The 56,956-nt window shown below is 74.9% G+C and carries 48 protein-coding genes, 1 tRNA gene and 1 pseudogene (1 of these 50 cut by a window edge); 25 read left to right on the top strand and 25 right to left on the bottom strand.

The window, feature by feature from the left end; genetic code table 11:
* The 5 genes from O4U47_RS20695 to O4U47_RS20675 all read left to right on the top strand — a co-directional run.
* Positions 1-850, top strand: partial view of a flavin monoamine oxidase family protein gene (locus O4U47_RS20695; protein ID WP_270679568.1) — the final stretch only. 1,148 nt of this gene lie to the left of the window's left edge; only the last 850 of its 1,998 coding nucleotides appear in the window; its start codon lies off the left edge, out of view; it ends in the stop codon at positions 848-850.
* 128 nt (positions 851-978) lie between these two features.
* Positions 979-2,556 carry a DUF2397 domain-containing protein gene (locus O4U47_RS20690; protein WP_270679567.1) on the top strand — a complete coding sequence of 526 codons (1,578 nt, stop codon included), beginning with the start codon at positions 979-981 and terminating at the stop codon, positions 2,554-2,556.
* Positions 2,553-3,881, top strand: a complete 1,329-nt coding sequence (locus O4U47_RS20685) for a TIGR02678 family protein (RefSeq protein ID WP_270679566.1) — start codon at positions 2,553-2,555, stop codon at positions 3,879-3,881. The genes O4U47_RS20690 and O4U47_RS20685 overlap by 4 nt, the downstream gene beginning before the upstream one ends.
* A gap of 132 nt (positions 3,882-4,013) precedes the next feature.
* Complete coding sequence (locus tag O4U47_RS20680; protein ID WP_270679565.1) at positions 4,014-8,348, top strand: SbcC/MukB-like Walker B domain-containing protein; 4,335 nt, start codon at positions 4,014-4,016, stop codon at positions 8,346-8,348.
* A gap of 326 nt (positions 8,349-8,674) precedes the next feature.
* A complete protein-coding gene (locus O4U47_RS20675; RefSeq protein WP_017627727.1) occupies positions 8,675-9,289 on the top strand; it encodes a superoxide dismutase in 615 nt (204 codons plus the stop codon).
* A gap of 77 nt (positions 9,290-9,366) precedes the next feature.
* On the opposite strand, the gene O4U47_RS20670 is transcribed toward O4U47_RS20675, so the two are convergent.
* Complete coding sequence (locus tag O4U47_RS20670; RefSeq protein WP_270679564.1) at positions 9,367-10,056, bottom strand: HAD family hydrolase; 690 nt, start codon at positions 10,054-10,056, stop codon at positions 9,367-9,369.
* A 97-nt stretch (positions 10,057-10,153) separates the two neighbouring features.
* Here O4U47_RS20670 and O4U47_RS20665 point away from each other — a divergent pair, with 97 nt between their 5' ends.
* On the top strand, positions 10,154-12,172 hold the full coding sequence (locus O4U47_RS20665) for a Xaa-Pro dipeptidyl-peptidase (RefSeq protein WP_270679563.1): 2,019 nt from the start codon (positions 10,154-10,156) through the stop codon (positions 12,170-12,172).
* A 114-nt stretch (positions 12,173-12,286) separates the two neighbouring features.
* Here O4U47_RS20665 and O4U47_RS20660 read toward each other — a convergent pair whose 3' ends face one another.
* Both O4U47_RS20660 and O4U47_RS20655 read right to left on the bottom strand, forming a co-directional pair.
* On the bottom strand, positions 12,287-12,877 hold the full coding sequence (locus O4U47_RS20660) for a DUF4126 domain-containing protein (protein ID WP_270679562.1): 591 nt from the start codon (positions 12,875-12,877) through the stop codon (positions 12,287-12,289).
* Positions 12,878-13,553: 676 nt separating this feature from the next.
* Positions 13,554-13,808 carry a DUF2630 family protein gene (locus O4U47_RS20655; protein WP_270679561.1) on the bottom strand — a complete coding sequence of 85 codons (255 nt, stop codon included), beginning with the start codon at positions 13,806-13,808 and terminating at the stop codon, positions 13,554-13,556.
* A 165-nt stretch (positions 13,809-13,973) separates the two neighbouring features.
* On the opposite strand from O4U47_RS20655, the gene O4U47_RS20650 reads away from it, so the two are divergent.
* The 5 genes from O4U47_RS20650 to O4U47_RS20630 all read left to right on the top strand — a co-directional run bounded on the left by O4U47_RS20650 (position 13,974) and on the right by O4U47_RS20630 (position 18,799).
* On the top strand, positions 13,974-15,452 hold the full coding sequence (locus tag O4U47_RS20650; RefSeq protein ID WP_270679560.1) for an FGGY-family carbohydrate kinase: 1,479 nt from the start codon (positions 13,974-13,976) through the stop codon (positions 15,450-15,452).
* Positions 15,449-16,069: a histidine phosphatase family protein gene (locus tag O4U47_RS20645; RefSeq protein ID WP_270679559.1), complete on the top strand. Its 621-nt coding sequence runs from the start codon at positions 15,449-15,451 to the stop codon at positions 16,067-16,069. Before O4U47_RS20650 ends, O4U47_RS20645 begins: the two co-directional genes overlap by 4 nt.
* Before the next feature lie 596 nt (positions 16,070-16,665).
* Positions 16,666-18,126 carry an FGGY-family carbohydrate kinase gene (locus tag O4U47_RS20640; RefSeq protein ID WP_270679558.1) on the top strand — a complete coding sequence of 487 codons (1,461 nt, stop codon included), beginning with the start codon at positions 16,666-16,668 and terminating at the stop codon, positions 18,124-18,126.
* A 147-nt stretch (positions 18,127-18,273) separates the two neighbouring features.
* On the top strand, positions 18,274-18,561 hold the full coding sequence (locus tag O4U47_RS20635; protein ID WP_270679571.1) for a metal-sensitive transcriptional regulator: 288 nt from the start codon (positions 18,274-18,276) through the stop codon (positions 18,559-18,561).
* 31 nt (positions 18,562-18,592) lie between these two features.
* Positions 18,593-18,799, top strand: coding sequence for a heavy-metal-associated domain-containing protein (locus tag O4U47_RS20630; protein WP_270679557.1), 207 nt, complete (start codon positions 18,593-18,595; stop codon positions 18,797-18,799).
* A 71-nt stretch (positions 18,800-18,870) separates the two neighbouring features.
* Here O4U47_RS20630 and O4U47_RS20625 read toward each other — a convergent pair whose 3' ends face one another.
* A complete protein-coding gene (locus O4U47_RS20625) occupies positions 18,871-20,220 on the bottom strand; it encodes an NAD(P)/FAD-dependent oxidoreductase (RefSeq protein ID WP_270679556.1) in 1,350 nt (449 codons plus the stop codon).
* Between the two features lie 267 nt (positions 20,221-20,487).
* On the opposite strand from O4U47_RS20625, the gene O4U47_RS20620 reads away from it, so the two are divergent.
* Positions 20,488-20,967: a hypothetical protein gene (locus tag O4U47_RS20620; RefSeq protein WP_270679555.1), complete on the top strand. Its 480-nt coding sequence runs from the start codon at positions 20,488-20,490 to the stop codon at positions 20,965-20,967.
* Positions 20,968-21,035: 68 nt separating this feature from the next.
* Here O4U47_RS20620 and O4U47_RS20615 read toward each other — a convergent pair whose 3' ends face one another.
* Genes O4U47_RS20615 through O4U47_RS20605 form a run of 3 tightly spaced genes read right to left on the bottom strand, consistent with a single transcriptional unit; the run spans position 21,036 to position 26,002 of the window.
* The gene (locus O4U47_RS20615; RefSeq protein WP_270679554.1) at positions 21,036-22,202 is read right to left on the bottom strand and encodes an acyl-CoA dehydrogenase family protein; all 1,167 of its coding nucleotides are present in this window, start codon (positions 22,200-22,202) and stop codon (positions 21,036-21,038) included.
* Positions 22,203-22,207: 5 nt separating this feature from the next.
* The gene (locus O4U47_RS20610) at positions 22,208-24,364 is read right to left on the bottom strand and encodes an ATP-binding protein (RefSeq protein ID WP_270679553.1); all 2,157 of its coding nucleotides are present in this window, start codon (positions 24,362-24,364) and stop codon (positions 22,208-22,210) included.
* A 27-nt stretch (positions 24,365-24,391) separates the two neighbouring features.
* A complete protein-coding gene (locus O4U47_RS20605; RefSeq protein ID WP_270679570.1) occupies positions 24,392-26,002 on the bottom strand; it encodes a carboxyl transferase domain-containing protein in 1,611 nt (536 codons plus the stop codon).
* 143 nt (positions 26,003-26,145) lie between these two features.
* Here O4U47_RS20605 and O4U47_RS20600 point away from each other — a divergent pair, with 143 nt between their 5' ends.
* Positions 26,146-26,721 (top strand): SACE_7040 family transcriptional regulator, encoded by a 576-nt coding sequence (locus O4U47_RS20600; protein ID WP_270679552.1) that lies wholly within the window; start codon positions 26,146-26,148, stop codon positions 26,719-26,721.
* An 87-nt stretch (positions 26,722-26,808) separates the two neighbouring features.
* Here the strand turns inward: O4U47_RS20600 and O4U47_RS20595 are convergent, their stop codons facing one another.
* Positions 26,809-27,186 (bottom strand): hypothetical protein, encoded by a 378-nt coding sequence (locus O4U47_RS20595; protein WP_270679551.1) that lies wholly within the window; start codon positions 27,184-27,186, stop codon positions 26,809-26,811.
* A gap of 186 nt (positions 27,187-27,372) precedes the next feature.
* Between O4U47_RS20595 and O4U47_RS20590 the strand changes: the two genes are divergently transcribed.
* Positions 27,373-28,203: an alpha/beta fold hydrolase gene (locus tag O4U47_RS20590; protein ID WP_270679550.1), complete on the top strand. Its 831-nt coding sequence runs from the start codon at positions 27,373-27,375 to the stop codon at positions 28,201-28,203.
* Between the two features lie 40 nt (positions 28,204-28,243).
* On the opposite strand, the gene O4U47_RS20585 is transcribed toward O4U47_RS20590, so the two are convergent.
* The 9 genes from O4U47_RS20585 to O4U47_RS20545 form a co-directional block, all read right to left on the bottom strand.
* Positions 28,244-28,729 carry a GNAT family N-acetyltransferase gene (locus O4U47_RS20585; protein ID WP_270679549.1) on the bottom strand — a complete coding sequence of 162 codons (486 nt, stop codon included), beginning with the start codon at positions 28,727-28,729 and terminating at the stop codon, positions 28,244-28,246.
* Positions 28,730-28,773: 44 nt separating this feature from the next.
* The gene (locus O4U47_RS20580; RefSeq protein WP_270679548.1) at positions 28,774-30,576 is read right to left on the bottom strand and encodes a vWA domain-containing protein; all 1,803 of its coding nucleotides are present in this window, start codon (positions 30,574-30,576) and stop codon (positions 28,774-28,776) included.
* Entirely contained in the window at positions 30,573-31,634 is a 1,062-nt protein-coding gene (locus O4U47_RS20575) for an ATP-binding protein (RefSeq protein WP_270679547.1), read from the bottom strand. Before O4U47_RS20575 ends, O4U47_RS20580 begins: the two co-directional genes overlap by 4 nt.
* A gap of 171 nt (positions 31,635-31,805) precedes the next feature.
* Positions 31,806-32,591: a class I SAM-dependent methyltransferase gene (locus tag O4U47_RS20570; protein ID WP_270679546.1), complete on the bottom strand. Its 786-nt coding sequence runs from the start codon at positions 32,589-32,591 to the stop codon at positions 31,806-31,808.
* A gap of 219 nt (positions 32,592-32,810) precedes the next feature.
* Entirely contained in the window at positions 32,811-34,595 is a 1,785-nt protein-coding gene (gene phnE / locus O4U47_RS20565) for a phosphonate ABC transporter, permease protein PhnE (protein ID WP_270679545.1), read from the bottom strand.
* A gap of 14 nt (positions 34,596-34,609) precedes the next feature.
* A complete protein-coding gene (gene phnC / locus O4U47_RS20560) occupies positions 34,610-35,455 on the bottom strand; it encodes a phosphonate ABC transporter ATP-binding protein (RefSeq protein ID WP_270679544.1) in 846 nt (281 codons plus the stop codon).
* Positions 35,456-35,659: 204 nt separating this feature from the next.
* Positions 35,660-36,613 carry a phosphate/phosphite/phosphonate ABC transporter substrate-binding protein gene (locus O4U47_RS20555; RefSeq protein ID WP_270679543.1) on the bottom strand — a complete coding sequence of 318 codons (954 nt, stop codon included), beginning with the start codon at positions 36,611-36,613 and terminating at the stop codon, positions 35,660-35,662.
* A gap of 160 nt (positions 36,614-36,773) precedes the next feature.
* Entirely contained in the window at positions 36,774-37,673 is a 900-nt protein-coding gene (locus O4U47_RS20550) for an SDR family oxidoreductase (protein ID WP_270679542.1), read from the bottom strand.
* On the bottom strand, positions 37,663-38,457 hold the full coding sequence (locus O4U47_RS20545; protein WP_270679541.1) for an SDR family oxidoreductase: 795 nt from the start codon (positions 38,455-38,457) through the stop codon (positions 37,663-37,665). The genes O4U47_RS20550 and O4U47_RS20545 overlap by 11 nt, the downstream gene beginning before the upstream one ends.
* Before the next feature lie 71 nt (positions 38,458-38,528).
* Here O4U47_RS20545 and O4U47_RS20540 point away from each other — a divergent pair, with 71 nt between their 5' ends.
* The 5 genes from O4U47_RS20540 (at position 38,529) to O4U47_RS20520 (ending at position 42,591) form a co-directional block, all read left to right on the top strand.
* Positions 38,529-39,293 (top strand): enoyl-CoA hydratase family protein, encoded by a 765-nt coding sequence (locus O4U47_RS20540; RefSeq protein ID WP_270679540.1) that lies wholly within the window; start codon positions 38,529-38,531, stop codon positions 39,291-39,293.
* A gap of 235 nt (positions 39,294-39,528) precedes the next feature.
* Entirely contained in the window at positions 39,529-40,362 is an 834-nt protein-coding gene (locus O4U47_RS20535; protein WP_270679539.1) for a CoA transferase subunit A, read from the top strand.
* Positions 40,359-41,096: a CoA-transferase subunit beta gene (locus O4U47_RS20530; protein WP_270679538.1), complete on the top strand. Its 738-nt coding sequence runs from the start codon at positions 40,359-40,361 to the stop codon at positions 41,094-41,096. Before O4U47_RS20535 ends, O4U47_RS20530 begins: the two co-directional genes overlap by 4 nt.
* Positions 41,093-42,169, top strand: a complete 1,077-nt coding sequence (locus tag O4U47_RS20525) for an NAD(P)H-dependent flavin oxidoreductase (protein ID WP_270679537.1) — start codon at positions 41,093-41,095, stop codon at positions 42,167-42,169. The genes O4U47_RS20530 and O4U47_RS20525 overlap by 4 nt, the downstream gene beginning before the upstream one ends.
* Before the next feature lie 71 nt (positions 42,170-42,240).
* On the top strand, positions 42,241-42,591 hold the full coding sequence (locus tag O4U47_RS20520) for a hypothetical protein (RefSeq protein ID WP_270679536.1): 351 nt from the start codon (positions 42,241-42,243) through the stop codon (positions 42,589-42,591).
* 262 nt (positions 42,592-42,853) lie between these two features.
* Here O4U47_RS20520 and O4U47_RS20515 read toward each other — a convergent pair whose 3' ends face one another.
* From O4U47_RS20515 to O4U47_RS20500, 4 genes and pseudogenes are all read right to left on the bottom strand, one after another.
* Positions 42,854-44,047, bottom strand: coding sequence for an acetyl-CoA C-acetyltransferase (locus O4U47_RS20515; RefSeq protein ID WP_270679535.1), 1,194 nt, complete (start codon positions 44,045-44,047; stop codon positions 42,854-42,856).
* A gap of 36 nt (positions 44,048-44,083) precedes the next feature.
* Positions 44,084-44,707 carry a TetR/AcrR family transcriptional regulator gene (locus tag O4U47_RS20510; RefSeq protein WP_270679534.1) on the bottom strand — a complete coding sequence of 208 codons (624 nt, stop codon included), beginning with the start codon at positions 44,705-44,707 and terminating at the stop codon, positions 44,084-44,086.
* A 99-nt stretch (positions 44,708-44,806) separates the two neighbouring features.
* Positions 44,807-45,052, bottom strand: a pseudogene (locus O4U47_RS20505) (transposase); the annotation flags it as partial.
* Entirely contained in the window at positions 45,051-45,848 is a 798-nt protein-coding gene (locus O4U47_RS20500; protein WP_270679533.1) for an SDR family oxidoreductase, read from the bottom strand. The pseudogene O4U47_RS20505 and the gene O4U47_RS20500, both read right to left, overlap by 2 nt.
* 100 nt (positions 45,849-45,948) lie before the next feature.
* Here O4U47_RS20500 and O4U47_RS20495 point away from each other — a divergent pair, with 100 nt between their 5' ends.
* Positions 45,949-47,124, top strand: a complete 1,176-nt coding sequence (locus O4U47_RS20495; RefSeq protein WP_270679532.1) for an acyl-CoA dehydrogenase family protein — start codon at positions 45,949-45,951, stop codon at positions 47,122-47,124.
* Complete coding sequence (locus tag O4U47_RS20490) at positions 47,124-48,206, top strand: acyl-CoA dehydrogenase family protein (protein WP_270679531.1); 1,083 nt, start codon at positions 47,124-47,126, stop codon at positions 48,204-48,206. The genes O4U47_RS20495 and O4U47_RS20490 overlap by 1 nt, the downstream gene beginning before the upstream one ends.
* On the opposite strand, the gene O4U47_RS20485 is transcribed toward O4U47_RS20490, so the two are convergent.
* The gene (locus O4U47_RS20485; protein ID WP_270679530.1) at positions 48,178-49,416 is read right to left on the bottom strand and encodes a phospholipase D-like domain-containing protein; all 1,239 of its coding nucleotides are present in this window, start codon (positions 49,414-49,416) and stop codon (positions 48,178-48,180) included. The two genes, O4U47_RS20490 and O4U47_RS20485, sit on opposite strands and share 29 nt — an antisense overlap.
* A gap of 144 nt (positions 49,417-49,560) precedes the next feature.
* A complete protein-coding gene (gene thrS / locus O4U47_RS20480; RefSeq protein WP_270679529.1) occupies positions 49,561-51,534 on the bottom strand; it encodes a threonine--tRNA ligase in 1,974 nt (657 codons plus the stop codon).
* Between the two features lie 218 nt (positions 51,535-51,752).
* On the opposite strand from thrS, the gene O4U47_RS20475 reads away from it, so the two are divergent.
* Complete coding sequence (locus tag O4U47_RS20475) at positions 51,753-52,919, top strand: FAD-dependent monooxygenase (protein ID WP_270679528.1); 1,167 nt, start codon at positions 51,753-51,755, stop codon at positions 52,917-52,919.
* Between the two features lie 131 nt (positions 52,920-53,050).
* A complete protein-coding gene (locus tag O4U47_RS20470; protein WP_333563666.1) occupies positions 53,051-53,440 on the top strand; it encodes a PGPGW domain-containing protein in 390 nt (129 codons plus the stop codon).
* A gap of 416 nt (positions 53,441-53,856) precedes the next feature.
* Here O4U47_RS20470 and O4U47_RS20465 read toward each other — a convergent pair.
* A tRNA-Val gene (locus tag O4U47_RS20465) sits at positions 53,857-53,930 on the bottom strand.
* A 443-nt stretch (positions 53,931-54,373) separates the two neighbouring features.
* Here O4U47_RS20465 and O4U47_RS20460 point away from each other — a divergent pair.
* Positions 54,374-54,793 carry an SsgA family sporulation/cell division regulator gene (locus O4U47_RS20460; RefSeq protein ID WP_270679527.1) on the top strand — a complete coding sequence of 140 codons (420 nt, stop codon included), beginning with the start codon at positions 54,374-54,376 and terminating at the stop codon, positions 54,791-54,793.
* A gap of 209 nt (positions 54,794-55,002) precedes the next feature.
* Here the strand turns inward: O4U47_RS20460 and O4U47_RS20455 are convergent, their stop codons facing one another.
* Complete coding sequence (locus O4U47_RS20455; protein WP_270679526.1) at positions 55,003-55,845, bottom strand: aminotransferase class IV; 843 nt, start codon at positions 55,843-55,845, stop codon at positions 55,003-55,005.
* 413 nt (positions 55,846-56,258) lie between these two features.
* Between O4U47_RS20455 and O4U47_RS20450 the strand changes: the two genes are divergently transcribed.
* Complete coding sequence (locus O4U47_RS20450) at positions 56,259-56,690, top strand: roadblock/LC7 domain-containing protein (RefSeq protein WP_270679525.1); 432 nt, start codon at positions 56,259-56,261, stop codon at positions 56,688-56,690.
* The last annotated feature ends 266 nt before the right edge of the window (positions 56,691-56,956 follow it).

Genomic DNA, 56,956 nt, shown 5'->3' with positions numbered 1-56,956 from the left:
CGTCCCGGGCGAGGAGAAACTCGACATGGAGAGCGTCGTGCTCGCCGAGTTCGACTACTCCAAGCTCGACACGGACGACAGCGACGTCCGGCTGCGCCTGCAGGCCCCCTGCACCGACCTGCGCCACGACGGTTCCCCGTCCTCGGCGGAGCGCGTCTTCGCCACCTACCACCGCGACGGCGGGCTCCACCGGGTCACCGCCGACCACGTCGTCATGGCCGCCTGGCACGTGATGGGCAAGTACCTGATGAAGGAGCTGCCCAGCTCCCAGCGCAACGCCATGCAGGACGCCTCCAAGCAGCCGCTGCTCTACGCCAACGTGGTGGTGCGCAATTGGCGGCCATGGGTGGAGCTGGGCATGCGGCACATCCGCCTCACCGGCGGCGACTGGGCGGTGGCCCAGCTCGACTACCCGGTCTCCATGGGCGGCTACGAGCACCCGCAGAACCCCGACGAGCCGATCGTCATCCAGATGATCGGCGCACCGAGCGCGGGCGTGCAGTCCCTCAAGCAGGGCGCCATCACCGGCCGCCACCGCACCCTCAAGCGCGACTTCGCCAGCTTCGAGCGGAGCATCCGCCACACCCTCAACCGGACGCTGGGCGACGGCGGGTTCGACGCCAAGCGCGACATCGAGGCCATCACCGTCAACCGGTGGGGCCACGGCTACGCCCGCGAGTACACCAGCCTGTGGGACTCCTTCTGGCCGGACGGCCCGACCCCCGCCGAGCGCGCGCGCAAGCGGCTGGGCCGGATCGTGATCGCCAACTCCGACGCCGCCCCCAACGCCTACACCGACATCGCCATCGACGAGGCGCACCGGGCCGTGGAAGAGCTCGGCGAGGCCTGACGCACGGGGGTCCCGGGGGCGGCGGCACTGTCCCCGGGGCCCCGCCTCCCCGCCGGGCGGCGTGTGCGCCAAAGCCCACCGCGATCCGGTCGGCCGCGCCGCCGCAAGGCGCTAAGTTGGTGCGGGTCATGCCTTACTCGCCTCCCGAACCCGCCGACCTGGACCGGCTCCGCCTGTACGCCTACCTGTCGGCCCCCGAGCGCCGCACCTACCTGGCGATCATGCGCCTGTTCACCGGCACCCTGCTGGCCGACCTGGGCGCCGGGGACGTGGGCGCCGCGCTCGCCGCCGCCGAGCGGCGCGGCGAGGTCGACGAGGGCGAGTCGCGCCTGGACACCGTGGTCGACCGGCTGGAGCAGCTCGCCCGCTGGGGCAACCTGGTCCCGGGCCGCCGCGAGCCCGCCGCCACCATCGCCGAGTTCACCCGCAGCCGGGTGCGCTACCAGGTCGCCAAACTCGCCATGCGGGTGCAGCGCGACGTGGACGACCTGCTCAGCGTCGCCGAGGGGGCCCGCGAGGTCTCCCGCGAGCTGCTCCCGGCCATCGAGCGCGGCCTGGCCGAGACCTCCCGCCTGCTGGACGAGGCGCTGGAGGCCGCCCCCGACGGCCGCGCGGTCCCGCGCGCCCTGCGCGAGCGCCTCTCCCAGCAGGTGACCACGCTGTTCCTGCAGCACGGCGAGTTCGCCGCCGCCGTGCGCGACTTCTACGCCTACCTCGGCTCGGTCATCGCCCGCTACGACCTCTCCCCCGAGGAGATGGCCGGGTTCAAGCACATGCTGCTGGAGTACGTCGACCTCATCGCGCGGGACGTGCTGCGGCACGCCGAACCGGTCGCCGACCGGCTGGCCGCGCTCGACAGGCGGCGCGAGGCGCTGCTGCGGGTGCTCGGGGGCGGCGCCGACCTGGTGCCCAACACCAGCGTGGTGGGCCAGACCGAGCTGATGGAGCGCGCGCCCGGCCGCACCGCCGCCGACTGGGACGGGCTGGCGGGCTGGTTCGTGGGCCGCCCGGGGCGCCCCTCGGAGGCCGACGAGCTGCGCGAGGCCACCAGCAGGGCGATCAGCGCCCTGCTGGGCAACGTCAAGCGCGCCACCGGCGCGGGCGGCGTGGACCCGGGCCGCCGCCGGGACCTGCTGCGCCTGGCCGCCTGGTTCGACGGGGCCGCCCCCGCCGACGCCCACGACATGTACGCCGCCGCCTTCGGCCTGTCCTCCGCCCGCCACCTGGCGCTGGCCCCCGAGGAGGACGCCCCCTCGCCCGGCCTGCCCTGGTCCGGCGGCGAGGGCGTCCCGGTCGAGGTGAACGTGCGCAGCCGCGGCGAGCGCGCCCCCGGCGGGCAGATCCCCCGCCTGGGCGACGACCCGCTGGGCCGGGCGGCCCTGCTGGAGGAGGAGGCGCGCCGCAAGGAGCGCAGGTCGGCCGCGGTGGGCGAGCTGGCCGCGTCCGCGGACGACCTGGCCGGGGCCCAGCTGTCGGCCGACGCCCTGGAGCTCTTCTGCGAGCTGCTCACCCTGGCCGGGGCCGGGCGGGACGCCCCCGCCGAGCAGGGCACCGCCGCCGACCCGGTGTCGGGGCTGACCCTGGTGCTGCACCCGGACGGCGGGGCGGCCCGGATCGGGTCGGTCTTCGGCACCCTGGAGCTGCACGGCACCCGTGTGGAGCTGGACGTGGCCGAGGGCGGCGCCGGAAGCGGGGTGGGCCGGTGAGCCGCGCCGCACGCACCGCGCGGGCCGAGCGCTCGGCGCTGGAGGGCCTGGACTCGATCGAGGCGGCCCAGGTGCGCCGGTGCGCCCGCACCCTGCTCCGCCGCCCGCTGCTGCGCGCCGACGGACCCGAGGGCGACGCGCTCCCGGCGGTGCGCCGCTACAGCGACCGGCTGCAGGCGCTGTTCGCCCACTACCTGGGGTACCGGCTGGCGGTGGAGCCGACGTTCGCGCGGCTGTACAAGTCCGGCCGCACCCCCGACGGGGTGCGCGGCGCCCACAAGGCCAACGGTGCGGCGTTCACCCCGCGCGCCTACGCCTACCTGTGCCTGGTGCTGGCCGAGCTGACCGGCACCAGCGGCCAGGTGCTGCTGTCCGGGCTGGTGGACCAGGTGCGCGCGGCCGGCGCCGAGGCCGGGCTGGACCTGGGCTGCGGCATCGTGGACCGCAGGGCGCTGGTGGCGGCGCTGCGCCACCTGATCGACCTGGGGGTGCTGTCCGAGACCGACGGCAGCGTCGGGCCCTGGGCCGAGGACGCCGGGCGCGAGGCGCTGCTGACGGTGGACGTGGAGCTGCTGGGGCACCTGGTGGCGGCCCCGCTGGGCCGTCTCGAAGGCCCGGCGCAGCTCGCCGCCGGGGGCGCCCCGGGGCCGGGCGACGACGTGCGGTACGCGGTCCGGCGCCGCCTGGTCGAGGACCCGGTGGTGCTCAACGGGGACCTGACCGCCGACCAGCGGGACTGGCTGCGCACCCGGCTGCGCCAGGAGTCGGAGCTGCTGGAGGAGCTGCTGGGGCTGCACCTGGAGGTGCGGGCCGAGGGCGTCCTGGCGGTCGACCCGGAGGGCTACCTGAGCGACCTGCTGTACCCGGGGCACGGGACGCTGTCGCGCATCGCGCTGTTGACCGCCGACGCCGTCCTGCGGGACGGAGGGGGCGGCGGGGACGCCGGCGCCCACGACGCCCCCTCCGAAACCCCCGACGACGGCCGGGTCCCCGTCTCCTACGCGCGCCTGGAGGAGGCGGCCGCCGACATCGTGGCCCGCTACCCCAAGGCGTGGTCGAAGGAGGCCGTGCGCGACACCGCGCGCCTGGCCCGGTCGGTGGCCCACACCCTCGTCCAGGCCGGGCTGGCGCGGGCGGGCACGGCCCCCGACGGGAGCGAGCGGGTCGAGCTGAGCCCGGCGGCGGCGCGGTACCGCCCCCGCCCGGACGGCCCCGAGGGCGACGGCGACGAGGACGAGGCGCAGGCCGACGGCGCACGCCCCGCCCCGGTGGGCCCCGGCGAGGGCCAGGAGTCCCTGTTCGCCGTAGGGGACGACCTGCCGTGAGGCCCCAGGACGCCGTTGATCTCGGGAGAACCGACGCGACACGCGCGGTTTGAGAGGCGTTCTCCCCGAGATCGACGAGAGCACCGGCCCATCGAAGACATCCGGGCGCACGCGCCCGGAAGCGACACCGACGTGAGGACCGACACCGTGGAGAGCACCTCCGACCCCCGCAGCCGCTGGCGCCTGCACCGCGGCGGCGTCGTCAACATCTGGCAGTACCGGGACGAGGAGTTCGACCTGTCCGGCGGCCGGGTCATCTTCAAGGGGACCAACGGCTCGGGCAAGTCGCGCACCCTGGAGCTGCTGCTGCCGCTGTGCCTCGACGGCGACCTGCGCAACATGGGCTGCAAGGGGTTCGACACGGTCAGCATGAGCCGCCTCATGCTCGACGACTACTCCGAGGGCACCGTGCGGCTCGGCTACGCCTGGGTGGAGCTGCGCCGGGTGCTGGACGACGGCACCGAGGACTTCTGCACCGCCGGGATCGGCGTCAAGGCGAGCGCCTCCAGCAGGCAGATCACCGACTCCTACCGGTTCCTCACCCCGCTTCGGGTCAACAAGGACTTCGCGCTGCTGGAGCAGGACCGCCCGATCACCGCTTCGCGGCTGCGCGAGCACATCGGCGAGGACGCGGTGGTCCCCTCCCAGGAGGCGTTCCAGCAGCGGGTCGCCGAGACCGTCTACGGCATCAGCGGCGGCGGCCGCTACACCGACCTGCTGCACCTGCAGCGCACGCTGCGCAATCCCGACATCGGCCTCAAGGTGCTCCAGGGGCAGCTGGAGCAGCTCCTCTCCGACGCGCTGCCGCCGGTCGACCCGGACGTGATCGCCCGCACCGCCGCCGGACTGGACAACCTGGAGGGCGTGCGCCGCAACGTGGCGCGGCTGCGCCGCGCCGACTCGGCCCTGCAGGAGTTCCTGGAGGGCTACCGGGGCTATGCGCGCGGCGTGCTGGCCGACCGGGAGGCCCGCCTGGCCAAGGCGGAGAAGGCCGCCGACCGCGCGCGCTCGGCCCTGGACAAGCGCCGCAAGGAGCGCGACACGGCCGAGGCGGGGCACCGCGGCGCCTCCGACGAGCGCGACGCCCTCACCGCCCGCCTGGACACGGTGCAGACCGACCTGGAGGCGCTGAAGTCGTCGGCCGCCTACGGCGCCCTGGGCGATCTGGAGGACAAGGAGGCCACGGTGGCCTCGCAGCGCCGGCACACCGAGGCCGCCCTGCGCACCGCCGAGGACCTGCGCGCCGCCGAGGAGCACTCCCTTGAGGCGGTGGAGCGCGCGGCCGCGCTGCCCGCCCGGGTGGGCCGTGAGGCGTCCGCTGCCGCCGCCGAGGCCCGCGGCGCCCTGCGCGAGCTGGGGCTGGGCCAGGCGCTCGGTACGCTGCCGGAGCTGGAGCCCGACGTGCGGCGGGGCGAGGAGACCGCGCGGGTGCTGCGTTCGGCCGACCCCGCGGCCCGCCCCGAGGACACGGTGCGCCCCACCGCCCCCGCCGTGGGCACCGAGGCGCTGGCCGAGGCGGCCGGTACGGCGGCGGAGGCGCTCGACGGGGCCGCCGCGGCCGCCGCCGACCGGGGCCGCCTGCTGTCCGGGCTGCGCGCCGAGGCCGAGCGGCTGGCCGAGGCCGAGACCGGGCTGGAGCGCCTGGGTGAGCGCGCCGAGGCGGCCGCCGAGGAGTCGGCGGCGGCCGACCGCCGGGCCCGCGAGGGCGAGGAGCGCCTGGCCGACGCGGCCGAACGGTGGAGCGCGGCGGTGCGCGAGTGGAACGACCGGGCCCTGCCCGCGGGCGACCGGCCCGGCGCCGGGGAGCTGCCCCCGGTCCCCGGCGGCGGGGAGGTGCTGCTGGACCCGGCCGCCTTCCGGGACGCGCACCGGGAGGTGCGGGCGGCCCTGCAGCCGCGGGTGCGGGCGGTGCAGCGGGCGGTCCTCGCCGACGAGCAGCGGCTCTCCGAGGCCGGGGCCGAGCGGACCCGCCTGGAGGCCGAGCTTGCGCACCTGCGCGAGGCCGCCGAGGTCGGCCCGCCGGTGCCCGAGCACACCACCGCCGAGCGCGACCCGGCCCAGGGCGCGCCGTTCGCGCGGCTGGTGGACTTCGCCCCCGGCCTGGGGCCGGAGGAGCGCGCCGGACTGGAGGCGGCGCTGCGCGCGTCCGGTCTGCTGGGGGCGTGGGTGCGCGCCGACGGCGGGATCGGGGCGGACGGCTCGGACGGTGCGGCAGGTGCAGGCGGCACGGACGGGGATGAGACCTGGGCCGTGCCCGCGGGTCCCGTCGACGGGCCGACCCTGGCCGACGTGCTGGTCCCGAGCACGGACGGCGGCGCGGAGGACGCCGGCGGGGAGGGCGAGGGCGCCCCGCCGGTGCCCGAGGACACCGTCCGCGCCCTGCTGCGCTCGGTGCCGCTGCTGCAGGACGGTGCTTCCGGCCTTGATGGCGTGGGCGGCGTGGGCGTGGACGATGACGACGCCGCCCGTTCAGCCGCCACTCGCGGCGACGGCGCGGCCGATGGCGCGCACGCCGCAGGCGCCCCCTCCCCCGGTCTCGCGGTCGGGGCCGACGGCTCCTGGCGGGCGGGCGCGCTGGTCGGGCGGCACGGCAAGGAGCGGGCCGAGCACATCGGCGCGGGGGCGCGCGAGGCCGCGCGGCGGCGCCGCACCGAGGAGGCCGAAGCCGCCCTGTCCGCCCTCGCCGAGCGGGAGGAGGGGCTGCGCTCGTCCCTGGAGAGCGCCCAGCGCCTGGAGCAGGAGTGGAACGCCTGCCTGGACGCCTTCCCCGACATCTCCCCGGTGCTGGCCGACCTGGCCGAGACCCGCCAGCGCCGGTCGGCCGCGGCCCGCGCCGCCTCCGACGCCGAGACCGCCGAGGCCGAGCACGCCCGCGCCCGCGCCCGCCTGGAGGCCGAACGCGGCGAGCACCGCCGCTCCTGCGGCGACGCCGGGCTGCCGGACGGTGCCGAGGCCCTGCGCGAGCTCGCCGACCGGGCCCGCGCCACGGCGTCGCTGCTGGAGCGCGCGGCCGGGCGGCTGCGCGGCGATTACACCGAGGCGCTGCGCGCGGTCGCCGCGTCCCTGGAGGACCACGCCCGCACCGCCGCCTCACGCGCCCAGGCCGAGGAGGAGGCGGCGCGCACCCACCGGGCCTTCGCCGAGGCGCACGGGGTGCTGGAGACCCTGCGCTCGTCGCTCGGGCAGGACGCCGAGGAGGTCAGCGCCCAGGTGCGGGCGCTCACCGAGGAGCGGGCGCGGCTGCGCGACGAGGCGCCCAAGGCCCAGTCGGAGGTGGAGTCCCGGCTGCAGGCGCTCACCCAGGCCGAGGGCCGCACCGAGCAGGCCGAGGCGGCCCTGGAGGAGGCGCAGGGAGTGCTCGCCGACGCCGAGGACGCGCTCACCGACACCGCCGACGTTCCGGGCGTGTGGGAGGCGGCCACCGGCCTCGTGGAGGTGCCCTTCGAGCGGGCCGACCTGCGCACGGGCCTGCGCGAGGCGCTGGAGCCCGAGGGCAGGCCCGGCGACCCGGGAACGCTGGAGAGGGACCTGATCTCCCGGGTGCAGGCGCTGCAGACCGCGCTGGCGGGCACCCACGACGTGCAGGCCGACCGCGACCGCGGGGTGCTGACGGTGGCCGTCAGCGACGAGGCGGGCACCGCCCCGGCCGCCTCCACCGCCCGGCTCACCGCCGCGCGCCTGGCCGAGGCCGAGGCCGACCTGACCGGCGGGGAGGAGCGCGTCTTCGAGGAGTTCCTGCTGGGGGACGTGGCCGAGGAGCTGCACCGGCAGATCCGCGCCGCCGAGTCGCTGACCCGGCGGATGAACACCGTGCTGGAGGGGGCGCACTCCAGCCAGGGGGTGCGGGTGGAGCTGGCCTGGGAGCCCGCGCCGCACCTGGACCCGGCCGAGCGGTCGGCGTTCGCGCTCGCCAAGAAGTCGGTCGCGGAGCGCTCCGAGGAGGAGAACGACCGGCTGCGGCGCGCGCTGATGGACCGCATCCGCGCCACCCGCGCCGAGGGGCGCAGCAGCGGGTACGCCGAGGTGCTGGGCGCGGCCCTGGACTACCGGGAGTGGTTCGCCTACCGGGTGCGCATCCACGACACCGGGCCCGACGGCAACCCGCGCGACCGGCGGGTGCGCCAGCTGTCGTCCGGGGAGACGCGTCTGGTGTCGTACGTGACGCTGTTCGCGGCCAGCGCCGCGTTCTACGACGCGCTCCGCAGCGAGCTGGACGGGCCGCTGCGGCTGGTGCTGCTGGACGAGGCCTTCGAGCGGCTGGACGACCCGACCATCGCGCGGCTGCTGGAGCTGCTGGTGGACCTGGACATGGACTGGGCGATCACGTGGCCGTCCGGGTACGGGGTGTCGCCCAGGATCGACCGGATGCACATCTACGACATCCTCAAGCGCAAGGGCGCTTGGGGTGTGGCGTGCGCGCGCACGACGTGGAACGGCAGCGGGTTCGAGGCGGCTCCGGCGGGGTAGAGGAGGGCCGGGCCGCGCCCGACGCGGGGACCGGGGGCGGCCCCGGGCCCGGCACGGGTCGGTGCCGCCTTGGCGATCACGCCCGGAAAGCGGCTCCGAGCACGCCGGACGCCGTCGAACCCGCGCAGGTCCGGGATTATTCCCGAGGCCCCTTGTAGCAAGGGCTACAGGGGCCCCGTACAGGCCCGGCTGATAGGTTCATGGTCGGCGGATCGAGGATCGCAACTTGATCGGCGGTTCGAGGGTCGCAGGATCGCGACGGCGATCGCGACGGGAACCGCAACCGAGCCTTAAGAAAATAGACGTGTCAGAGGAAAGGTGCGCACATGTCCGCGCCATATTCGCTTCCTGAGCTGCCCTACGACTACGCGGCGCTGGAGCCGTGGATCTCCGGTCAGATCATGGAGCTCCACCACGACAAGCACCACGCGGCCTACGTCGCCGGTGCCAACACGGCGCTGGAGAAGCTGTCCGAGGCGCGCGAGAAGAACGACTTCGGCACGGTCAACATGCTGGAGAAGAACCTCGCGTTCAACCTCGCCGGCCACGTGAACCACACCGTCTTCTGGCCGAACCTGTCGCCGGACGGCGGCGACAAGCCCGAGGGCGAGCTGGGTGCCGCCATCGACGACCAGTTCGGCTCCTTCGACGCCTTCCGTGCCCACTTCGGTGCCGTGGCCACCGGCATCCAGGGCTCCGGCTGGGCCATCCTGGCCTGGGACATCCTGGGGCAGAAGCTCATCATCGAGCAGCTCTACGACCACCAGGGCAACCTGGCGGCCGGCTCCTACCCGATCCTGCTGCTGGACATGTGGGAGCACGCCTTCTACCTGCAGTACAAGAACGTCAAGGCGGACTACGTCAAGGCGTTCTGGAACGTCGTCAACTGGGCGGACGTGCAGCGCCGCTTCGAGGACGCCCGCAAGGTCGTGCTGGGCTAGCACACCGGCGGAACGCGGGTACGCGAGGGGCGGGGCCGTCGACGGCCCCGCCCCTCGCGCATGCCCGGGAGGATCCCTCAGGCGGGGCTGCGCACCTCGGTCAGGGCCGCGACCGCCTCGACCGGGGAGCCGACGACCGGGCCGCCCGTGGCCTCCAGCCGCTCGCGGCTCATCATCCCGCTGGCCACCAGGAGCGTGTGCGCGCCGACCTCCCGCGCGGCGCGGGCGTCGTCGTCGATGTCGCCGACCAGCACCACCGTGGAGGGGTCGATGCCCTGCTCGGCCAGGTGGTGGACCAGGTGCTCGGCCTTGGAGTCGTCGACGGCATCGTACTTGCGCCCGTCGACGCGGGTGAAGTGCGGTTCGAGGCCGAAGTCGGCCACCAGCCCGGTGACATGGCGGTGGGAGGCCATCGACAGCAGCGACTGGCTGCCCCCGGCCGTCGTCCAGCCGGAGAGCACCCCGGGCACACCGTCGGCCAGCCCGCAGCCGGGCAACAGCGAGCGGTACTGCCGGTCGTACTCGGTGTTGAGGTGCTCCCACTCCTCCTTCGCGAGCGGGCGCCCCAGGTGGTCCTGGTAGCACTCCAGGAGGGGGCGGCGGAACACCGTCCTCCAGTAGTCCAGGTCGACCGGGGCACGGCCGAAGGGCTCGCACACCCGGTTCAGGGCGGTCAGGTTGGCGTGGTTGTCGTCGAGGAGCGTGCCGTTCCAGTCCCAGACGATGTGCCGGACTCCTGAGAGATGGTCGAATCTGTTCTCAGCCACTCCCGCACTCTAAACGCCGGGAGAGACTCTGGACGCCGCGGCCGCCTTCCGGTGGGATGGCGGGGACCCTATCCCCCGATCCCCCACGAGGAACCCTGTGCACAAGCGAGAACCCCATAGCGGACCCGCCCGCACGGCGCTCCGGACCGGAGCGCTCGCCGCGGCGGCGCTGATGGGGGCGGCCGGACTGGCCGCCCCCGCCTCCGCCGACGCCCCCGGGCCGGTGGTCGAGGACGGGCGCACCCAGCCCGTGTACGACTACGCCGACGCGGTCTACCAGGAGGTCGACATCGTCACCGGCGCGGACAGCGACGGCGACGGCGAGCCGGACACCGTCCGGATGCGCATCATGCGGCCCCAGGAGACCGAGGACGGGCTCCAGGTGCCCACCATCCTGGAGCCGAGCCCCTACTGGGCGGGCACGCACGACGCGCAGATGTACGACGTGGACCTCGACGACGACAGCGCGGGCACGGTGCCGCGCGGCAGGCCCCGGGCCGGGTCGGCCGAGGAGATGGCCCGGGCCTCGGCCGAGGGCCCACGCGGCGCCTCCGCCCAGGCGGGGCCGACCGGCGACGGCTCGGCGACCATGCCGAACTACTACGACAACTACTTCCTGCCGCGCGGCTACGCGGTGGCCCAGCTCGACAGCCTGGGCACCGGCGGGTCGACCGGCTGCCCCACCAGCGGCGGGGAGAACGAGACGCAGGGCGTCACCGCCGCCGTGGACTGGCTCAACGGCCGCACCACGGGCTTCGACGCCGACACCGGCGAGGAGGTGTCGGCCGAGGACTGGTCCACCGGGAACGTGGCGATGACCGGCATCTCCTACAACGGCACGCTGCCGGTGGCGGCCGCGAGCACCGGAGTGGAGGGGCTGCGCACCATCGTGCCCCAGGGCGCCATCTCCTCCTGGTACGACTACTACCGCGACAACGGGGGCGTCGTCGCGCCCGGCGGCTACCAGGGCGAGGACGCCGACGTGCTGGCGAAGCTGGTGTACACCCGCGCCGACGCCGACGTGTGCGACCCGGTCATCGACGGGGTGACCGAGGGGCAGGACCGCGACAGCGGCGACTACAACGACTGGTGGGACGAGCGGAACTACCGGAACGACGCCGAGGGCGGGGAGTTCCGGGCCAGCGTGTTCCTGGCGCACGGGCTCAACGACTGGAACGTCAAGACCGACCAGGCGATGCTGCTGTGGGAGGCCCTGGAGGACCAGGGCGTCGAGCGCAAGATGTGGCTGTACCAGGCGGGCCACATCAACCCGTTCAACCTGCGCATGGACGAGTGGCTGGACCAGCTGCACCGATGGTTCGACCACGAGCTGTACGGCATCGACAACGGGATCATGGACGAGCCCCGGGTGGACGTGCAGGGGTCCGACACCGAATGGGCGGCGCAGGCCGACTGGCCGGGCGAGGGAACGGCGCCGGTGCGGCTCGGACTGCGGCCCGGCGGTGAGGACGGCGACGGCGGCCTGGAGCCCGGCAGGCACCGGGGCAAGCCGAAGTGGGAGGAGTTCACCGACGAGGGGCGCGATACCCCGGCCGAGGATCTGGTGGCCGAGCCGGGCACGGGCAAGGACGGGGCGCTGGTGTACCGCACCGGTGAGCTGACCGAGGACGTGCGGATGAGCGGCGTGCCGGAGGTGGCGGTGCGCGCGGCCATGGACGGCTCGTCGCCGTACCTGACGGCGCTGCTGGTGGACTACGGCACCGACACCCGGCCGACCGCGGACGTGCGCTACGACACCGACGACCGGATCTGCTATGGGGAGGGCGTGCCGGAGGACCCCGGCTGCACGTACCCGAGCTACAACGTCACCGAGGAGTCGGACTTCAAGATCGTCACCCGGGGGTGGATCGACGCCCGCAACCGGTGGTCGGACGAGAAGCAGTGGCCGGTGTTCGAGGACAAGCCGTACCGGTACTCGTGGCCGATGCAGGCGCAGGACTACGTGTTCAAGAAGGGGCACCGGATCGGCGTGGTCCTGGTGTCGACCGACCACGACTACACGCTGCGGTACCCGGCGGGGACGGAGGTGGAGGTGGACACGAAGCGGACGTCCATCACGCTTCCGGTGTCGGACGGCAGGGGCGGTCTGGACTAGCGGACCGCAGGAGGGGGCGGCGCCCGGCCGGGTGCCGCCCCCTTCGTGTTCGTGTTTCCGCTTCCTGTTTCTGCTCCCGCTTCCCGCTCCCGCTTCCTGCTTCCGCGTCCCCGGTCAGGCCGCCTCGGCCCCGGCGCGCTCGCGCTTCTTGCGGCGTCGGCGGCGCCAGGCCCAGATGCCGGCGGCGAGGGTCACGGGGACCACGATCAGCACGAGGATCGGCAGGACGATCGCGAGGAACGAGGTCACCGCGCTGATGCCGTCCTCGATGAAGCTGGCGACCGGGCCGCCGACACCGAAGGTCGCGGTGTTGAGGACGGGCCGGGACACCGACTTGAGGCCGTGGAAGACCAGGGCGATGACGGCCCCGGCGACGATGGGCCACCAGGAGCCGTCGCCGGTGTCCATGTCGGTGGTGAAGGAGGACGCCCCCGCGCCGAAGGTGATGCCGCCGGAGGTGGGGCGGATGAGCGTCTGCACGGCGTCGTTGACGCTGTCGACCGCGGGGACCTTGTCGGCGAGGAGCTCGACCGCCAGGAGCACGCCGAGGATCACCAGGGTCGCGGGGTGTTCCAGCCAGGCCCAGGAGGGGCCGAGCTCGAACAGGGGGGTGAAGCGGGAGAGCAGCCCGGCCGCCAAGAGGGGGATGTAGGCGTTGAGCCCGGCGGAGGAGGCCAGTCCGGCACCGGTGAGGAGTTCGAGCATCCGCAGACTTTCCGAGAGGTCCCGTGGGGTCCCGGCCTCGCAGACCCGGCGGGGGCGCGGGGTGTGCGGGGCACGGGGCGCACCCGTCGGCGCGCGGTTGTCGAGCGTACGGGAACCCGGCGGCCGTCCGCCCCGGAGCGGCGGTCCGACGGTGACCGGTTCCGGCCGCCGGGGCGGCCGGGCGGGCTGCAGGTCGGTCGGGGCGATCGACCCACTCGGAGGTGCCGGTTGCCGGGCCGCGCCTGCCAGGCGGTGGGCCCCTCGCGGTCAGGGGGCAGCGGCCGAGCCGGTACCCCCGCTCACGGCCCCGGCCGGACGACGGGTCGGCGGTGTGCAGGGTGGAGGGCAGCGACGACAGACGGCAGCGGCCTTGGGGCAGCACTGTCGAGCGGCGGGCGTGTGCGCGGTCGCTGGAGGGGGTGCGCTGGTCGGGTGACGATTCCACCGCGCAAGAGCGCCGGAGCGCCCCCGCCGCGCCTGATACACGCGGCATGTCCGGCCTCCGGGCACTTCCTCGGGACCCTGGAGGCGGTTCGGGGCGACGAGGGTGGCGGTTCCACCACACGATCGGCCCGGGGAGGGGCATTTCACCGCGCTGGATGCCCCGGACCGCCCTCGCCCCCCATGAAGACCCGTGCGGGACCGCCCCGAACGCGGGCGGACCGGGGACGGGGCCTCACTGCCAGTAGCCCTCGACCTCCGAAGCCGGGCGGACGCGCGCCTCGGGGGCCTCCTCGCCGTACTCCCCCTGGGCCCGGCGCTGGCGGAGCAGGTCCCAGCACTGGTCCAGCTCGGTGGCGACGCTCCGCATGCGGGACCGCTCGTCGGGCGTGAGGCGGTGCTCGCTCTGCTCGCGCAGCGCCTTCTCCTCGCCGATCAGCTCGGTGATCCGCGAGAGGATGTCCTTCTCTGCCCGCTTTTCGTCGCTCATGGGCCAATGGTCGGACGACACCCCCGGCACGGCAAGCCTCGCGTCCGGCGTTTCCGCAGCTCGCCAGAGTGAAGCGGGCCCACCCCGCCTCCAGGGGAACACTCCATGAGAGGATTCACATATACTTTGTGAACTTAACATTCCACTTAACATCCGGGAGGCGACGTGGCGGAACCTTCGGCGCCGCTGTGGGTCGGCATCGACGTGGGGACCCAGGGCGTGCGGGCCGTGGCGGCGCACGGCGACGGCACCGTGGCGGGTCAGGGCGCGGCCCCGCTGCGCGGCACCCGCCGGGACGGCCGCCACGAGCAGGACCCCGAGCACTGGTGGGAGGCGGTCGGGGCGGCCTGCCGCACCGCCGTCGAGCAGGCGGGGCACGGGCACCCCGTCGGGGGCGTGGCGGTGTGCGCCACCTCCGGGACCGTGCTCGCCGCCGACGATGGGCTCCGCCCGCTCGGGCCCGCCCTGATGTACGACGACGGGCGCGCCGCCGACGAAGCGGAGCCGCTCATCGCCGCGGCGGGCGGGGAGGCCTGGCGGCGCGTCGGCGCCCGGCCGCAACCCTCCTGGGCCTTCCCCCGACTGGCGCTGCTGGGCCGCCGGGCGCTCCGCCCCGGACGCGGCGACCTCCTCCTCCACCAGGCCGACTTCCTCACCGGCCGCCTCAACGGGGCGCCGACCGCCGCCGACACCAGCCACGCCCTCAAGTCGGGCGCCGACCCGCTGGCCGCGGCCTGGCCGGACCCGGTGGTGGAGGCCATGGGGGTGCCCCCGGCGGCGCTCCCGGCGCTGACGGCGCCGGGGCGGCCCATCGGGTCGGTGTGCGCCCGCGCCGCCGCCCACACCGGCCTGCCGCAGGGGACGCCCATCGTCGCCGGGATGACCGACGGGTGCGCCGCCCAGCTCGCGTCCGGCGCGCTGGAGCCGGGGCGCTGGAACTCCGTCCTGGGCACGACCCTCGTCCTCAAGGGGGCGTCGGAGCACCGGATCGCCGACGGCGCGAGCGGCGTGTACAGCCACCGGTCCCCGGACGGCCGGTGGTGGCCGGGCGGCGCGTCCAGCACCGGTGCGGGGGTCCTGGCCTCGGCGTTCCCCGGCGTCGACCCGGCCGTCATGGACGCGGCGGCCGACCTGGAGCACCCGGCCTCCGCGGTGGTCTACCCCCTGGTCGGCCAGGGCGAGCGGTTCCCGTTCGCCGCCCCGCAGGCGCGCGGTTTCACCCTCGGGGAGCCGAAGGACGAGGCCGACCGGTACGCCGCGACCCTGCAGGGCGTGGCGTTCGTGGAGCGGCTCTGCTTCGAGCGGCTGGGCGCCCTGGGGGCCGAGGTCGGTGGTCCGGTGCGGGTGACCGGCGGCGCGGTCGCCAGCGCGCGCTGGACGCAGCTCCGGGCGGATGTGCTCGGCCGCCCGCTGGAGGTGCCGGAGAACGCGGCCCCGGCTTTCGGCATGGCGCTGCTCGCGGCGTGCGGCGACACACCACCCGAGCGGGTCGCGGCGCGGATGGTGCGGATCCGCGCCACAGTGGAACCGCGCCCCGAGGTCGGCGAGCGGCTGGAGGGCGCCTACGCACGGTTGGTCGACGCGCTCGCGGAGCGCGGTTGGAGCGCTGCCCCGCAGGGGGCCGCGGAGAGGGGGCGGCGGTGACGGACGCGACGGAGCTGGTCGTGGTGCGGCACGGGGAGACGGTGTGGCACGCGGAGAACCGGTACGCCGGTTCGAGCGACGTGGCGCTGACCGAGGAGGGCGTGCGCCAGGCGGAGGAGCTCGCCCGGTGGGCGGCGACGGCGGGGCTGAGCGGCGTGGTGAGCTCGACGCTGAGCCGGTCGGCCCGGACCGCCGCCCCGGCGGGCGAGGCGGCGGGGCTCCCGGTGGCGGCCGACCCCCGCCTGGTCGAGCAGGACTTCGGTCAGGGCGAAGGGCTGACCTCCCGCGAGATGCGCGAACGCCTGGGCGGGGCGCGCGAGCGGTTCGAGCTGGACCCGCTGCGCAACCCGCTGCCGGGGTCGGAGGACCCGGTGAAGGTGGCCGAGCGCGGGGCGGCGGCTCTGGCCGACGCGGCCCGGGCGCACCCCGGCGGGAGGGTCCTGGTGGTGGCGCACGGGACGCTGATCCGGCTGGTGCTGTGCCGGCTCCTGGGCATGGACGCGAGCCGCTACCGGAGGGCGTTCCCGAAGGTGGGCAACTGCCGGGGAGCCAGGCTCCGGTGGACGCTGGAGGACGAGGCGGGCCTGCTCGGCTTCAACGAGCCCTTGGAGGCCTGACCGGCGGCCCGGCCGGTACTCCGCTCACGTCCCCGCCCATCCGTCGGGCCGCCGGAATGCAGGGGGAATGCAGCAGCGACGACGAAGGGCGGCGGCCCTACCTGCAGCGCTGTCGGCCGCACGGCGCGTGCGTGGTCGCCGAGTTCGGCGGCGACGGAGTGAGCCGGGCGGTTCCCCGGCCCCGCTCGCCGGGCGCCGGGTCGCTCGCGCTCCAGGCAGGCGGCGGCAGACCTGGTACCCCGCTCCGGGCCCTGGCCGGGAGACGGGCTGCCGAGGTGCAGGGGAAGGGCGGCGACGACACGGGGGAACGGGGCCGGGCGCCCCGCCCGCCCTGCCGCGCCGCCCGGACCGCGAGGGGCCCACATGCCGGCAGGCAGGGCCGGGGATCCCCGGCCCTGGCCGCCGCTGCCCATCACGGTGACCACGCACACGCCGCACGGCCGACAGCGCCACCGCGAGGGCCGCCGACCCCGCCCGTCTGGCCCCTCGCCTGAAGGACGCCGCCAGGCTTGACGTGACCTAGGGCATAACCATACAAATAGCTCGTCAACATTGATGTTAAGTTCACACCTTTTTTGATGGAGCGGTGGCGGCGGATGGACATCGGAGTGGACGTGGGCACCTCGCTCACCAAGGCGGTGGCGTTCGACTCCCGGGGACGCGAGGTCGATACCGCCTCCGTCCCCACGGAGCTCGAACACCCCGCCCCCGGGCACGTCGAGCAGGACGCCCGAGCGGTCACCGCCTCCGTCGGCACCGTCGTGCGCGCCCTCGCCGAGCGCCTGGACGAGCCCGTCCGGCTCCTCGCCCTCACCGGGCAGGGCGACGGGCTCTGGCTGCTGGACGCCGACGGCCGCCCCGTCCGCCGCGCCCTGTCCTGGATGGACGGCCGCGCCGCCGGGATCATCACCGAATGGGAGCGCGGGGGCGCCGCCGCCGAAGTGTTCGCCGCCACCGGCGGCGCCCTGTTCCCCGGCGCCCAGGCCGCCCTGCTCGCCTGGGCCGACCGCAACGAGCCGGAGGTCCTGGACCGCGCCGCCACCGCCGCCTACTGCAAGGACATGGTCTTCCAGCGCCTCACCGGCGTCCGCGCCACCGACCCCTCCGAGGCCTCGATGCCCTTCGGCGGCACCCCCACGGGCTACACTCCCGCCGCGCTGCGCGCCACCGGCCTGGAGCACCGCGCCGCCCTGCTCCCTCCCGTGCACAGTGGGCCGCCGCTGGCCCCCCTCGGCCCCGAAGGTGCCGCGCTGACCGGCCTCCCCGAGGGCACCCCGGTCTCCTCGGGCCCCTACGACCTGCCCGCCTGCGCCCGCGGCGCCGGGGTGGTCCGCCCCGGCGACGGCCTGCTCATCGTCGGCACCACGCTGGCCTGCCAGGTGGCCCGCACCGCGGTGGACACCACCGGCACCCGGGCCGGGATGTCGCTGGCCACCGGCGAGGGCTCCTACCTGCGCGCGATGCCCGCCATGGTGGGCACGGCCAGCCTGGACTGGGCCCTGCGCCTGACCGGCCGCCCCGTGGCGGACCTGGAGTCCCTGCTGGAGGGGTCGCCGCCGGGGGCGCGCGGCCTGCGCGTCCTGCCCTACCTGGCGCCGTCGGGCGAGCGCGCGCCGTTCGTGTCGCCCTACGCCCGCGGGGAGCTGGACGGCCTGAGTCTCCACCACGGCCCCGCCGACGTGGTCCGCGCGGTGTGCGAGGGCATCGCCTACGCCTCACGCCACTGCCTGGAGGCGGCCGGGCTGGAGGGGCGCCTGACCCTGTGCGGCGGGGGCGCCCGCAGCCGCGCGTGGGTGGAGGTGTTCTCGGCGGTCCTCGGGCGGCCCGTGGCCCTGGCGCCGGGCGCGCAGGCCGGGGCCCGCGGCGCCGTCCTGGCGGGCCTGCGCACGCTGGGCGCCGGGGTCGACGAGGCGGCGTGGACGCGGGCCCCGGTGTCGGCCGATCCCCCCGCCGGCCTGGTCGCCCGCTACGACGCCGGATACCGCCGCTACCTGGCCCGCCTGGAGGCCGCGCGCCCCCTGTGGGAGGAGGCCGAGGCGGCCGCCGCCGCGGGCTGAGGCCCCGCCCCGCGTCCGCCGGTATGTCCCCTTCCTCCTCGCGCCATAGGGTTGCACCGCGCGGAATGTCGGCCGACAACGCGAGGTTGGATACCGCGAGGGGGTATATTGATGGACGCAGTCACTGACGAGCAGGGGAGCACCCGGATGGCGACCTACGGCTACCACGATGACAAGCAGAGCCACATCAACCGGCTGCGCAGGATCGAGGGCCAGGTCCGCGGACTGCAGCGGATGGTCGAGGACGACAACTACTGCATCGACATCCTGACCCAGACCGCCGCGGTCAACAAGGCGCTGCGGTCCTTCGCCCTGTCGATGCTGGACGAGCACCTCAAGCACTGTGTCGGCCACGCCGTCGCCAGCGGCGGCGAGGAGGCCGACGAGAAGGTGCGCGAGGCGTCCGAGGCCATCGCCCGCCTGGTGCGCTCCTGACCCCGGAGCGAAGAGGACGAGGAGGCCCCCAATGGCCGGCACCACCATCACGGTCAGCGGCATGACGTGCGAGCACTGCGTGAGCTCGGTCAAGGAAGAGGTCGGGGAGATCCCGGGCGTCACCGCGGTCGAGGTCGACCTCGGCAGCGGGCGCGTGGACATCACCAGTGACGGCCCCGTCCCCGCCGACCGCCTCGCGGCCGCCATCGACGAGGCCGGGTACACCATCTCCGGCTGACCCGGCGCCCTACCGCGGCCGACCCGCGCGCCCGCCCTGCCCGGCGGGCGCGCCGCCGCGCCGCGGCCCCGTCAGCCCCCCGACAGCCGCTTCGCCTCCGCCTTGGCCGTGTCGCCGTCGAGGTAGTGGTCGCCCTCGATGTCCACGAAGGCCGAGGGCTTGCCGTGGTGGAAGCCCAGGCGCGCCACCTCGCCGCCGAGCATCGCGTCGATCACCCAGTTGGCCAGCACGCGCGCCCGCGAGGGCGCCGACGGCACCGCCGCCAGGTGATAGGCGCGCGTCACCCCCAGCGCCGGGAGCCCGCTCAGCTCGTAGCCCAGCGGTCTGGCCAGCGCGTCCTTGCCGCTCAGGTCGACCACCAGGCCGAGGTCCCGGTGCCCGAAGGGGGTGAGCGGCCGCCCGAGCAGCGAGGCGACCACGTTGTCGGCGGCCACCACGCCCTGCCGCTGGGCGAACTGCGCGGTGGGCGGGCAGTACCCGCCGCCCTCCTTCATCAGGTCGGGGACCGCGGCGGCGTCCCCCAGGGCGAACACCCCGTCCAGGCTCTCGGCGGCCATGTCCGCGCCCACGACCAGCCGCCCCCGGTCGGTCTCCCCGCCGAGGGCCGACATCAGCGGGCTGGGCGTGGTGCCCGCGGTCCAGATGAGGGTGCGGCAGGGCAGCACCCGGTCGTCGGTGAGCGTCACCCGGTTCTCGGTGACCTCCTTGACCGACACCCCCAGCTTGACCTCGATGCCCATGCCGCGCAGCAGGTCCAGGGCCTCGTCGCCGAGCTTGGTCCCCAGCTCGGGCAGGATGTGCGGGGCGATGTCCACCAGGTGCCACCGGATCAGCGAGCGCAGCTCGGGGTAGCGGCGCGCCATGTCCTCGGTGAGGCGCTCCAGGGAGGCCGCGGTCTCCACGCCGGTGTAGCCGCCGCCGACGACGATGAAGCGGCACCGCTCCTCGCGCTCGACCGGGTCGTCGCTGGCGTTGGCGAGTTCGAGCTGGGCCAGCACGTGGTCGCGCAGGACCACCGCCTCGGCCAGGTTCTTGTTGCCGAAGGCGTGCTCGCGCAGCCCGGCGATGTCGAAGGCCCGGGTGAGGCTGCCGGGGGCCAGCACGAGGCGGTCGTAGCGCTCGGTGGTCTTCTCCCCGTTGATCTTCTCGATGACGACGGTGCGGCTGGAGGGGTCCACCCCCATGGCGGTGCCGGGCACCATGCGCGTGCGGCGCAGCACCCGGTGCAGCGACACCGCGATCGACTGCGGCGTGAGCAGCCCGGAGGCGACCTGCGGCAGCAGCGGGCTGTAGAGCATGTAGTCGTTGGGCGCGACGAGGACGATGTCCGCGGCCGCCCGCGGGATGCGCCGCTCCAGGCGGCGCAGCGCGTGCAGCCCCGCGAACCCCGCGCCGATCACCACGATCCTGGGACGTGCCATAGCCGAACCACTCCCCCTTCGACGGCCCGCTGCCCGGGCGTCCCCCTGCCGAAACTAACCGCGGGGCGGGGCGCCGGGGAGGGCGGCGCGCCCGCGGAGCGCACCTTTTGGCCGGGATTTGCGGATGGTCGGATTCCCATACCGGGGGTTCAGCCTCCGATGACCCCACGATGGTCACACAAAGTTACGATTTGATATCGGAGGGTGATCGACGGGCCCCGTTCCCGCCGATCACCCGGATCCACACGACCCGAGATAGGGGAGATCATGAAGCGTGTCAGCAAGGCGGCGGCCGTCGTCCTGATGACCGGCGGCCTGATGTGCGCGGGCGCGACCGCCGCATCGGCGGACGAGTACGACGGCTACGACGGCCACCGCACGCAGGCACCCAGCACCGACCTGATCGCGGCGATCACGGCCCTGTGCGAAACGGCCGCGGAGGCGGAAGGCGACGCCGGCGCGGAGGGCGAGGCCGGGGCCGAAGCGGGCGCGGACGCCGAGGCCCCCGCCGACACCGGCGCGGAGGGCGACGCGGCCACGGACGCGGCCGGTGACGCCGCCTCCGAGCTGGACGCCCAGGTCAAGGCCGTGTGCGACGCCGCGGCCGCGGCCGACCTCGAAGCGCTCGGCGACGCCCTGGGCACCGTCGAGGGCGCGACCGGGGGTGTCGACACCGGTGCGGTGGACGGCGTCACCGAGGGCGTGGACACCGGAGCCGTGGACGGCGTGACCGGCGCCCTGCCCTAGCCGCGGCCCGCCGCAGAGCAGACAGGGGCGGCCCGGCGGACCGCCGCCGGGCCGCTCCGTTGCGCCCCCTAGGCCGGCAGGCCGAGCTCCCTCGCGATCAGCATCCTCTGGACCTCGCTGGTGCCCTCCCCCACCTCCAGGATCTTGGCGTCGCGGTAGAAGCGGCCCACCGCGTACTCGTTCATGAAGCCGTACCCGCCGAACACCTGGGTGGCGTCGCGGGCGTTGTCCATCGCCGCGTTCGAGGACACCAGCTTGGCGATGGCGGCCTCCTTCTTGAACGGCTCGCCCGCCAGCATCTTGCGGGCCGCCTCGTAGTAGGCCAGCCGCGCCGTGTGCGCCCGGGCCTCCATGTCGGCGATCTTGAACTGGATCGCCTGGTAGCCGCCGATGGCCGAGCCGAACGCCTCCCGCTCGCCCGCGTAGCGCAGGCTCTCGTCCACGCACCCCTGGGCCAGCCCCACCGACAGCGCGGCGATCGCGATCCGCCCCTCGTCCAGGATGCGCAGGAACTGGGCGTACCCCCGCCCCCGCTCGCCCACCAGGTTCTCCTCCGGGACCCGGCAGTCCTGGAAGACCAGTTCACGGGTGTCCGAGGCGCTCCACCCCACCTTGGAGTACTTCTGCCCGACGGTGAACCCGGGGGTGCCCGAGGGAACCAGGATCGAGGAGATCTCCGGCCGCCCGTCCGGCTTGCGGCCGGTCACCGCCGTCACCGTCACCAGCGCGGTGATGTCGGTGCCGGAGTTGGTGATGAACGACTTGGTGCCGTCGATCACCCACTGCCCGTCCTCCAGGCGCGCGGTGGTGCGGGTGGCGCCCGCGTCCGACCCGCCCCCCGGCTCGGTCAGGCCGAAGGCGCCCAGCGCCTCGCCCGAGCACAGGCGCGGCAGCCACTCCTCGCGCTGCTTGTCGGTGCCGAACCGGTAGATCGGCATCGCCCCCAGCGACACCCCCGCCTCCAGGGTGATCGCCACCGAGGAGTCGGCGCGCGCCAGCTCCTCAAGGGCCAGGCACAGGGCGAAGTAGTCCCCGCCCATGCCTCCGTACTCCTCGGGGAACGGCAGCCCGAACAGGCCCATCCGGCCCATCCCGGCCACGATGCCGTAGGGGAAGGCCCCCTTCTCGTAGTAGTCGCCGATGACCGGCGCCACCTCGTCGCGGGCGAAGGCCTCGACGGTGCGGCGCAGCTCCTCGTGCTCGTCGGACAGTGCGCTGCTGCTCGTGCTGGTCACGGCTCTCACTCCTGGGTCGGGGCGTCGGTGTCGGGCTCGCGCGGGGTCTCCGCGGCTTCCGGGGCGACGGCGGCCAGGACGGCGTCCATGGCCACCGCGTCGCCGGGGCGCACCGCCAGTTCGGCGACGGTGCCGTCGACGGGGGCGGTCACCGCGTGCTCCATCTTCATCGCCTCCACGACGACGACGGGGCTCCCGGCCTCCACCCGGTCGCCCACGGCGACGGGCACGGCCAGCACGGTGCCGGGCATCGGGCTGCGCAGCGTGCCGTCCGCGGCCGCCGCGGGGCCGCGCATCGGGGCGATGGCGGGGGCATCGGTGAACGACCAGGCGGCCCCGGCGCGGCCGAGCCACAGCTCGCCGCCTCCGGCCGCGCGCTCGTAGCGGACGGTGCGCCCCTCGGCGGCCACGGTCACCGAGCGCCCGTCCGGCGCCCGGCGGGCGGTGGCCCGCCCGGGTTCGGCGTCCCCGACCCGCAGTTCGTAGTCGACCGGGGCGCCGGGCTCCGCGTCCGCCCCGGACAGCCGCCGCACCTCCACCGCGACCGGGTCGCGGCCCGGCGCCCGCAGCCGCCAGGTCGTCCAGGCGTGCTCACCCGGGCGCCACCCGGTGGGCAGGTCGAACGGATCGGCGCCGGGCCCCTGCGGCTCCAGGCCGAGCTGGTGGTCGAGCGCGGCGGCCGCGTACACCTCCGGCGGCACGGCGGCGTCCCCGCCGGGCGCCAGCTCCGGGCGGAGCAGCTCGGTCAGCCCGGTGGTCAGGTCCCCGGCGGCCACCGCCGGGTGGGCGACCAGCGCACGCAGGAACGCCACGTTGGTGCCGCAGCCGAGCAGGGTGTACCGGCTCAGGGCGGCGTCCATCCGGTGCAGCGCCGAGGCGCGGTCCGGCGCCCAGGTGACGACCTTGGCCAGCATCGGGTCGTAGGCCGAGGTGACCGCGGTGCCCTCGTCGAGCCCGGAGTCCACCCGCACGTGCGCGCCCTCCGGCTCGTCCAGGCGCAGCACGGTGCCGCCGGTGGGCAGGAAGTCGCGGGCCGGGTCCTCGGCGTAGACGCGGCTCTCCACCGCGTGCCCCTCCAGCCCGACGTCGGCCTGGGCGAACGGCAGCGGCTCGCCCCGCGCCACCCGCAGCTGCAGCTCCACCAGGTCCACCCCGCGGCGCCCGCCCACGGCCACCACCTCCTCGGTGACCGGGTGCTCCACCTGCAGCCGCGTGTTCATCTCCAGGAAGGCGAACTCCACCTCGCCGGACCCGCCGGAGGGGGCGTCCTGCACGATGAACTCGACGGTGCCCGCGCCCACGTACCCGCAGGCCTTGGCGGCGGCCACCGCCGCCCCGCCCATGGCGGCCCGCAGGTCGGGGCCGACCAGCGGGGACGGCGCCTCCTCGATGATCTTCTGGTGCCGCCGCTGCAGGCTGCACTCGCGCTCGCCCAGGTGCAGCACGGTGCCGTGGGCGTCGGCCAGCACCTGCACCTCGATGTGCCGGGGCCGGTCCACGTACCGCTCCACCAGCAGCGTGGCGTCGCCGAACGCGGCGGCGGCCTCCCGGCGGGCGGCCGCGGCGGCCTCCGCCAGGCCGGCGGGGTCGCGCACCAGCCGCATGCCCTTGCCGCCGCCGCCGGCCGAGGGCTTGATCAGCAGCGGGTACCCGGCCTTGTCGGCCTCGGCGGCCAGGTCGGCGTCGGAGAGCGGCGCCCCGGGCTCCTCGGCGAAGCCGGGCAGCAGCGGCACACCGGCCCGCGCGACCGCCTCCTTGGCGCGGATCTTGTCGCCCATCGCCTCGATGGCCTCGGGCGGGGGGCCGACGAACACCAGCCCCGCCTCGGCGCACTGCCGGGCGAAGGCGGCGTTCTCCGAGAGGAAGCCGTACCCCGGGTGCACCATCGCCGCCCCGGCGCGCCGGGCGGCGCCGATGATCGCGGGCCCGTTCAGGTAGCTGTCGGCCAGGGCGGCGCCGCCGATGCGCACCGCCTCGTCGGCCTCGCGCGTGTGCCGGGCCCCGGCGTCGCCGTCGCTGTAGACCGCGACCGAGCGCATCCCGAGGCGGCGCAGCGTGCGCATGATGCGCACCGCGATCTCGCCGCGGTTGGCCACCAGGACCGACGGCGCGGTGCCCGGCCGGCAGGCCTGGGAGCGCTCGCGGGGGTCGGTCGTCGTCATCGTCCACCTCTCATCGTCCACGCCCGCTCACATCCGGAAGACGCCGTAGCCCACCGGCTCCAGGGGGGAGCGGCGGGCGGCCGACAGGGCCAGGCCCAGCACGGTGCGGGTGTCGGCGGGGTCGATCACGCCGTCGTCCCACAGCCGGGCGGTGGAGTAGTAGGGCTCGCCCTGGTGCTCGTACTGGTCGCGCACCGGCTGCTTGAAGCGTTCCTCCTCATCGGCGGCCCACTCCTCGCCGCGCGCCTCCTTCTGGTCGCGGCGCACCGTGGCCAGCACCGAGGCGGCCTGCTCGCCGCCCATGACGGAGATGCGGGCGTTGGGCCACATCCACAGGAAGCGGGGGGAGTAGGCGCGGCCGCACATGCTGTAGTTGCCCGCGCCGAAGGACCCGCCGATGACGACGGTGAACTTGGGCACGCGCGCGCAGGCCACGGCGGTGACCATCTTGGCGCCGTGCTTGGCGATGCCCCCGGCCTCGTAGTCGCGGCCCACCATGAACCCGGAGATGTTCTGCAGGAACAGCAGCGGGATGCGGCGCCGGTCGCACAGCTCGATGAAGTGGGCGCCCTTCATGGCCGACTCGGCGAACAGGATGCCGTTGTTGGCGACGATGCCCACCGGGTGGCCGTGGACGTGCGCGAATCCGGTGACCAGCGTCGTGCCGTACTCGGCCTTGAACTCGGTGAACTCGCTGGCGTCGACGACGCGCCCGATGACCTCGCGCACGTCGTAGGGGGTGCGGGTGTCGGTGGGGACGATGCCGTACAGCTCGTCGGGGTCCAGGGCGGGGGGCCGGGACTCGCGGCGCTCCCAGGCGGGTTCGTCGCGGGGGCCGAGGGTGGCGGCGATGTCGCGGACCATGGACAGCGCGTGCGCGTCGTCGTCGGCGAGGTGGTCGGTCACCCCGGACACGCGCGAGTGCAGTTCGCCGCCGCCGAGCTCCTCGGCGCTGACGACCTCGCCGGTGGCGGCCTTCACCAGGGGCGGGCCGCCCAGGAAGATGGTGCCCTGCTCGCGGACGATGACCGCCTCGTCGCTCATCGCGGGCACGTAGGCGCCCCCGGCGGTGCACGAGCCCAGGACGGCGGCGATCTGCGGCACGCCCTCGGAGGAGAGGGTGGCCTGGTTGTAGAAGATGCGCCCGAAGTGGTCGCGGTCGGGGAAGACGTCGTCCTGCATGGGCAGGAAGGCGCCCCCGGAGTCGACCAGGTAGACGCAGGGCAGCCGGTTCTGCCGGGCGACCTCCTGGGCGCGCAGGTGCTTCTTGACGGTCATCGGGTAGTAGGTGCCGCCCTTGACGGTGGCGTCGTTGGCGACGACGACCGCCTCCCGCCCGGCCACCCGGCCCACGCCCGTGATGATCCCGGCGGCGGGGGCGTCGTGGCCGTCCTCGCCGTACAGGCCCCAGGCGGCGAGCGGGGACAGCTCCAGGAACGGGGAGCCGGGGTCGAGCAGCGCGCGCACGCGTTCACGGGGCAGCAGCTTGCCGCGTTCTTCGTGCCGGATGCGGGTCTTCTCGGGCCCGCCGAGCGCGGCGCGGGCGATGCGCTCGCGCAGCTCGGCGGCGAGGGCGCGGTTGGCCTCGGCGTTGGCGGCGAACGCTGCGCCGCCGGTGTCCACCGCCGAGGAGAGCACGGGTGCCCTGCTCATCGGTTCCCCTCTGTGTTAATGGCCGCTAACATCGTCGATGTTAGTGATGACTAACATCGGTGTCCAGCGTCACACCGGACCGGGCCGGTACGATCGCCCGGCGCGGACGGCGAGCGAGGGGAGCGGGCATGGCCGAGCGGGTTGCGGCGGGCTCCCGCCGCGCCGCGATCCTGCGGGCGGCCGCCGGGCTGTTCGCCGCGCGCGGCTACCACGGGGCCTCCATCGAGGACCTGGGCCGCGCGGTCGGCACCACCGGCCCGGCGCTGTACCGGCACTTCCCCGGCAAGGAGGCGCTGCTGGCCGCGATGCTGCTGGAGGTCAGCGAGCGCCTGGCCGAGCAGGGGGCGCGCGTGGTGGCCGGCGCGGCGGGCCCCGAGGAGGCGCTGGAGGGGCTGCTGCGCGGGCACATCGCCTTCGCCCTGGGCGAGCCCGCGCTGATCACCGTGCACGACCGGGAGCTGGACAACGTGCCCGAGCCGGAGCGGCACCGCATCCGGCGGCTCCAGCGCGGCTACGCCGAGGAGTGGGTGGGCGTGCTCGCCCGCCTGCGGCCCGGCCGGGCGCGCCAGTCCCTGCGCGCGGCCGTGCACGCGGCCTTCGGGCTGCTCAACTCCACCCCGCACAGCGCGGGCGAGCTGGCGCCGGACACGATGGCCGAGCTGCTCTTCCGCATGGGCCGGGCCGCCCTGCTGGTCGAGGACTGACCCCGCCGCACGAAGACCGCGGAGCGGCGCAGTAGGGGCGACGTCCGGGCCCACCCCGTCCGCTCCGGCCCCGCCCCCTCCGGCCCTTCAGCGGTCGCGGGGGCGCCCGGTGTCCCGGGCCGCGGGGCCCACGCCGCCCGAGGGCCTCTTGGACCTGCGGCCGAACATCTGCCAGGCACGGAATCCGACACCCGCCAGGACGAGCACGATGGCGCCCACGGCCGTCCACGGGAAGGCCATGTCCTCGGTGCCCTCCGCAGCGCCCCCGCTCCCCTCGGCCGCCGCGAGGACGGCGGGGCCCACCCCTTCCGTCGCGGCCCCCTCGGCGGCGGTACCGACCGCGGCGGGCGCGGAGGGCACCGCCGGGGGCGTCCCGCCCTCGGCGGCCGACGCCGGGACGGGTGCGGTGAGCACCGCGGCGACGCTGAGAACCGTCGCGGCGAAGAGGAAGCGCGGAGAAGTCATGTACCTGCGATGCGTGCGGGTCCTCCCCCGTTCCATCCTCTCCGCACCACGCACACCCCGCCACCCTGCGTGGCCGGTGCCGCCCCCGCACTCCGCCCCTCCCCCGAGACTGCAACAATGGACATTGACAAGGTTCGGGCCGTGCCGCCCGACAGCCCAGCGCCGTTGGAAGGGGAACAGGCGACCGTGTCCACTCCCACCGGGACCGCCCCCGCACCCGACCGCGCCGACGCGCCCCGCATCGCCTACGACCGCGTCGGCCGGGGCGCGCCCGTGGTGCTCCTGCACGGCATCGGGCACCGGCGCCAGACCTGGTACCCGGTGATGCGCGAGCTCGCCCCGCACCACGAACTGATCGCCCTGGACCTGCCGGGCTTCGGCGCGTCCACCGCGCCCGCCCCGGACGCCCCCTACGACGTGGAGTGGCTCGTCGACACCGTCGCGCGGACGTTCTCCGGGCTCGGCATCGAGCGGCCGCACGTGGTGGGCAACTCCCTGGGCGGGGCGATCGCCCTGGAGCTGGGCGCGCGCGGGGCGGCGGCCTCGGTGACCGCGTTCTCCCCCGTCGGGTTCGCCCCCGCGGGAGGCCACGCGGGCCTGCGTGCGCTGGCGGCCGGGGCGCGCGTGGCCGGGCTGGTGCCCGAGCCGGTGCGGGTCGCCGCCGCCGCCAGCCCGCCCGCCCGTTCGATCGCCCGCCGGGTGCTGCGCGGCGACCCGTCCTCACCGGCCGCACGGAGGCTGGCCTTCGACGCGACCCTGGTCAACGCCGGGTCGCCGTTCGTGCGCCTGGTGCCGCGGGTGGCCGGGTACCGGTTCACGCACACCGGCGTGCCGTGCCCGGTGACGGTGGCCTGGGGCGACCGGGACCGCCTCCTGCCCCCGTCGGGGGCGCGCACGGCGCTGCGCCGCATCCCGCACGCCCGCCTGGTATCGCTGCTGGGCTGCGGGCACATCCCGATGGCCGACGCCCCGCGCCTGGTCGCCGCGGAGATCCTGCAGACGGCCCGGTCGGCCTGACCGGCCGCGGGGCGCCCGCTGGGCGGCCGCCCCGACGGGGTCACCCCAGGTCGAGCCCGTAGGCCAGCAGGGTGATGCCGGGCAGCGGGTCCCAATCGCGGTCGGGCAGGCGCCGGAATCCGCGCCGTTCGTAGATGCGCTGGGCGGCGGTCATCGTCGGCTGGGTGGACAGCACCACGCGGCGCGCCCCCTCGGCCGCCGACCGCTCCACGACCGCCTCCATCAGCGCCCGGCCCACACCGCGCCCGCGCGCCGCCGGGGCGACCGCCAGCGCGCGCACCTCCGTCTCCTCCGGGCCGCGGGCGACCTCGCTCGACGGGCGGTAGGCCTGGACCATCACCGTGCCCAGCAGGGCGCCGTCGGTATCCTCGGCCACCAGCACGTCTCCGCCGCCGTCGGCGCCGAGCCTGCGCAGCACCTCGGCGTAGTCCGGGCTCGCCTTGAGCATCCCGTCCGCCTCATAGGCGGTGACCCGAAGGTCGCCGACCGCCTCACGCTCCTCTGGACGCACACGACGAATCACCATGCGCCCGAGTGAACCAGACGGCGGGGACAGAAGCGCACAGGGCCTCACACGACCTCGAACACCGGGCCGTTGGGGCGGAACGGAAGCCGCTCCCCCTTCGGCACCAGGTAGGCGTGTTCCCTGCGCACCCGGAGCACGTCGCACGCGGTATCGGTGACGACGAGGACCGGCGCCCCGGGCGGGAAGTCCTCCGCCGCCTGCAGCAGGTCCACCCCGGGCTGGAGCACCGTGCCTCCCCCGCCCTTGATGCGCACGCGCCCCTCGATCTCGTGGGGCCGCAGGTACCCCGCGTCATAGGGGGCCGCGTCGCAGAAGACCACGCGCGCCGCGGGAACGTCCCGCGCCTCGGCGTAGGAGGCGATGGCGCCGAGCGCCTTGCCCATGAGCCGGTTGCCCATCGACCCCGACGTGTCCAGCACGACACCGAACGTGCAGCGCGCGATCTCCTCGGGCGGGAAGTACCGCCCCGCACGCGGGATGTCGGGCGTGGAGGCCTGCCGACGCGCCGGGCGGGCGAAACTGCGCACCGCCTCGGGCCGGGGCACGAACTCGTCGAACCAGCGCGCAAGTCGCACGTCCCACGGCGGCGGAGGGTGCGCCAGGGCGCGGATCTCCGACTCCAGCCCGACCGGCACCAGTCCCCGGTCCTGGCTGACGTGCAGCTCCAGCCCCTGCACCAGGCCACGGCGGTAGAACTCGTCCAGGTCCACGTAGTCCTTGGGGCGGTGCGGCAGCGGCTCGCCCAGCACATCGCTCCCGCCCTTGCCCCGGAGCGTGGCCATGCGCCGCATACGCCGCCGGTCGGTGGCGATGCGGTCGTACACCTCCTCGGCCGACATCCCGGCGAGCCGCGGGTCGTACAGCAGCCCTTGCGGCATGTCGCCCACTCCCATCTCGACCAGCCACCCGTTGATGACGTAGTCGCAGGCGACATTGAACAGGAAGTGGTCCCTGGGGCCGCACCGGTCCGCATGGCGGAGGGCGGCGTGCAGCATCTCGTGGGCCAGGATGAAGCGCCATTCCTCCTCGGTCTGCTCGCGCAGCGGGTTCACGTAGATCTCGCCCGCGGAGGCGTCCACCGCGGCCACGGAGATGTCGTGGGCGCGCGCGAGGTCGGCGTCGGCCACGACCTCCATGCCGGTGGCGATGCCGCCGAGCAGCGGGTAGGAGGACACGAACCAGCCCAGCGCGCGCTCCCAGGGGTCCCGCTCGTGCCGCCGCTTGGGCCGGTTCCCCGGCCCGGCTCCGGCGTCCTCCATCGCCTCGGCCATGGTGCGCGCCAGGCCGTGCGCGAACTCGCGCCCCCAGTCGGGCGGGTCGTACCAGGACGTCCACGGCGCCAGCAGCTGGTCGGCGCCGCTGCCCGCCACGCCGCACGCCTCCAGCCCGGCGGGGATGCCGTCCCTGCGCCACCGCTCGGCCAGCTCCCCCTCATCGCCGCCCGGGACGGGCGGGTGCGGCGGGAACGGCGAGGCCCCCACGGAGAAGGTCTCCTGGAAGCGGACGACCGCGGCGCAGCGCGCGGCGAGCGTGAAGCGGTCCGGCTGCTCCCGTTCGCCGTTGGCCGCCGGGACGTGTCCGAACCCCAGGTGCAGCAGGCAGTGCGCCAGCACCCAGGCCCACTCGCCGGCTTCGGCGAGGCGCTTGGGGTGGACGTGCACGGTGCCGTTGGAATCGACCACCGCCCAGCCGTCGGGCGGCACCTCCCGGCAGTCCTCGCGGCAGTACTTGGGCGCCATCGACCCCAGTGCCCGGTTCGCGGCGATGATCCTGCCGCCCTCGAAGAACGCCTTGGCCGCCGGGTCGGGCCGCGCCCCGCTCTTGCGGGCCCGGCCGCGCCTGCTCACCGCCGGGCCTCGACCAGGCGCGGCAGGTCGCGCGCCGCCTCGACCAGGAACCAGGACGGCAGCAGCGGCAGCCCGTCCGCGTCCTCGGCGACGACGGTGCGCGCCACCTCCACGGAGACCTCGGCGAGCTGCACCAGCAGCGCCTTGGAGCGGTGGGCGAACTGCATCGCCGACGGGGAGGCGTGCTCGCGGGAGGCGGGCAGCTCCTTGGCCAGGCGGCCGCGGAAGGACTCGGCCAGGAAGTACAGCAGGTCGCGGTCCTCGACCGCGGAGGGCCAGCGCGCGTCACCCTTGATGACGGCCTCCAAGCCGAACCGGCTGCGCACGATCTTGGCGTAGCCGCAGAACGCGGTGGCGTGCGCCGGGGTGAGGGTGCCGTGCGCGATGACCTGAAGCGCCTCCTCGTCCAGGTCCTCGCCGAAGGAGTGCAGCGCGTCGGAGAGCATGTGCCAGGAGCGCGGCGTGGAGAACGGCTCCTCGCTCTTGGGCGGCGCCGACCACAGGTGGTCCGGGCGGTCGGTGATGTAGTCCGTGATCCAGGGGTGGATGTCGTTCCCGAAGGCCCAGGCGAGCCAGTCGGTGGCCGAGGCCCGCAGGTGCACGTGGGTGAGCCGGTTGACCAGCGCCGAAGCGATGGGGCGGGCCAGGGCGTTGTCGGAGGCCCGGTTGCCCGCGCCGATGACGATGCTGCCGTGGGGCAGCTCGTACCCGCCGATGCGCCGGTCCAGGATGAGCGAGTAGAACGCCTTCTGCACGTCCGGGGTGGCGGCGTTGAGCTCGTCGAGGAACAGGCAGTAGGGCTCCTCGCGGGCGATGGCCTCGGGCGGGCAGAACACCGAGCGGCCGTCGCGGATCTGCGGAACCCCGATGAGGTCCTCGGGGGCGAGCTGGGTGCCGAGCAGGCTCACGCACTCCAGGCCCAGCGACTCGGCGAAGGACCGCACGAGCGAGGACTTGCCGATGCCGGGGGCGCCCCACAGGAACACGGGGCGCACGGTGGCCAGGCCCAGGAGGAGTTCGGGGACGCGCGCGGGCGTAACGGTGACGGCGGCCTGCAAGCAGGGGCTCCTTGTCAGGTACGGGGGGGCGGGAACGGGAGGGGCGGGGCCGGACGCGCCGAGGCGCCCTGCGCCCACACAAGAGTGCGGTGGCAGGGCGCCTCGGCACAAGCGGTTTTCAGTCCCGTCCCGGCCGTAGGAGGGGACGGTCCGGGCTGGGGGCGGCGGCCGTCACTCCGCGCTGACGCGGATCTTGGACTGCCCGTGCGGCAGCTCCTCCCAGTCGTCCATGAACCGGGCCGCCAGGCCGTGCTTCTCCGCCAGCGCGACCAGCGTCTCGGTCCTGTAGTAGAAGTCCTCCCTCAGGACGTGGTGCTCGGCCCCCTCGGTGCGGTCGAAGGTGAAGTCGAAGAAGCCCTTCGGGGCGAGGATCCGCCCCACGTTCGCCAGGGCCTCGTCGACCACCTCGATCGGCGAGTGCGAGAAGACGCTGTGCGCGTGGACCACATCGAACCTCCCCTCCGGCAGGAAGGAGAACGTCAGGTCGCGCGTGAGCGTCAGATGCGGCAGCTTGGCCTGCAGGCTGCGCTCAGCGAGCACATCGGTCGCTGAGGCCAGGATGTCCGGCGAGATGTCGATCCCGTAGTAGTTGCCCTCGTCGAGGTACTCGATGAAGCGCCAGCCCGCCCGCAGGTTCCCGCAGCCGATGTCCAGCAGCCGGTGCTCGGGGCTCAGGCCGTGCCCGACCAGGTAGTCGAACTGCATCTGCCCCAGTGCCAGCCACCGCTTCTCCGACTGGCTGCCCACGGCGGCCTTCGGGTCGCGTGCGGTGTCCGAGGCCATCACGGCGCGGTAGTAGGACACGTGGTCGCCCCGGTGGCGGATCCGCAGGGCGGCGTCGCGCAGGGCCCGCGAGGCGTACGGCACCACCCGCGCCGGGTTGCGCAGCGCGTAGCGCACCTTGTGTCCGAGGGAGGACCGGTCGGCGGCCAGCGCTCCCGCCTTCTTGTCGGGCATCACTCTCAACTCCTCTTACATGCTCACTGCCCACCGGATCCCGTATCCGATCCTCCACCGCGGACCCGGTTCAGGCCCGCAGTGACACGGGCCGGATGCGCGCGCGTCAGCGGGGGGACGGGCGGCGCGCACTGCGCGGGGGCGGGCGCGGAAGGGCGGGCGCTGGCCGTGACCCTACTCGCCCCGGCCGGTGTCCGGAATCCCTGGGGTGCGGGCTTTTCAGGCCGCGACGCGGCGCAGCCGGACGGCCAGCGCCTCCACCGCCATCACCACCGCGAACACCATCAGCGTGATCAGGGTGACCGTCCCGAACTCCTGCACGCGCGCCGCGTTGAGCAGTTCGTAGCCGATGCCCCCCGCGCCGACGATGCCCAGGACCGTGGCCGACCGGATGTTCACGTCGAGCTGGTACAAGAGGTGCCCGACGAACGCGGGCAGCGCCTGCGGCAGCGTCGCGGACAGGAACACCTGCGGCCCGGACGCGCCGACCGCCCGCAGCGCGCGCTCGGGGCCGGGGTCGACCTCCTCCACCGAGTCGGCGGCGAGCTTGCCCAGCAGCCCGACCGCGCCGATGGCCAGGGCCAGCGTCCCGGCGACCGGCCCGAGCCCGATCATCACCACGAAGACGATGGCCAGGATGAGTTCGGGGACGCCCCGGACCACCACGATGAACATGCGGCAGGTCTGGGCGACGCCGGAGTTCGGGGCGACGTTGCGCGCCGCCAGGACCCCGACGGGGAGCGCGAGCAGGGCGCCGAGGAGCGTGGCGGCGAAGGCGATCTGCACGGTGAGCAGCAGCCCCTCCAGCAGGCGGTCGCCGATGCCGCCCGTCTCCGGCGGCCAGAACAGCGCCAGGGCCTCCAGCGGGGCGCGGGAGCCCGCCGCCTGGGCCTCGGTGGCGACGGCCGCGACCGAGGCCAGGACGGCGGCCCCGGCGGCCGCCACGGCGGCGGCGCGGCGCACCCGCCCGGCGGTCCAGCGGGGGGTGAGCCGGCCGGAGGCCGGCGCCGCGGCGGACGCGGCGCGCGGATCGGCCCCGCCCGCGGCCGTCCCCACCGGCGCCCCGGCGGCGTCGCGCGCACCGGCGCGGCGGGCGCCCAGCGCGGGTGCGAGCCGGGCGGCCAGCCGGACCAGGCCGCCCGCCCGCTGCTCGGTCCCGGGCAGCAGGGCGCGGCGGGCGGCGACCGACACCAGTTCCACGGCCACGCACAGCGCCAGCACGACGACGGCCAGGGCCATGCCGCGCTGGTAGTCCAGGCGCCCGAGGGCGTGGCTGATCTCCTGCCCGATGCCCGCCACCCCGACGAACCCGAGGATGACCGAGATGCGCAGGTTGACGTCGAACCGGTGCAGGGCGGTGGCGATGAACGAGGGCAGCACCTGCGGCAGCACACCGCCCACCAGCTCCTGCAGGCGGCTCGCGCCCGCTGCGCGCAGGGCGGCGCGCGGCCCCTCGTCGATCTGCTCGACCGCGTCGGCGTAGAGCTTGCCGACCATGCCGACCGAGTGCAGGCCCATGGCCAGCACCCCGGTGAGGGCGCCGAAGCCCAGGATGCGGAAGAAGAGGACGGCCAGCACCACGTCGGGCACGGCGCGGGCGACGACGATCGCCGCCCGCGCGGCGGCGCGCGCCGGGCGCCCGGGGGCGGTGTTGCCCGCCGCCCACACCGCCAGCGGGGTGCTCAGCACCACCGACAGCACGGTGGCGGCGGTGACGATGGCGAGGGTCTCCAGTAGCGGCGGCGCCAGCTCGGCCAGGGGCGGGAAGTCCAGCGGCAGCATCCGGGACAGGAAGTCGGCGGCGTTGCCCGCGCTGTCGGCCAGGGTGGCCGGATTGATCCGCAGGTCGATGAGCGACCACACGGCGGCGGCGAGCAGGGCGGCGCCGGTCAGGGCGGCCGCGGCGGAGGCCGGGCGCGGGCGCGGCAGGGTACGCGGCCCGGGCCCAGCCGCCGGGGCGCCGAGCGGCGCGTTCGGGGAGGGCGGGGCGGGTGCGGTCGTCATGGCCGCGCCGCCCCTCAGGCCACCGGGGCGGGCGCCGGTGCGCCCACCCGGGAGTAGACGGCCATGGCCTCGTCGCGGCCCAGCCCCGCGGTGGGCGCGTCCATCACCACGCGGCCGCTGCGCAGGCCCACCACCCGGTCGCCCCAGGACAGTGCCAGGTCGACCTGGTGCAGGCTGCACAGCACGGTCAGGCGCTCCTCGGCGGCCACGGCCCGGATCAGCTCCATGACCTGGTGGGCGGACTCGGGGTCGAGGGAGGCCACCGGCTCGTCGGCGAGGAGGATCTCGGGGCGCTGCAGCAGGGCGCGGGCGACGGCGACCCGCTGCTGCTGGCCGCCGGACAGGGTGTCGGCGCGCTGGAAGGCCCGGTCGGCCAGGCCCACCCGGCCGAGCTGCTCCAGCGCGGCGCGCCGCACGGTGCGCGGGTAGAGCGGCAGGCCCAGGCGGGGGGCGCGTAGGCCCCCCAGGGCGCCGTGGCACACGTTCTCCAGCACGGTGAGCGGGCCGACCAGGTGGAACTGCTGGAAGACGAACCCGACGCGGCGCCTGAGCCGCCGCAGCTCGCGGGAGGAGGCGGCGCCCACGTCGGTGCCCAGGACCCGGACCCGGCCGGAGGTGGGCGCCTGGAGCCCGTCGACGTGCCGGAGGAGGGTGGACTTGCCCGAGCCGGAGAGGCCGAGGAGGACGACCACCTCCCCGGCGCGCGCGGTGAGCGAGACCTCGTCCAGGGCGGGGGCGTCGGCACCGAAGGCCTTGGTGACCGCGTCGAACTCGACGACGGTCCCCTCGTCGGCGGCGACGGCGGCCTCGGCGGCGGTGTCCCGGCCTTCGGTGTCCTCGGTGCGGCTGTCGGCTTCCATGCTGGTGCTTCCTTGTCGGGGTCGTTCCGCGGGCACGGCGGGGGCGTGACGGTGTCCGCGTTCAGGGAGGCACGGGAACGGCGCCCGGGACGCGGGGGTGCGGGGCCGTGCCCGGCGGCTCTCGGGGAGACAAGGGCGGCGGGCGTCCGGGGGGAGGTCCGCCCTGCTCACCGGTGTGGCATCAGGGGGCGCCGGTCCCGGCCGTCAGGCGTCGGCCGAGGAGCACTGCTCGGCTTCGGTCGCCTCGCAGATCTCGTCCAGCGGCGCGTAGAAGTCGTCGGGAACGCTGGTCCAGCCCCAGATCCGCTCGTCGGTGAGGTCGCAGTCGCCTTCCTCGCAGTAGCCGTTCTCCACCAGGTAGTCCTGGTTGCCCTTCTCGGCGATGGCGGTCACGACCGTGTCGAACAGGTCGGGCTCCAGGCCGTTGTAGACGGTGATCGGGGAGCTGGTGATGGTCTCGGACTCCCAGACGACCTCCAGGTCGCCCTCCCCGATGGAGCCGTTCTCCACCAGGGTCTCGTCGACCATGGAGTCGAACGCGAAGCCGGCGTCGCACTCGCCCTCGGCCACGGCGATGGCCGAGGAGTCGTGGCCGCCGGCGTAGGTCTCCTCCCAGTCGCCCTCCTCGATCCCGGCGTCCAGCAGCCCGGCCAGCGGGTACAGGTAACCGGAGGTGGAGTTGGGGTCGACGAAGCACAGGTGCTTCCCCGCGAAGTCGTCGATGGACCCGATGTCGGAGCCGGAGGGGACGATGCCGTAGGAGGTGTACCCGGGCTCCTCGCCCTTCTCCTGCACCATGGCCCCGGCGACGGTGATGTCCGATCCGCTCTGGTCGGCGAGGTAGTAGGAGAACGGGCCGTACTGCGCGATGTGGATCTGCCCGCTGCGCTGGCCCTCGATGACGGCGGCGTAGTCGGTCGCCGACTGGAACTCGACCTCCAGGCCGGTCTCGTCCTCCAGCATCGCGATGACGGGTCCGTAGCTGTTCTCCAGGCCGGTGGCCTCCTCGGCGGGGACCGCCCCGATGACGAGGGTCTCGGGGGTCTCGCCGCCGTCCCCGCCGCCGTCGGCGGCGCTGGGCCCGCACCCGGCGAGCACGGTGGCGGACGTGGCCGCGGACGCGAGGACGGCGGCGGCTCGGCGGTGTCTGATCTGCATGAACGGGGGACCTCCGGTTCACCGTCCGCCGGGGGGCCTGCGGACGCCTTGACGTGCGCCCCCATGCTCGGACAGGACCCTTGGGCCGGGCCGACCGCGAGATGTCCCGCGGGGGAATTCGAGATTTCCGTTCTGAGTGCCGATGACCGGATGATCCCCCCTAGGCCCCGTAGACCGGTTCCGGCGGGGGCGCCTGGGCCAGGAGGTCCGCCACGGCGCCGCCGACGTCGGAGGGGTCCCACCTCTCCGGGCGCACCGCCTCCGGCCCCGGGCGGTAGCCGTCCATCAGCCGGATGCGGCCGCCCTCCGCCTCGAAGACCCGGCCGGTCACCCCTTCCGCCCCGTCCGACCCCAGCCACACCACCACCGGGGAGACGTTGGCCGGGTCCATCGCGTCGAAGCCCGCCTCCGGCGCGGCCATCCGGTCGGCGAAGACGCCTTCGGTCATCCGGGTGCGCGCCGCCGGGGCGACCGCGTTCACCACCACGCCGTACCGCCCCAGCTCGGCGGCGGCCACCAGGGTCAGCGCGGCCACGCCCGCCTTGGCCGCCGCGTAGTTGGCCTGCCCGACGCCGCCCAGCAGACCCGCGCCGGAGGAGGTGTTCACCACGCGCGCCCGGGGGCGCCGCCCCGCCTTGGCCTCGGCCCTCCAGTGCGCGGCCGCCTCCCGCAGCGCCAGGAAGTGCCCGCGCAGGTGCGCCCGGACCACGGCGTCCCAGTCGTCCTCGGTGAGGTTGACCAGCATCCGGTCGCGCACGAACCCGGCGTTGTTGACGAGCGTGTCCAGGCGCCCGTAGGCCTCCAGGGCGGTGCGCACCGCTCCCCGGGCCCCGTCCGCCGAGGCGATGTCGCCGGTGCAGGCCACGGCCTCGCCGCCGCGCGCCCGGATCTCGGCGGCGGTCTCCCGCGCGGGGCCGTCGGCGCCTCCGGTGCCGTCCGGGCCGACGCCCAGGTCGTTGACGACCACGCGGGCGCCCTGCCGGGCGAACTCCAGGGCGTGCGCCCGCCCCAGCCCGCGCCCTGCACCGGTGACCAGGACGACCCTGCCTTCACAGATCACGGCCGCTCTCCTTCCGATCGCCTCCGTGGGCCGATTCGTGGGCCGACCCGTCCACCGCGCCCCGCGCCGACGGGTAGGACGGCGGCTCGCCGCCGCCGTGGACCGGCAGGCAGGCCCCGGTGATGTAGGAGGCGGCGTCGGAGGCCAGGAAGACGCACGCCTCGCCGATCTCGCGGGGCTCGGCGGGCCGCCCGAGGGGGACGGCGCGCCCGGCGGCCTCCAGGCCCCGCCCGTCGCCGAAGTGCAGGGCGCTGCGCTCGGTGCGCACCATCCCGGCGCGCACGCAGTTGACCCGCACCTCGGGCGCCCACTCGGCCGCCAGCGAGGCGGTCAGGCTCTCCAGCCCGGCCTTGGCCGCCGCGTAGGCGGCCGTGCCGGGGGAAGGGCGCACGGCGCCGACGCTCCCGATGAAGGTCAGGGTGCCCCCGCTGTCGCGGAGCGGTCCGTAGAAGGCGCGCGCGAGCAGGAGCTGCGCGGTCAGGTTCAGCTCGATGATCTTGGCGTGGGTGCGGGCCCGGCCCTCGGCCGCGCGCAGCGGCGGGGAGCCGCCCGCGTTGCCGACCACCGCGCGCACGGGGCCGGTCTCGGCCGCCAGCCGCTCCAGGTCGCCGGAGTCGCGGATGTCGGCGCGGACGAACCGCACCCCGGCGGGCGGGTCCTGCGGCTCGTGCCGGGCGCAGGCCACGACGTGCGCCCCCGCCCCGGCGAAGGCCGCGCACACGCCCCGGCCCACGCCGCGCACCCCGCCGGTGACCAGCACCGTCCCGCCGTCCAGACCGGTCATCTGGGCCCCTTTCCGTCGCCGCGGCCCGCTGCTACGTTCTTTCTAACAAACGTTTGGTGGAAAGGTAAGGCATGGAGATCTCCACCGCCCTCCACCCGGACGGGACCGCCGAGATCGCGGTCGACGCCCCGCCGGTCAACGCGCTGACCGCCGACGGGTGGCACCGGCTCGCGGCGGCGGTGGAGGCCGCCGGGGCCGCCCCGCGCACCCGCGCCGTGCTGCTGCGCGCCGAGGGGCGCGGCTTCAGCGCCGGAGTCGACATCAAAGAGGTCCAGCGGGGCGGCGGCGCCGCGCTCGTCGAGGTCAACCGGGGGTGCGCGGCCGCCTTCGCCGCCGTGTACGCCTGCCCGGCGCCGGTGGTGGCCGCCGTCCAGGGGTACTGCCTGGGCGGCGGGGTGGGGCTGGCGGGCAGCGCCGACGTGGTCCTGGCGGCCGAGGACGCCTACTTCGCCCTGCCCGAGGTCGACCGGGGCGCGCTGGGCGCGGCCACCCACCTGTCCCGGCTGGTCCCGGGGCACCTGGCGCGCGCGATGGTGTACACCTGCCGCCCGGCGACCGCCGCCCAGCTGCACGCCTTCGGCTCGGTGCTGGAGGTCGTGCCGCCCGGGCGGCTGCGCGAGGCCGCCCTGGAGGTCGCCGGGGACATCGCCGCCAAGGACCCGGAGGTGGTCCGGCGGGCCAAGGAGTCCCTGAACGGCATCGACCCGGTGGACCCGCGCCGCTCCTACCGGTTCGAGCAGGGGTTCACCTTCGAGCTGGGCCTCAACGGGGCGGGCGACCGGCTGCGGGACGCCTTCGTCGGAGGCGGGGCCCATCCGGACTCGGGAGAGGGGTGACGACGTGTGCGGCCCGGCCCCACCGCCGGCGCGCCCACAGGCGCCTCTCTCGTCGGCGGCCACCGGCGCCGAATGCCCCGGCTCCACCGGACGCCATCGGGCCGTCGGGCATTCCGATTTCCGGCCCGTCCTCACCGGCGTCCCGACCACGTCCCGACCGCGCACGATGCCGCGCACCGCAGGCAGGCGCACGCGCGCCCGGCTTCCCGAGGAGGGCCGAACCCTGGACAAGCGCATGACGCCCGACGACATCGCCGCCGCCATCCCCGACGGAGCCGTCCTGGGCATCGGCGGGTGGGGGTCCCGCCGCAAGCCCATGGCGCTGGTGCGGGCCCTGTGCCGCTCCCCCGCGCGCGACCTGACCGTCGTCGCCTGCGCCGGGCCCGACCTCGGGCTGCTGTGCGCCTACGGGAAGGTGCGCCGGGCCGTCGTCCCCTTCGCCACGCTCGACAGCGTCCCCCTGGAGCCGTGGTTCCGCCGCGCGCGCGAGGAGGGGCGCATCGCGCTCACCGAGTACGACGAAGGACTGTTCATGTTCGGGCTGCTGGCGGCGGCGCACCGGCTGCCGTTCCTGCCGACCCCCGCGGGCCTGCGCTCGGACGTCATGCGGGTCAACCCGGAGCTGCGCACCGTCCGCTCCCCCTACCCCTCGCCCGGCCACCCCGGCGGAGAGGAGCTGGCGGCCGCGCCCGCGCTCCGGCTCGACGCGGCGTTCGTGCACGTGAACCGGGCCGACCGGCGGGGCAACGGGCAGTACCTCGGGCCCGACCCCTACTTGGACGACCTGTTCGCCAAGGCCGCCGACCGCACCTACCTGTCCTGCGAGCGCATCGTCGAAGGCTTCGACGGGCCGCCGCAGACCCTCCTCATCAGCCGGGCGACCGTGGCGGGGGTGGCCGAGACCCCGGGCGGCGCGCACTTCACCTCCTGCGAGCCCGACTACGGGCGCGACGAGCGCTTCCAACGCGCCTACGCGGCCGCCGCGAAGGACCCCGGGGCCTGGGACCGCTTCCGCGCCTCGGCCGTCGACGCCGGAGAGGACGCCTACCAGCGGGAGGCCCGACGGTGACCGCTCCCCCGACCCGCGCCGAGGTGGCCGTGGCCGCCTGCGCCGACGCCTGGCGCGGCGACGGCGAGGTGCTCGCCGCCGCCATGGCGCCGTGCTCGGTCCTGGGCGCGCGGCTGGCCCGCGCGAGCTTCTCCCCCGACCTGCTCACCACCGACGGCGCGGCCGTGCTCACCCGCGAGCCGGTCCCCTTGGGCGCCGACGGCGAGGCCGAAGGCTGGCTGCCCTTCCGCGACCACCTGTGGCTGGTGCTGCACGGCCGCAGGCATGTGATGCTGGGCGCCTCCCAGATGGACGCCGAGGGCAGGTCCAACATCTCCTGCGTCGGCGACTGGGAGCGCCCGACGGCGCAGCTGCTCGGCGTCCGCGGGTGCCCCGGCAACACGGTGCGGAACACGGTCAGCTATTGGGTGCCCCGCCATTCCCGGCGCGTGTTCACTCCGAAGGTCGACATGGTCAGCGGCGTCGCCGCCGCCGACGCGCACGAGCTGCGGCGGGTGGTGACCGACCTGGCGGTGATGGACTTCGGCGGCCCCGGCCGCACCCTGCGGTTGGTGTCGGCGCACCCGGGGTCCACGGTGCAGCAGGTGCGCGACGCCACCGGCTTCGACCTCGCCCTGCCCGAGGGCGGTGCGGCGGCCGTCGCCGAGACCCGCGTTCCCACGGGTGAGGAGCTGCGGCTGCTGCGGGAGGTGCTCGACCCGGGCGGGGTGCGCGACAAGGAGGTCCCGGGATGACGCCCGGATCCGTCTCCGCCCCGCCTCCCGCCCCCATGGACACGGCGCTCACCCGGCTGGCCGGGTGCCGGTACCCGGTCGTGCAGACCGGCATGGGGTGGGTGGCCGGGCCAAAACTGGTGGCGGCGGTCGCCGAAGCCGGCGGTCTGGGCATCCTCGCCTCGGCGACCATGTCGGTGGCGGACACGGCCGCCGCCATCCGCTCCGTGAAACGCAGGACGGACGCGCCGTTCGGGGTGAACCTGCGCTCGGACGCCGCCGACGCCCGGGAACGCGCCGAGCTGCTGGTCTCCGAGGGCGTGCGGGTGGCCTCCTTCGCCCTTGCGCCGCGCCGGGACCTGATCGCCCTGTTGAAGGGGGGCGACGTCGCCGTCGTGCCGACCGTGGGGGCGCCGCGCCACGCGGAGAAGGTGGCCGCGTGGGGTGCGGACGCGGTGATGGTGCAGGGTGCGGAGGGCGGCGGCCATACAGGGGCGGTGGCCACGACCGTGCTGCTGCCGCGCGTGCTGGACGCCGTGGACATCCCGGTGGTGGCGGCGGGCGGCTTCCACGACGGGCGCGGGCTGGCGGCTGCTCTGGCCTTCGGAGCGTGCGGGATCGGGATGGGGACGCGGTTCCTGCTGACGTCGGACAGTGCCGTTCCTGAGGCGGTGAAGCGGGCGTACCTGGAGGCCGACGAGACCGTGGTGACGCGCGCGGTGGACGGCGTCCCGCACCGGGTGCTGCACACCCCGGCCGTCGACGCCGTGGAGCGCGCGGGGGCCGCGCGGCGCCTGTTCCTCGCACTGCGCAACGCGCGCGCGTTCCGCGCGCAGGCGGGGACGGGCTGGGCGTCGATGCTCCGCGAGGGCTGGTCCATGCACCGCTCCCAGGGAACCGGGATCGCCCAGACGCTGTCGGCGGCCAACACTCCGATGATGCTGCGCGCCGCGATGGTGGAGGGCCGGACGGAGGCGGGGGTGATGTCGGCGGGCCAGACGGTCGGCGCGATCACCGACCTCCCGAGCTGCCGCGAGCTGGTCCACCGGACCGTCGAAGAGGCGAGGCGGGCCGTTGCTGAGCTTCCGAAATGATTCCCCGCGACGCCCGTGACCGGCGCCAGACTTCGACCGTGTGTTCCTGATGGACACTGCGAGGAGGAGATGTGGGCGAGCCGCTCTTTGACGAACCCGGCCGAGCGCTGATCGAGCAGCCGCCACCGAACGTCGCCGCTCTCCGGGCGGCGGTCGCGCAGATCGCTCCGTCCCGGTTGCCCGAGCTCCACTCGCACCTGGCCGAAGCCACGACCAACGCCGAGAGCACGGGCTCTTTGGCCCCGATCCGCGCCTTCACGCACCACTGGTCGACCGTCGTCGCCATCACCCGGTTCCCCGAGCGGGAGAGTCGGCTCCGTGAACTGGAGGCGATCGTCGACAGCGGTTCCCCCGATTCACGGGCAGCGATCAAAGAGATCCAGGCCCTCCTCGCCCAGGCTGAGACGGACGCAGGTCTGTGAACGACTGGGGTCACGCCTGTGAGCCTGCAGACCTGCGCAATGGGCTCCCTGTCGGAGTCATCGCCGAAATCGAGAGGCTAGCCGCCGAACTGGCGGACCTCGGCCACGAGCCAACATGGTCGGACGCCCGGAAGAGCGGAGCGGAGGACTCAGGCAGTTCCTCATCCTCGGTGGTCGCGGCTACTTCTATCTCCTTGTCGACGATCACCATAAGGACATCGTGATCGTCAGGGTCGTCTGGCACGAACGACTTCTGTCAACGTCACCTGACCCTCTCGATCACCGTCACGTTCGCCTGGCCGCCGCCCTCGCACATGGTCTGCAGGCCCCACCTGCCCCCGGCGCGCTCCAACTCGTGCAGCAGGGTCACCATCAGCCGCGCCCCCGTCGCCCCCAGCGGGTGGCCCAGCGCGATGGCTCCCCCGTTGGGGTTCACCCGCTCCGGGTCGGCGCCGGTCTCCTTCAGCCACGCCAGCACCACCGCCGCGAAGGCCTCATTCACCTCGATCGCGTCCATGTCGCCGATGGACATCCCGCACCGGGCGAGCGCCCGCGCCGTCGCCGGGATCGGCGCCGACAGCATCCGGACGGGGTCCTCCCCCAGCACCGACATGTGGTGGATCCGCGCCCTGGGCTCTAGGCCGTGCTCTTCCAGCCCGCGCTCGCCCGCGATGAGCAGCGCCGCCGCCCCGTCGGTCACCTGGGAGGCCGTCGCGGCGGTGTGCAGCCCGCCGGGCACCAGAACCGGCAGCTCCGCCATCCTCTCCGGCGAGGTGTCCCGGCGCGGGCCCTCGTCCACGGCCGCCCCGCCGACCGGGACCGTCTCCCGCGCGAACCGGCCTTCGTCGGCCGCGCGCACCGCACGCCGGTGCGACTCGGCGGCGTAGTCCTCCAGTGCCCGCCGGGTCAGCCCCCAGTCGCGGGCGATCGCCTCCGCCCCCGCGAACTGGGACACCGGCGCGTCCCCGTACCGGTCCCGCCAGCCGCGCGACCCGCTGAAGGGCCCCTCGGCCACGGGCCCGTCCGGCTCGCGCCCGTCGGCGCGCGCGAGCGCCTCCCCGGCCCGCATGGCCGCGCCGATCGGCACCGCCGACATGCTCTGCACCCCGCCCGCGACCACCAGGTCCGACGTGCCCGCCAGCACCGCCTGCGCCGCGAAGTGCACCGCCTGCTGACCCGACCCGCACTGGCGGTCCACGGTCACCCCGGGCACGTGCTCGGGCAGCCCGGCCGCCAGCCACGCCGTGCGGGCGATGTCCCCCGACTGCGGCCCGAGCGCGTCCACGCACCCGAACACCACGTCCCCGACCGCCCCGGGGTCGGCCCCCGAGCGCTCCATGAGGGCGCCGATCACCCGGGCGCCCAGGTCGGCCGGGTGCACCCCCGCCAGGGCGCCTCCCGCGCGCCCCCGCCCGACCGGTGTGCGGACCGCGTCGACGATGTAGGCCTCGGGCATGGTGCGCTCCTTAAGGGGGCGTGGCAGGGGCGGGCGTCACTCGCCGGGCGCCTGGATGCCTTCCAGGACCATGGCGAGGTACTGCTGGGCGATGCCGGAGGCGGGCAGGCGGCCGTGCGGGTCGTACCAGTTGGCCGCGACCCACACGGTGTCGCGGATGAAGCGGTAGACGAGGGAGGCGTCCAGGTCGGCGCGGAACGCGCCCTCGTCCGCGCCCCGGGTGAGCAGGTCCATCCACATGGACCGGAACCGGGTCTGGGACGCGCCGAGGTAGGCGAAGCGCGGGTTGAGCGCCAGGTGGCGGGACTCGTTCTGGTACAGCACGACGGCGGGGCGGTGCCGGTGGATCGACGCGAACGAGGCCTCGACCAGGCGCTCCAGGGTGGTGCGGGCGTCCTTGTCCTCGGCGAGGATCGCCTCGTAGGAGTTCCACAGGTCGTCCAGGAAGCCCGAGAGGATCTCGTCGGCCATCGACTCCTTGGAGTCGAAGTGGTAGTAGAGGCTGCCCGCCAGCATCCCGGCGGCGTCGGCCACCTGCCGGATGGTGGTGGCCGCGTACCCCTGCCGGGCGAAGACCTCCGCCGCCGTCTCCAGGATCTCGGCCCGCCGCCGCTCACGCGCGGCAGCGGTGCGTTCGGCGTCCCTGCGCCGTGGGCTCATCGTTCGTCGCCTTCGTGTGGGTGGTGTCGGCCGGTGGCACGGCCCGACCTCGGGGGAATCGACGCTACCGCCGCGGGCGGTGTCAAGTGGTGAGCGCAGCTATGGGTCGGGCGTCGGGGCAGGGGCGACCAGCTCGGCCAGGCGCTCGGCGGGGGTGTCCCACCCCAGTGTCCGGCGGGGCCGGGTGTTCAGCTCGACGGCCGCCTCGTCCAACCCGGCCTGGTCGATGGTGTCGAAGTCGAACTCCCCTTTGGGGAAGTACTGCCGCAGCAGCCCGTCGGCGTGCTTAAGGGTGCACCGATAGGTGTTCTCGTTCGACCCGCGCTGCCAGGGCGAGTGCGTCTCACGCGCGCTGGTTGGAGACCGGGACCACCTCCCCCGTCATGTACGACGCGTAGTCGCTGGCGAGGAACACGATCACGTTGGCCACCTCCCACGGCTCGGCCGCCCGGCCGAACGCCTCGCGCCGGGCCAGCTCCTCCAGCAGCTCCGCCGGGGCCGACTTCGCCAGGTTCTCGTGCAGGGCCAGGCTCGGCGCGACCGCGTTGATCCGCACGCCGTGCGGGGCCGCCTCCATCGCCGCGCACCGGGTCAGCGCCATCACCCCGGCCTTCGCGGCGGCGTAGTGCGCCTGTCCGGCCTGGGCCCGCCACCCCAGCACCGAGGCGTTGTTGACCACGGCCCCGCTCCCCCGCGGCACCATCCGCCGCATCGCGGCCCGGGTGCAGCGCATGGTGCCGGTGAGGGTCACCTCCAGCACCCGGGACCACTCGGCGTCCTCCATCTCGGCCAGCGGCGCCGTCCCGCCCAGCCCGGCGTTGTTCACCACCACGTCCGGCGGGCCGAACCTGCGCTCGGCGGCGTCGAAGGCGGCCTGCACCTGCTCCTCGTCGGTGACGTCGCAGCGCACCGCGGCCACCCGGGCGGCGCCGAACTCGGCGGCCAGCGCGCGCTCGGAGCCGGCCAGGCGGCGCCCGTGCGCGTCGCTGACCACCACACGCGCCCCCTCCTCCAGCAGGCGCCGCGCGGCCGCCCCGCCGATGCCGGTCCCGGCCGCGGCGGTGACCAGCGCCGTGCGGCCCCGGAGCAGCCCGCGGCCAGGGCCGGGGGCCGCCGGGCGGCCCTGCTCGGGGTTCACCATGGGTGATACCCTACCAAACGATTGTTAGAAAGAATGAGCGGACAGCACCCAGCGATCGGGCCCCGGCGGACCGGGGCCCCAGCGACCGGGAAGGGGCCGCATGGACCTCGACCTGACCCCCGCCCAGCGCGCCTTCCGCGACGAGGTGCGCGACTGGCTGCGCCGCAACGCCCCCGCCGACCCGCTGCCCCCCATGGACGGCGCCGAGGGCTTCTGTGCCCACCGCGACTGGGAGCGCACCCTGGGACGGGCCCACCTGTCGGCCGTCACCTGGCCGGCCCGCTACGGCGGACGCGACGCCGGCCCGGTCGAAGGGCTGCTCTTCGACGAGGAGTACCACGCCACCGGAGCGCCGGAGCGCGTCTCCCAGAACGGCATCGGCCTGCTGGGCCCCACGCTCCTGGCGCACGGCACCCCCGAGCAGTGCGCGCGGCTGCTGCCCCCGACGGCCTCCGGGGAGGTCGTCTGGGCGCAGGCCTGGTCCGAACCCGGGGCCGGGAGCGACCTGGCCGCCATCCGCTCCCGCGCCGAACGCGCCGAGGACCCCCAGCACGGCCCCGGCTGGCTCCTGCACGGCCAGAAGACGTGGAGCTCGCGCGCCGCCTTCGCCGACCGCGGATTCGGGCTCTTCCGCACCTCCCCCGAGCGCCACCGCGGCCTGACGTACCTGGTGTTCGACCTGGACGCCCCCGGACTCACCCGCCGCCCCATCGGCCGCCTGGACGGCCGCCCCGCCTTCGCCGAGCTGTTCTTCGACGGGGTGTTCGTGCCCGACGCCGACGTCATCGGCGCCCCCGGCGACGGGTGGCGGATCGCCATGGGCACCGCCGCCGGGGAGCGCGGGACCGGCCTGCGCGGCCCCGGCCGGTTCCTGGCCTCCGCCCACCGGCTGGCGGCGCTGCTCCGCGAGAGCGGGCCCGGAGGAACCGACGCGGGCGGCGGCGCTCCCGGCGGCGCGGCGGCCGACCGGGTCGCCCGTGCGTGGATCGGCGCCCAGGCCTACCGCCTGCACGCCTACGCCGCCGCGTGCGCCGGCGCGCCCCCGGGAGCGGGCGAGGCCGCCATGAACAAGCTCTTCTGGTCCGAGCTCGACGCCGACCTGCACGAGACCGCGCTCGACCTGCTCGGCCCCGAGGCCGAACTCGACGGGCCGTGGATGCGCGGCCACGTGTTCTCCCTGGCCGGGCCCGTCTACGCCGGAACCAACGAGATCCAGCGCGACATCGTCGCCGAACGCGTGCTGGGCCTGCCCCGGCCCCGGAGGAGTGACCGCTGATGCACTTCGCGCCCACCCGCGAGCAGCGCCTGTTCTCCGGCACCCTGGACGCCCTGCTCGGCGCCGGGGTGCCGGGGGCGGCCGCACGCGCCTGGTCGCGCGGCGACCGCGGCCCCGGCGGGCGGCTGTGGAACGGGCTCGCCGAGGCGGGCCTGTTCGCCCTGGCCGTGCCCGATGAGCACGGCGGCGTGGGCCTGCGGCCGGTCGAGCTCGCCCTGGGCATGGTCGAGGCCGGGCGGCACGCCGTCCCCGGCCCCCTGGTCGAGACGGCGGCCGCGGCGGTCCTGCTCGACGGCGGCGTCGACGGCGGTACCGAGAGCGGTGCCGACGGCGGACGTTCCGCGGCGCGGATCGCTGACGGGGACCTGGCGGTCTCGCTGGCCGTCCCGCCGTGGGCGCCGCACGCCTTGGACGCCGACTGGGCCGGGGCGGTCCTCGTACTGGAGGGCGGTTCCGTGCAGGCCGCCGAGCCCGTGGAGCCCTTGGAGTCCCTCGATCCGGCCCGCAAGCCGTGGCGGGTGCGGGCCGCCGCTCCCCTGCCGGGCGCACCGGGTGACCCCCCGCTCGCGTTCGACCTGGCCCTCCTGTGCTGCGCCGCCCAAGCGCTCGGCGTCGGTGAGCGGCTCCTGGAGGCCACCGTCGGCCATGTGAAGGCCCGGCACCAGTTCGGCCAGGCCGTGGGCGGGTTCCAGGCGGTGCGCCACCGGTTGGCCGACACCGCGACCGCCCTGCGCTTCGCCCGTCCGCTGGTCCTGGGGGCCGCGGCCGCCTTCGCCGCCGAAGCCCCGGAAGGCGGGGAGCCGCCCCCGACCGCCGCCCTGCGCGCCCGGGACGTCTCCGCCGCCAAGGCCGCCGCCTGCGACGCCGCGCACACCGCCGCGCGGGCCGCCCTGCAGATGCACGGCGCGATCGGCTACACCGACGAGTTCCCGCTCTCCCTATGGATCCGCAAAGCGCACGCCCTCCGCCGTGCCTGGGGCTCGCCCGCCGCCCACCGCGCCCGGGTCCTGTGGGCCCTGGACCGGTTGGGCCCCCACCACCGCGGGGCCCCGGTCAGAACAACGGGCGCAGCGGCCCGATGATGCGCTCGGTGAGCTTGGCCAGAAGGGGCCTGCGGTTCCACTCCGCCTCGCTCAGCGGAACGGCGTTGGCGATGTCGTTGGCGAAGATCTCCTCCAGGTGGCGGGCCATCCCGTCGTCGAAGATCTCCACGTTGATCTCGTGGTTGCCGGTCAGGCTCAGCCGGTCCACGTTGGCGGTGCCCACGGTGGACCACCGCCCGTCGATGGTCGCGGTCTTGGCGTGCACCATGGCGTCCTGGAAGCGCCACAGCGTCACCCCGCCCCGCAGCAGCGTCGCGTACAGCCCCCGGGACAGCCAGTCGGCGATCACGTGGTTGGACTCGTCGGGGATCAGCACCCGCACGTCCACCCCGCGCCGGGCGGCCGCCGCCAGCGCGTCCAGGATCTCCCGGTCCGGCAGGAAGTAGGCCTGGGTGATGTAGACGTGCTCGCGCGCCCGGTCGATCGCGTCCAGGTACATCCCCCGGATCGGGTAGACCAGCAGGTCCGGCTGGTTGCGCTGGGAGCGCACCGCCGGGGTCCACTGCGCCTGGCCGAACGCCGACAGCCGCGGCTGGCCCGCCCGCCGGTGCCGGTTCCAGAATTCGCAGAAGGCGTTCTCCAGCTCCCACACCGCCGGGCCCACCATCCGCAGGTGGGTGTCGCGCCACTCGGTGGCGTAGGCCGCCCCCACGTTGTAGCCGCCGACGAACCCGGCCTCGCCGTCCACCGACAGGATCTTGCGGTGGTCGCGCCCGAGCTTGCGCACGTCCAGCAGCAGCACCCCGGGGTGCACCACCGGGAACCGCAGCACGTGCACCGACGGCGGGAAGCGGAAGAAGGAGCGGGGCACGACGAGGTTGGCGAACCCGTCGTAGACGACGTGGACCTCCACGCCCCGCTCGGCCGCGGCGATCAGCTCCCGCTTGAAGCGCCGCCCGACCTGGTCGCCCTTGACGATGTAGGACTCGAACAGGATCCGGGTGCGCGCCCCCCGGATCGCCTCCAGCATGTCGGAGAACAGGTCCTCGCCGTAGGTGTAGGTGGTGACCAGCGTCTCGCCGACCGGCAGCTCCTTGGGCGCGGTCCGGGGGAAGTGCGCCCGGCGCGGGCGCACCCGCTTGCGCCACAGGTCGATGCCGACCAGCCCGAGGACCGCGGCCGCCTGGGCCGCCAGCAGCGCCGCGACCACCCGCTTGACGACGGTGATGACCGTGGATCTTCGTAGCATCGCCTCAGTCTCCGGTCCCTGCCCGACCGGCGTCGGACGGGCACCAAGCTACCTTTCGACGGCCTGCGCGCCGCGGACCCCGACACGCCCGTGTCCCCCGCCGCGCAGCGGAGGGGGACACGGGGCCGGGGCCGGGCGGCGGCGCTACCGCCGCTCGCGCACGGCCGCCAGGATCTCCTCGGCCGCCTCCTCCAGCGGCACCCCGTTCTTCTGCGATCCGTCCCGGTAGCGGAAGGAGACGGCGCCCTTGGCGATGTCCTCGTCGCCGGCCAGCAGCATGAAGGGGACCTTCTGCTTCTGGGCGTTGCGGATCTTCTTCTGCATCCGGTCGTCGCCGGAGTCGACGTCGAACCGGACGCCCTCGCCGCGCAGCCGCTCGGCGAACCGCTCCAGGTAGGGCACGTGCTCGTCGGCGATCGGGATGCCCACCGCCTGCACCGGGGCCAGCCAGGCCGGGAACGCCCCGGCGTAGTGCTCCAGCAGCACGGCGAAGAACCGCTCGATCGAGCCGAACAGCGCGCGGTGGATGACCACCGGCTGCTGCCGGGTGCCGTCCGCCGCGGTGTACTGCAGGTCGAAGCGCTCGGGCATGTTGAAGTCGACCTGGATGGTGGACATCTGCCAGGTGCGGCCGATGGCGTCGCGCGCCTGCACCGAGATCTTCGGCCCGTAGAAGGCGGCGCCCGCCGGGTCCAGGACCAGCTCCAGGCCCTGCTTCTCGGCGGCGGCGCGGAGGGCCTCGGTGGACTCCTCCCACACCTCGTCGGTGCCGACGAACTTCTCCGGGTCCTTGGTGGAAAGCTCCAGGTAGAAGTCGTCCAGGCCGTAGTCGCGCAGCAGGTCCAGCACGAAGGTCAGCAGCGAGTCGAGCTCGCCGGCCATCTGCTCGCGGCTGCAGTAGATGTGCGCGTCGTCCTGGGTGAAACCGCGGGCCCGGGTCAGGCCGTGCACCACGCCCGACTTCTCGTACCGGTAGACGGTCCCGAACTCGAACAGGCGCATCGGCAGCTCCCGGTAGGAGCGCCCGCGCGCGTCGAAGATCAGGTGGTGCATCGGGCAGTTCATCGGCTTGAGGTAGTAGTCCACCCCGTCGTCGAGCTGCATGGGCGGGTACATGCCGTCGGCGTACCAGTCCAGGTGGCCCGACTTCTCGAACAGCCTGGCCTTGGTGGCGTGCGGGGTGTTGACGAACTCGTAGCCCGCCTGCTCGTGCCGCCTGCGCGAGTAGTCCTCCATCTCCTTGCGGATCACCCCGCCCTTGGGGTGGAAGACCGCCAGGCCCGAACCGATCTCATCGGGGAAGGAGAACAGGTCCAGCTCGGCGCCGAGCTTGCGGTGGTCGCGCTTCTCGGCCTCCTCCAGGAAGGTCAGGTACGCCTTGAGGGCGTCCTTGGTCTCCCAGGCGGTGCCGTAGATGCGCTGGAGCTGCGGGTTGGTCTCCTTGCCGCGCCAGTAGGCGGCGGCCGAGCGCATCAGCTTGAAGGCCGGGATCGCCTTGGTGGTCGGCAGGTGCGGGCCCCGGCACAGGTCCTTCCAGCACAGCTCGCCGGTGCGGGGGTGGACGTTGTCGTAGATGGTCAGGCCGCCCTCGCCGACCTCGACCGAGGCCCCGTCGCCGGCCGCGCCGGCGCCGCCCTTGAGGCCGATGAGCTCCATCTTGTAGGGCTCGGTCGCCAGCTCCTCGCGGGCCCCGTCGTCGGTCACCTCGCGGCGGTCGAAGCGCTGGCCCTGCTTGACGATCTCCTGCATCTTCTTCTCGAGACGCTTGAGGTCGTTCGGGGTGAAGGGCTCGGCGACGTCGAAGTCGTAGTAGAAGCCGTTCTCCACGGGCGGGCCGATGCCCAGCTTGGCCTCGGGGAACAGCTCCTGGACGGCCTGGGCGAGCACGTGCGCGGCGGAGTGGCGCAGGATGGAGCGGCCGTCCTCGGAGGAGATCTCCACGGGCTCCACCGCGTCGCCCTCGGACAGCTCCCAGGCGAGGTCGCGCAGCTCCCCGCCCACGCGCGCGGCGATCACGGTCCGGCCGTCCGCCTCCAACGCCTGGCCGGCCGTCGTCCCCGCCGCCACCGAACGCTCGGTTCCGGCGAGGGTGATACGCAGCTCTGGCACGGCGGACACGGTGGCTCCTTGTCTCGGTGTTCGTGGCGGGGAGGGGCAGAGAGCGCTGAACGGGCCGCGCGCCGCCTCCCACGCACGATGCTATCGGTTGGCCGGGCCCCGACCGGCCGCCGCGCGCGGATCGCGGCGGGGTACCGCGAGCGTCCGCACGGGTATGCAACCCGCGGAGGTGGAAACCGGACACCGGCGGACACTCGGCAGGAACAAGGGGGCGCGGAGTGCGCATCGTGATCGTGGGGGCGGGCATCGCCGGGCTGGCGCTGGCGCTGGCGCTGCACCGCTCGGGGCGGCGCTGCGTGGTGCTGGAGCAGTCCCGCGGGTTCGCGCCCGTCGGCGCCGGGGTGCAGCTGGCCCCCAACGCCTCGCGGCTGCTGCTGCGGCTGGGCCTGGGCGACCGGCTGGCCGAGGTGTCGGTGCGCCCGTCCCGGCGGGAGGTGCTGGAGGGCGCCGACGGGCGGCTGCTGCACTCCACACCGCTGGGCGAGGAGGCGGAGAAGCGCTACGGCGCGCCCTTCTACACGCTGCTCCGCTCCGACCTGCACGCCCTGTTGCTGGAGGCGGTCCCCGAGGGGACGGTGCACACCGAGCACTACGTCACCGACATCCTGGAGAACAGCGACGAGGTGGCGCTGCACTGCGCCGACGGGCGGCAGGTGCACGGGGACGTGGCGGTCGGCGCGGACGGGGCGCACTCGTCGGTGCGGGCGCTGCTGCGGCCCGAGCACCGGCGGCCGTCGAGGCAGACCGTCTACCGGGGCCTGGTGCCCGCCTCGGCGGCGCCCGGGGCGGTGGCCGACCCGGCGGTGCGGGTGTGGATCGGGCCGGACCGGTACTTCTCCCGGTACCCGGTGTCCGGAGGGCGGGAGGTCAGCTTCATCGCGATGGTGCCCGCGCACGGGCCGGGGCCGGTGCCGTGGACGGCGGGCGGGCGCGTGGAGGTGCTCGACCGGGCCTTCTCGGGGTGGACCCCGGAGGTCCGGGAGACCGTCGCCGCCGCCCGGTGGGTCGGCGAGTGGGTGCTGCAGGACCGGGACCCGGTCCCGGCGTGGACCAGCGGGCGGGTGGGCCTGGTGGGCGACGCGGCGCACCCGATGCTCCCCTACTTCGCGCAGGGCGCCAACCAGGCGGTGGAGGACGCGGTGGTGCTGGCGCGCTGCCTGCGCGGGGCCACGGCGCTGACGGCGGGGCCGGCGCTGTCCCGGTACGCGGCGCTGCGCCGCGCGCGCACGGACCGCATCCACGCCCTGGGGCGCAGCGCCATGGAGCTGCTGGCGTGGGAGGACGGCGCGCCCGATGGGCCGCCCGGCCTGTCGGCCGATGTCGAGATGGACAACGCCGACTGGGTGTTCGGGCACGACGCGGGCGAGGAGGCGCCGTCGGCGTGAGGGCTCCGGGGCGCCTCGGGGCGGCCCGGGGGCCCAGACACGCCGATTCGTGGCGGCGTCCGCCCCGGTCATCCTCCGGTTCGAGGTCACGGCCCGATACTCGGGCTTGATCAGGCCGATATCCTCTGCGCATGCCCAAGACCCCACTGACCGGCCTCGAAGACCAGCCGGATCCGTCGGGATCGCGCCCCTCGCCCGCGCGGACGCGCCATTGGCGCCGCCTCAGGGCACGAATGCGCGTGTGGCGGATGCGGATGCACGCCCACCCCGTCCTCCATGTGACCTGGCGCACCCTGGTGACGATCGTCGGTGGGACCGTGCTCGCCGCCGGGATCATCATGTGCGTGACGCCGGGGCCGGGGGCCGCGGGCATCGTTCTGGGCTTGGCGATCCTCGCCACCGAATACGCGTGGGCGCGGGGGCTGCTGCACCGCGCGCGCATGTGGGCGCGCCGCGCCAAGGAGGCCGCGCTGGAGGCGGACCGCAAGCGGCGGGAGAAGCGCGCCGCGCGGCGCAAGTGAGCCGTTTTCCCTCGAAGCCGCCCGCGCCCGCCCGGACGGCCGACGGGTGCTTCGGGGCTCCTCCCCCGAAGCACCCCGCGGGCGCCCGCAGAGGGCTGAGAGCACCCAGGAGCGGCGCTCGGGGATTCGGGCCGCATGTTTCCGGGGGGCGACCGCCCTCAAAGACCCGAGGAGCGCCTCTGGCTTCCCAGGAGGCGTGTTGTGCACCTCACCCGGGTAGGAGCCGAACCGTTCGGCTCCAGAGCTGGTCCGAACGTGCAGAAGGAACCGTCGGCGGACCCGCGCGCGGCGGCCGTCCCGGGGCCCGGCGGAGGCCGGCCGGGGGGCGGTCCCGGCGGCACAGGGTTCGGCGGGCAGGCCGAAACCCCAAAGAAAAAGGCCGACTCCGCGGGAACGGAGCCGACCTTGATCCGAGGTGGGCGATACTGGACTCGAACCAGTGACCTCGTCGGTGTGAACGACGCGCTCTAGCCAACTGAGCTAATCGCCCCGGGTGTCTCCCCGCCTGTCCGGCGGGGCGAACAATGAAAACTCTAGCGCATCCGACGGGGTGCTCGTGCAACCCGAGCACTCCAGGAGAGCGACCCGGGGTGTGATCGAGGTCTCATCACCGGTGCCGCCCGGCCGCTCCAAGGGCGCGCAAAACGTGAAACCCCTTCGGTAAAGGGGATGTGAACGGCCGGTGGCGACGGGGTCCACCCGAGACGTCCCCGTACGTGACGCGGCACACAGATCATCCGGAAATTCCTGGTTTCCGCAGCTCATTACAGTGACGGAGGATCGGTGAGGCTCGGCTTGGGCATCTCTTGGCGATCCGATGGCAAAAAGTCCCGCGGTTACGCGTCATACATCGCGGACGGCCGCGTTGGAGCGGGTGAGACGGCACTACGGACCCGCACCCCGCGGGGCCGGACGAGAAAAGGTTTGGCGAACATGAACAGTAGCGGCACCACCGCCAGCGCCGAGCTGGGCCTGCGGCTCGTGGTCCCCGACCGCACCTCGGTCCCCCTGGTCGCACGGCTGGACTACACCGCCGACGACCCCTACGCGATCAAGGTGGCCTTCCACACCGGCGAGGACGAGCCGGTCGAGTGGATCTTCGCCCGCGAGCTGCTGACGGTCGGCATCGTGCGCCCCGTCGGCGAGGGCGACGTCCAGGTGTGGCCCTCCAAGGGCGGCGACGAGCGGACCGTCAACATCGCGCTCTCCTCGCCCTTCGGCCAGGCGCAGTTCGACGCCGCGGTGGCCCCCCTCGCCGAGTTCCTCCACCGCACCTACGAGATCGTCCCGGCCGGGGAAGAGGGCGGCCACATCGACCTCGACGCCGAGATCGACCGCCACCTCTCCTCCTGACGTCCGGCCCGCGCCCGCCGCCCCGGTGCCTACGGGAGCGGTTCCGGGCCAGTGCGGGCGCGCCCGGACGCGCCGGAGACGCACATGCCGCGGGTGGTTTACCCACGGCATTGCATGACAAACGCATCACGGGGCGAACGTTTCCCCCGAAATACGGACGAGTGCCGCGGGCCCACGGCCCGCGGCACTCGCGTGTGCTCCCCCTCCGGTCAGGGGTCCATGTCCGCGGCGGAGCGGTCGGCGAAGACGTCCACGGCCTTGCGGGTGACCGGCCCCGGCGCGGCGGGCAGGTCCCGCCCGTCGATGGCGCTGATCGCCTGCACGTCGCGCCCGGTGGAGGTCAGGAACGCCTCGGAGACCCGGTCCAGGTCGGCCATGGGGACGTCGGCCTCCTCTCCCCCGGCCCACTCCAGCACCAGCTCCCGGGTGATGCCCGCCAGCGGGCCCGCCGACAGCGGCGGCGTCACCAGGCGCCCGTCCAGCACCACGAACATGTTGCTGCCGGTGCCCTCGCACAGGTTCCCCCGGGTGTTCGCGAAGACCGCCTCACTGGCGCCGCGCTCGTGGGCGTACTTCAGCGCCAGCACGTTGTCGGCGTAGGAGGTCGTCTTCAGGCCCGCCAGGGCGCCCTTCTCGTTGCGGGACCAGGGCACCGTCTGCACCGGGACCGACGGCGGGATCGGCGGGAACGGGCCGACGCCGACGATGTAGGTCGGCTCGCCGGCGCCCCGCTCCGAGCCGAGCGGCGCCGGGCCGCCGGTCATGGTGATGCGGATCCGCGAGGGGTCGGTGTCCGCGTTGGCCCCGACCGCGCGGCGGACCCCCTCGGCGATCAGCTCCAGGTCGGGTTCGGGCAGCCCGAGTCCGGCCGCCGACCGCGCCAGCCGGCGCAGGTGCCGCGAGAGCGCGAACGGGCGGCCCGCCACCCCCTTGACGGTCTCGAAGACCCCGTCCCCCACGGTGATCCCGTGGTCCAGCGCGGGGATCCTTGCCTCCTCTTCGGCGAGGACCTCGCCCCGGCCGAAGCCCGCGCCCGCGATCCACACCCGCATGGCATCCACCCCCGATGTCGACATGTGCTGTGCGGCCGATCCTGCCACGCGCCGCCCCGGAGCGCTCGGGATCGGCGGCCCCCGGTTCCGGCGCCCCGCCCGGCGTGCCGCCCCGGCGGCCCCTCCGGCCCGGCTACGACCGCCCGCGCGGCGGACGCAAGCCCTGTGTCCGGGATTGGCCGGGCCCTCGGCACACAGCACACCGGTCAGTAGCGTGACCGCTGGCCAACCGGTGTCTCCGCCGTCTCCCGCGGCACCGGGCACCACTCCGACATGGCGACGGAAACCGGCCCGACGGGTTACGAATGGCTATCATCTGGGCAACGCTTATGGGGATCCCCCACCCACGGGCGTCCCCCGGTGGGCCGGGACGGACGGCCCACGAACCCACCCCACGACAGAGCTTGAGAGTTATGACGACACGGAGCACCGCCCCTGGCGAACTGAGCTGGCTGCTGGACGACCTGCTCACCCGCGCGCAAGGAACACGGCACGCCATCGTCCTGTCCACCGACGGCCTGCTGATGGCGGCGTCGAGCGGGCTGGACCGTTCCGCCGCCGAGCATCTGTCCGCCATCGCGTCCGGACTGCACAGCCTCGCCGGAGGGGCGGCGCGGCAGTTCCAGGCGGGGGAGATCCGGCAGAGCATCATCGAGATGGACGGGGCCTTCCTGTTCGTCGCCGCCGCCGGGGAGGGCGCCTGCATGGCGCTGCTGTCCGACACCGACAGCGACGTGGGGCTGATCGCCTACGAGATGAACAAGGTGATCGAGCGGGTGGGCCAGTACCTGTCGGCCCCGCCGCGCCCGGACATGCCGGGCACGCCCGCGCGCGCGGAGCACTGACGGCACCGGGGTGGCGGCGCGCGGCGTCCGGGACGGCTCCACTCCATGGCGCGCTCGCGCCTGCGCGAGCGCGCCCGCCCCGGACGAGGCCCGGCCCACACGCCCCACTCCCCGATTCCGATTTCGCGCTGGCGCCGATATCCGCTAGAGTTCAAGGCATCGCAGCGAGGCGAACCGGCCGGGACACCGGCCCGGACCGACTCCCTCCGATGCGGACGTGGCTCAGCTGGTAGAGCATCACCTTGCCAAGGTGAGGGTCGCGGGTT

The organism is Nocardiopsis suaedae (assembly GCF_027706745.1).
Taxonomy (GTDB): domain Bacteria; phylum Actinomycetota; class Actinomycetes; order Streptosporangiales; family Streptosporangiaceae; genus Nocardiopsis_A; species Nocardiopsis_A suaedae.
This window is presented reverse-complemented; position numbering and strand designations above follow the sequence as displayed.

What these genes read in the sequence shown, in the direction of transcription:
- O4U47_RS20500 (WP_270679533.1), bottom strand. Translation starts at nt 45,848, where the DNA reads ATGGTGAACCCCGAGCAGGGCCGCCCGGCGGCCCCCGGCCCTGGCCGC.
- O4U47_RS20610 (WP_270679553.1), bottom strand. Translation starts at nt 24,364, where the DNA reads ATGACGACGACCGACCCCCGCGAGCGCTCCCAGGCCTGCCGGCCGGGC.
- O4U47_RS20675 (WP_017627727.1), top strand. Translation starts at nt 8,675, where the DNA reads ATGTCCGCGCCATATTCGCTTCCTGAGCTGCCCTACGACTACGCGGCG.
- O4U47_RS20470 (WP_333563666.1), top strand. Translation starts at nt 53,051, where the DNA reads ATGCCCAAGACCCCACTGACCGGCCTCGAAGACCAGCCGGATCCGTCG.
- O4U47_RS20515 (WP_270679535.1), bottom strand. Translation starts at nt 44,047, where the DNA reads ATGCCCGAGGCCTACATCGTCGACGCGGTCCGCACACCGGTCGGGCGG.
- O4U47_RS20640 (WP_270679558.1), top strand. Translation starts at nt 16,666, where the DNA reads ATGGACATCGGAGTGGACGTGGGCACCTCGCTCACCAAGGCGGTGGCG.
- O4U47_RS20510 (WP_270679534.1), bottom strand. Translation starts at nt 44,707, where the DNA reads ATGAGCCCACGGCGCAGGGACGCCGAACGCACCGCTGCCGCGCGTGAG.
- O4U47_RS20495 (WP_270679532.1), top strand. Translation starts at nt 45,949, where the DNA reads ATGGACCTCGACCTGACCCCCGCCCAGCGCGCCTTCCGCGACGAGGTG.
- O4U47_RS20485 (WP_270679530.1), bottom strand. Translation starts at nt 49,416, where the DNA reads ATGCTACGAAGATCCACGGTCATCACCGTCGTCAAGCGGGTGGTCGCG.
- O4U47_RS20535 (WP_270679539.1), top strand. Translation starts at nt 39,529, where the DNA reads ATGACGCCCGACGACATCGCCGCCGCCATCCCCGACGGAGCCGTCCTG.
- O4U47_RS20540 (WP_270679540.1), top strand. Translation starts at nt 38,529, where the DNA reads ATGGAGATCTCCACCGCCCTCCACCCGGACGGGACCGCCGAGATCGCG.
- phnE (WP_270679545.1), bottom strand. Translation starts at nt 34,595, where the DNA reads ATGACGACCGCACCCGCCCCGCCCTCCCCGAACGCGCCGCTCGGCGCC.
- O4U47_RS20525 (WP_270679537.1), top strand. Translation starts at nt 41,093, where the DNA reads ATGACGCCCGGATCCGTCTCCGCCCCGCCTCCCGCCCCCATGGACACG.
- O4U47_RS20455 (WP_270679526.1), bottom strand. Translation starts at nt 55,845, where the DNA reads ATGCGGGTGTGGATCGCGGGCGCGGGCTTCGGCCGGGGCGAGGTCCTC.
- O4U47_RS20490 (WP_270679531.1), top strand. Translation starts at nt 47,124, where the DNA reads ATGCACTTCGCGCCCACCCGCGAGCAGCGCCTGTTCTCCGGCACCCTG.
- O4U47_RS20660 (WP_270679562.1), bottom strand. Translation starts at nt 12,877, where the DNA reads ATGCTCGAACTCCTCACCGGTGCCGGACTGGCCTCCTCCGCCGGGCTC.
- O4U47_RS20600 (WP_270679552.1), top strand. Translation starts at nt 26,146, where the DNA reads ATGGCCGAGCGGGTTGCGGCGGGCTCCCGCCGCGCCGCGATCCTGCGG.
- O4U47_RS20545 (WP_270679541.1), bottom strand. Translation starts at nt 38,457, where the DNA reads ATGACCGGTCTGGACGGCGGGACGGTGCTGGTCACCGGCGGGGTGCGC.
- O4U47_RS20620 (WP_270679555.1), top strand. Translation starts at nt 20,488, where the DNA reads ATGAAGCGTGTCAGCAAGGCGGCGGCCGTCGTCCTGATGACCGGCGGC.
- phnC (WP_270679544.1), bottom strand. Translation starts at nt 35,455, where the DNA reads ATGGAAGCCGACAGCCGCACCGAGGACACCGAAGGCCGGGACACCGCC.
- O4U47_RS20630 (WP_270679557.1), top strand. Translation starts at nt 18,593, where the DNA reads ATGGCCGGCACCACCATCACGGTCAGCGGCATGACGTGCGAGCACTGC.
- O4U47_RS20570 (WP_270679546.1), bottom strand. Translation starts at nt 32,591, where the DNA reads ATGCCCGACAAGAAGGCGGGAGCGCTGGCCGCCGACCGGTCCTCCCTC.
- O4U47_RS20635 (WP_270679571.1), top strand. Translation starts at nt 18,274, where the DNA reads ATGGCGACCTACGGCTACCACGATGACAAGCAGAGCCACATCAACCGG.
- O4U47_RS20555 (WP_270679543.1), bottom strand. Translation starts at nt 36,613, where the DNA reads ATGCAGATCAGACACCGCCGAGCCGCCGCCGTCCTCGCGTCCGCGGCC.
- O4U47_RS20655 (WP_270679561.1), bottom strand. Translation starts at nt 13,808, where the DNA reads ATGAGCGACGAAAAGCGGGCAGAGAAGGACATCCTCTCGCGGATCACC.
- O4U47_RS20450 (WP_270679525.1), top strand. Translation starts at nt 56,259, where the DNA reads ATGACGACACGGAGCACCGCCCCTGGCGAACTGAGCTGGCTGCTGGAC.
- O4U47_RS20585 (WP_270679549.1), bottom strand. Translation starts at nt 28,729, where the DNA reads ATGGTGATTCGTCGTGTGCGTCCAGAGGAGCGTGAGGCGGTCGGCGAC.
- O4U47_RS20625 (WP_270679556.1), bottom strand. Translation starts at nt 20,220, where the DNA reads ATGGCACGTCCCAGGATCGTGGTGATCGGCGCGGGGTTCGCGGGGCTG.
- O4U47_RS20460 (WP_270679527.1), top strand. Translation starts at nt 54,374, where the DNA reads ATGAACAGTAGCGGCACCACCGCCAGCGCCGAGCTGGGCCTGCGGCTC.
- O4U47_RS20690 (WP_270679567.1), top strand. Translation starts at nt 979, where the DNA reads ATGCCTTACTCGCCTCCCGAACCCGCCGACCTGGACCGGCTCCGCCTG.
- O4U47_RS20595 (WP_270679551.1), bottom strand. Translation starts at nt 27,186, where the DNA reads ATGACTTCTCCGCGCTTCCTCTTCGCCGCGACGGTTCTCAGCGTCGCC.